The organism is Weissella sp. MSCH1, from assembly GCF_045799135.1.
Taxonomy (GTDB): Bacteria; Bacillota; Bacilli; order Lactobacillales; family Lactobacillaceae; genus Weissella.
Genome location: NZ_JBJMBA010000042.1, coordinates 1 through 57,671 on the forward strand (window position 1 = coordinate 1; position 57,671 = coordinate 57,671).

Annotated in this window: 59 protein-coding genes and 2 other annotated features (1 of these 61 running past the window's edge); of the genes, 11 read left to right on the plus strand and 48 right to left on the minus strand. The window is 44.4% G+C overall.

Annotation, left to right across the window (positions count from 1 at the left end; all coding sequences use genetic code 11):
* Positions 1 to 117 precede the first annotated feature (117 nt).
* On the minus strand, positions 118 to 540 hold the full coding sequence (locus ACJ28U_RS07090) for an MFS transporter (RefSeq protein WP_407618833.1): 423 nt from the start codon (positions 538 to 540) through the stop codon (positions 118 to 120).
* 116 nt (positions 541 to 656) lie between these two features.
* On the opposite strand from ACJ28U_RS07090, the gene ACJ28U_RS07095 reads away from it, so the two are divergent.
* Complete coding sequence (locus ACJ28U_RS07095) at positions 657 to 950, plus strand: hypothetical protein (RefSeq protein WP_099088483.1); 294 nt, start codon at positions 657 to 659, stop codon at positions 948 to 950.
* A gap of 52 nt (positions 951 to 1,002) precedes the next feature.
* Here the strand turns inward: ACJ28U_RS07095 and ACJ28U_RS07100 are convergent, their stop codons facing one another.
* From ACJ28U_RS07100 to ACJ28U_RS07110, 3 genes are read right to left on the minus strand one after another with little or no spacing between them, the layout of a single operon-like run.
* A complete protein-coding gene (locus tag ACJ28U_RS07100) occupies positions 1,003 to 1,632 on the minus strand; it encodes a phosphatase PAP2 family protein (protein ID WP_407618834.1) in 630 nt (209 codons plus the stop codon).
* Between the two features lie 5 nt (positions 1,633 to 1,637).
* Entirely contained in the window at positions 1,638 to 2,825 is a 1,188-nt protein-coding gene (locus ACJ28U_RS07105; protein WP_407618835.1) for an ATP-binding protein, read from the minus strand.
* Between the two features lie 37 nt (positions 2,826 to 2,862).
* Positions 2,863 to 4,545 carry an alpha-glucosidase gene (locus ACJ28U_RS07110; RefSeq protein ID WP_407618836.1) on the minus strand — a complete coding sequence of 561 codons (1,683 nt, stop codon included), beginning with the start codon at positions 4,543 to 4,545 and terminating at the stop codon, positions 2,863 to 2,865.
* A 156-nt stretch (positions 4,546 to 4,701) separates the two neighbouring features.
* Here ACJ28U_RS07110 and ACJ28U_RS07115 point away from each other — a divergent pair, with 156 nt between their 5' ends.
* A complete protein-coding gene (locus ACJ28U_RS07115) occupies positions 4,702 to 5,544 on the plus strand; it encodes an aldo/keto reductase (protein ID WP_043708775.1) in 843 nt (280 codons plus the stop codon).
* Positions 5,545 to 5,607: 63 nt separating this feature from the next.
* Here the strand turns inward: ACJ28U_RS07115 and ACJ28U_RS07120 are convergent, their stop codons facing one another.
* From ACJ28U_RS07120 to ACJ28U_RS07130, 3 genes are all read right to left on the minus strand, one after another.
* On the minus strand, positions 5,608 to 8,130 hold the full coding sequence (locus ACJ28U_RS07120; protein WP_407618837.1) for a leucine-rich repeat domain-containing protein: 2,523 nt from the start codon (positions 8,128 to 8,130) through the stop codon (positions 5,608 to 5,610).
* A gap of 112 nt (positions 8,131 to 8,242) precedes the next feature.
* The gene (locus tag ACJ28U_RS07125; RefSeq protein WP_407618838.1) at positions 8,243 to 8,815 is read right to left on the minus strand and encodes a uracil-DNA glycosylase family protein; all 573 of its coding nucleotides are present in this window, start codon (positions 8,813 to 8,815) and stop codon (positions 8,243 to 8,245) included.
* An 81-nt stretch (positions 8,816 to 8,896) separates the two neighbouring features.
* A complete protein-coding gene (locus tag ACJ28U_RS07130; RefSeq protein WP_172437065.1) occupies positions 8,897 to 9,055 on the minus strand; it encodes a hypothetical protein in 159 nt (52 codons plus the stop codon).
* A 214-nt stretch (positions 9,056 to 9,269) separates the two neighbouring features.
* Between ACJ28U_RS07130 and ACJ28U_RS07135 the strand changes: the two genes are divergently transcribed.
* On the plus strand, positions 9,270 to 9,842 hold the full coding sequence (locus tag ACJ28U_RS07135; RefSeq protein ID WP_407618839.1) for a TetR/AcrR family transcriptional regulator: 573 nt from the start codon (positions 9,270 to 9,272) through the stop codon (positions 9,840 to 9,842).
* A 69-nt stretch (positions 9,843 to 9,911) separates the two neighbouring features.
* On the opposite strand, the gene spxB is transcribed toward ACJ28U_RS07135, so the two are convergent.
* From spxB to ACJ28U_RS07165, 6 genes are all read right to left on the minus strand, one after another.
* Positions 9,912 to 11,732: a pyruvate oxidase gene (gene spxB, locus ACJ28U_RS07140; RefSeq protein ID WP_099088489.1), complete on the minus strand. Its 1,821-nt coding sequence runs from the start codon at positions 11,730 to 11,732 to the stop codon at positions 9,912 to 9,914.
* A gap of 154 nt (positions 11,733 to 11,886) precedes the next feature.
* Positions 11,887 to 13,038: a serine hydrolase domain-containing protein gene (locus tag ACJ28U_RS07145; protein WP_407618840.1), complete on the minus strand. Its 1,152-nt coding sequence runs from the start codon at positions 13,036 to 13,038 to the stop codon at positions 11,887 to 11,889.
* Between the two features lie 58 nt (positions 13,039 to 13,096).
* Positions 13,097 to 13,303, minus strand: a complete 207-nt coding sequence (locus tag ACJ28U_RS07150; protein ID WP_407618841.1) for a hypothetical protein — start codon at positions 13,301 to 13,303, stop codon at positions 13,097 to 13,099.
* Between the two features lie 57 nt (positions 13,304 to 13,360).
* Positions 13,361 to 13,960, minus strand: a complete 600-nt coding sequence (locus tag ACJ28U_RS07155; protein ID WP_407618842.1) for a hypothetical protein — start codon at positions 13,958 to 13,960, stop codon at positions 13,361 to 13,363.
* A 42-nt stretch (positions 13,961 to 14,002) separates the two neighbouring features.
* Positions 14,003 to 17,206: an Eco57I restriction-modification methylase domain-containing protein gene (locus tag ACJ28U_RS07160; RefSeq protein ID WP_407618843.1), complete on the minus strand. Its 3,204-nt coding sequence runs from the start codon at positions 17,204 to 17,206 to the stop codon at positions 14,003 to 14,005.
* Between the two features lie 166 nt (positions 17,207 to 17,372).
* Positions 17,373 to 18,233 carry a hypothetical protein gene (locus ACJ28U_RS07165; RefSeq protein WP_407618844.1) on the minus strand — a complete coding sequence of 287 codons (861 nt, stop codon included), beginning with the start codon at positions 18,231 to 18,233 and terminating at the stop codon, positions 17,373 to 17,375.
* A 56-nt stretch (positions 18,234 to 18,289) separates the two neighbouring features.
* Between ACJ28U_RS07165 and ACJ28U_RS07170 the strand changes: the two genes are divergently transcribed.
* From ACJ28U_RS07170 to ACJ28U_RS07200, 7 genes are all read left to right on the plus strand, one after another.
* Complete coding sequence (locus ACJ28U_RS07170; RefSeq protein WP_407618845.1) at positions 18,290 to 18,598, plus strand: hypothetical protein; 309 nt, start codon at positions 18,290 to 18,292, stop codon at positions 18,596 to 18,598.
* A 57-nt stretch (positions 18,599 to 18,655) separates the two neighbouring features.
* Positions 18,656 to 19,009 carry a hypothetical protein gene (locus tag ACJ28U_RS07175; RefSeq protein ID WP_407618846.1) on the plus strand — a complete coding sequence of 118 codons (354 nt, stop codon included), beginning with the start codon at positions 18,656 to 18,658 and terminating at the stop codon, positions 19,007 to 19,009.
* Between the two features lie 62 nt (positions 19,010 to 19,071).
* Entirely contained in the window at positions 19,072 to 20,184 is a 1,113-nt protein-coding gene (locus ACJ28U_RS07180; RefSeq protein WP_407618847.1) for an FtsK/SpoIIIE domain-containing protein, read from the plus strand.
* On the plus strand, positions 20,181 to 20,687 hold the full coding sequence (locus ACJ28U_RS07185; RefSeq protein WP_407618848.1) for a hypothetical protein: 507 nt from the start codon (positions 20,181 to 20,183) through the stop codon (positions 20,685 to 20,687). The genes ACJ28U_RS07180 and ACJ28U_RS07185 overlap by 4 nt, the downstream gene beginning before the upstream one ends.
* 105 nt (positions 20,688 to 20,792) lie before the next feature.
* Entirely contained in the window at positions 20,793 to 21,653 is an 861-nt protein-coding gene (locus ACJ28U_RS07190) for a hypothetical protein (protein ID WP_407618849.1), read from the plus strand.
* Complete coding sequence (locus tag ACJ28U_RS07195; RefSeq protein ID WP_407618850.1) at positions 21,646 to 21,846, plus strand: helix-turn-helix domain-containing protein; 201 nt, start codon at positions 21,646 to 21,648, stop codon at positions 21,844 to 21,846. Before ACJ28U_RS07190 ends, ACJ28U_RS07195 begins: the two co-directional genes overlap by 8 nt.
* A gap of 101 nt (positions 21,847 to 21,947) precedes the next feature.
* Entirely contained in the window at positions 21,948 to 23,015 is a 1,068-nt protein-coding gene (locus tag ACJ28U_RS07200; RefSeq protein WP_407618851.1) for a tyrosine-type recombinase/integrase, read from the plus strand.
* 141 nt (positions 23,016 to 23,156) lie between these two features.
* On the opposite strand, the gene rpsI is transcribed toward ACJ28U_RS07200, so the two are convergent.
* The 6 genes from rpsI to ACJ28U_RS07230 form a co-directional block, all read right to left on the minus strand.
* Positions 23,157 to 23,549, minus strand: a complete 393-nt coding sequence (rpsI, locus tag ACJ28U_RS07205) for a 30S ribosomal protein S9 (RefSeq protein ID WP_010372194.1) — start codon at positions 23,547 to 23,549, stop codon at positions 23,157 to 23,159.
* A gap of 25 nt (positions 23,550 to 23,574) precedes the next feature.
* Complete coding sequence (gene rplM / locus ACJ28U_RS07210; RefSeq protein ID WP_010372192.1) at positions 23,575 to 24,018, minus strand: 50S ribosomal protein L13; 444 nt, start codon at positions 24,016 to 24,018, stop codon at positions 23,575 to 23,577.
* A 174-nt stretch (positions 24,019 to 24,192) separates the two neighbouring features.
* Positions 24,193 to 24,942: a tRNA pseudouridine(38-40) synthase TruA gene (gene truA / locus ACJ28U_RS07215; protein ID WP_010372190.1), complete on the minus strand. Its 750-nt coding sequence runs from the start codon at positions 24,940 to 24,942 to the stop codon at positions 24,193 to 24,195.
* A 23-nt stretch (positions 24,943 to 24,965) separates the two neighbouring features.
* Positions 24,966 to 25,766, minus strand: coding sequence for an energy-coupling factor transporter transmembrane protein EcfT (locus tag ACJ28U_RS07220; RefSeq protein WP_010372188.1), 801 nt, complete (start codon positions 25,764 to 25,766; stop codon positions 24,966 to 24,968).
* Positions 25,756 to 26,622, minus strand: a complete 867-nt coding sequence (locus ACJ28U_RS07225; protein ID WP_407618852.1) for an energy-coupling factor transporter ATPase — start codon at positions 26,620 to 26,622, stop codon at positions 25,756 to 25,758. Before ACJ28U_RS07225 ends, ACJ28U_RS07220 begins: the two co-directional genes overlap by 11 nt.
* The gene (locus tag ACJ28U_RS07230; RefSeq protein WP_043707942.1) at positions 26,598 to 27,440 is read right to left on the minus strand and encodes an energy-coupling factor ABC transporter ATP-binding protein; all 843 of its coding nucleotides are present in this window, start codon (positions 27,438 to 27,440) and stop codon (positions 26,598 to 26,600) included. Before ACJ28U_RS07230 ends, ACJ28U_RS07225 begins: the two co-directional genes overlap by 25 nt.
* 115 nt (positions 27,441 to 27,555) lie before the next feature.
* Here ACJ28U_RS07230 and ACJ28U_RS07235 point away from each other — a divergent pair, with 115 nt between their 5' ends.
* Positions 27,556 to 28,149 (plus strand): TrmH family RNA methyltransferase, encoded by a 594-nt coding sequence (locus tag ACJ28U_RS07235; protein ID WP_099088493.1) that lies wholly within the window; start codon positions 27,556 to 27,558, stop codon positions 28,147 to 28,149.
* A 44-nt stretch (positions 28,150 to 28,193) separates the two neighbouring features.
* Here the strand turns inward: ACJ28U_RS07235 and ACJ28U_RS07240 are convergent, their stop codons facing one another.
* The 29 genes from ACJ28U_RS07240 to ACJ28U_RS07380 form a co-directional block, all read right to left on the minus strand.
* Positions 28,194 to 29,870 (minus strand): FAD-dependent oxidoreductase, encoded by a 1,677-nt coding sequence (locus ACJ28U_RS07240; protein WP_407618853.1) that lies wholly within the window; start codon positions 29,868 to 29,870, stop codon positions 28,194 to 28,196.
* A gap of 304 nt (positions 29,871 to 30,174) precedes the next feature.
* Positions 30,175 to 31,119: a metal ABC transporter solute-binding protein, Zn/Mn family gene (locus tag ACJ28U_RS07245; RefSeq protein ID WP_407618854.1), complete on the minus strand. Its 945-nt coding sequence runs from the start codon at positions 31,117 to 31,119 to the stop codon at positions 30,175 to 30,177.
* Positions 31,112 to 31,924 carry a metal ABC transporter permease gene (locus ACJ28U_RS07250; RefSeq protein WP_407618855.1) on the minus strand — a complete coding sequence of 271 codons (813 nt, stop codon included), beginning with the start codon at positions 31,922 to 31,924 and terminating at the stop codon, positions 31,112 to 31,114. Before ACJ28U_RS07250 ends, ACJ28U_RS07245 begins: the two co-directional genes overlap by 8 nt.
* Positions 31,921 to 32,658: a metal ABC transporter ATP-binding protein gene (locus ACJ28U_RS07255; protein ID WP_099088496.1), complete on the minus strand. Its 738-nt coding sequence runs from the start codon at positions 32,656 to 32,658 to the stop codon at positions 31,921 to 31,923. The genes ACJ28U_RS07250 and ACJ28U_RS07255 overlap by 4 nt, the downstream gene beginning before the upstream one ends.
* Before the next feature lie 226 nt (positions 32,659 to 32,884).
* Positions 32,885 to 33,751 carry a serine hydrolase gene (locus ACJ28U_RS07260; RefSeq protein ID WP_407618856.1) on the minus strand — a complete coding sequence of 289 codons (867 nt, stop codon included), beginning with the start codon at positions 33,749 to 33,751 and terminating at the stop codon, positions 32,885 to 32,887.
* A 189-nt stretch (positions 33,752 to 33,940) separates the two neighbouring features.
* The gene (gene rplL / locus ACJ28U_RS07265; RefSeq protein ID WP_004560214.1) at positions 33,941 to 34,306 is read right to left on the minus strand and encodes a 50S ribosomal protein L7/L12; all 366 of its coding nucleotides are present in this window, start codon (positions 34,304 to 34,306) and stop codon (positions 33,941 to 33,943) included.
* Between the two features lie 90 nt (positions 34,307 to 34,396).
* Positions 34,397 to 34,903 carry a 50S ribosomal protein L10 gene (rplJ, locus tag ACJ28U_RS07270; RefSeq protein WP_010372171.1) on the minus strand — a complete coding sequence of 169 codons (507 nt, stop codon included), beginning with the start codon at positions 34,901 to 34,903 and terminating at the stop codon, positions 34,397 to 34,399.
* 26 nt (positions 34,904 to 34,929) lie between these two features.
* Positions 34,930 to 35,056: a sequence feature (ribosomal protein L10 leader region), on the minus strand.
* A gap of 73 nt (positions 35,057 to 35,129) precedes the next feature.
* On the minus strand, positions 35,130 to 35,822 hold the full coding sequence (gene rplA / locus ACJ28U_RS07275) for a 50S ribosomal protein L1 (RefSeq protein WP_099088498.1): 693 nt from the start codon (positions 35,820 to 35,822) through the stop codon (positions 35,130 to 35,132).
* A gap of 96 nt (positions 35,823 to 35,918) precedes the next feature.
* Positions 35,919 to 36,344: a 50S ribosomal protein L11 gene (gene rplK, locus ACJ28U_RS07280; RefSeq protein ID WP_010372167.1), complete on the minus strand. Its 426-nt coding sequence runs from the start codon at positions 36,342 to 36,344 to the stop codon at positions 35,919 to 35,921.
* A 157-nt stretch (positions 36,345 to 36,501) separates the two neighbouring features.
* On the minus strand, positions 36,502 to 37,056 hold the full coding sequence (gene nusG / locus ACJ28U_RS07285; RefSeq protein WP_010372166.1) for a transcription termination/antitermination protein NusG: 555 nt from the start codon (positions 37,054 to 37,056) through the stop codon (positions 36,502 to 36,504).
* A 103-nt stretch (positions 37,057 to 37,159) separates the two neighbouring features.
* The gene (secE, locus tag ACJ28U_RS07290; RefSeq protein ID WP_010372162.1) at positions 37,160 to 37,330 is read right to left on the minus strand and encodes a preprotein translocase subunit SecE; all 171 of its coding nucleotides are present in this window, start codon (positions 37,328 to 37,330) and stop codon (positions 37,160 to 37,162) included.
* Between the two features lie 45 nt (positions 37,331 to 37,375).
* The gene (gene rpmG, locus ACJ28U_RS07295; RefSeq protein WP_099088499.1) at positions 37,376 to 37,525 is read right to left on the minus strand and encodes a 50S ribosomal protein L33; all 150 of its coding nucleotides are present in this window, start codon (positions 37,523 to 37,525) and stop codon (positions 37,376 to 37,378) included.
* 66 nt (positions 37,526 to 37,591) lie between these two features.
* Positions 37,592 to 38,137 (minus strand): RNA polymerase sigma factor, encoded by a 546-nt coding sequence (locus tag ACJ28U_RS07300; RefSeq protein ID WP_247224656.1) that lies wholly within the window; start codon positions 38,135 to 38,137, stop codon positions 37,592 to 37,594.
* Between the two features lie 114 nt (positions 38,138 to 38,251).
* Positions 38,252 to 39,022 carry a 23S rRNA (guanosine(2251)-2'-O)-methyltransferase RlmB gene (gene rlmB / locus ACJ28U_RS07305; protein WP_099088582.1) on the minus strand — a complete coding sequence of 257 codons (771 nt, stop codon included), beginning with the start codon at positions 39,020 to 39,022 and terminating at the stop codon, positions 38,252 to 38,254.
* 106 nt (positions 39,023 to 39,128) lie between these two features.
* Positions 39,129 to 39,557, minus strand: a complete 429-nt coding sequence (locus ACJ28U_RS07310) for a Mini-ribonuclease 3 (protein ID WP_010372150.1) — start codon at positions 39,555 to 39,557, stop codon at positions 39,129 to 39,131.
* Positions 39,558 to 39,611: 54 nt separating this feature from the next.
* The gene (locus ACJ28U_RS07315; protein WP_407618857.1) at positions 39,612 to 40,091 is read right to left on the minus strand and encodes an S-ribosylhomocysteine lyase; all 480 of its coding nucleotides are present in this window, start codon (positions 40,089 to 40,091) and stop codon (positions 39,612 to 39,614) included.
* 2 nt (positions 40,092 to 40,093) lie between these two features.
* Entirely contained in the window at positions 40,094 to 40,948 is an 855-nt protein-coding gene (locus ACJ28U_RS07320; RefSeq protein ID WP_407618858.1) for a MetQ/NlpA family ABC transporter substrate-binding protein, read from the minus strand.
* Between the two features lie 4 nt (positions 40,949 to 40,952).
* A complete protein-coding gene (locus tag ACJ28U_RS07325) occupies positions 40,953 to 42,071 on the minus strand; it encodes a vitamin B12 independent methionine synthase (protein WP_407618859.1) in 1,119 nt (372 codons plus the stop codon).
* A gap of 2 nt (positions 42,072 to 42,073) precedes the next feature.
* On the minus strand, positions 42,074 to 43,222 hold the full coding sequence (locus ACJ28U_RS07330) for a PLP-dependent aspartate aminotransferase family protein (RefSeq protein WP_099088504.1): 1,149 nt from the start codon (positions 43,220 to 43,222) through the stop codon (positions 42,074 to 42,076).
* Positions 43,223 to 43,398: 176 nt separating this feature from the next.
* Positions 43,399 to 43,647: a binding site (T-box leader), on the minus strand.
* Between the two features lie 540 nt (positions 43,648 to 44,187).
* Positions 44,188 to 45,603, minus strand: coding sequence for a cysteine--tRNA ligase (cysS, locus tag ACJ28U_RS07335; protein ID WP_099088505.1), 1,416 nt, complete (start codon positions 45,601 to 45,603; stop codon positions 44,188 to 44,190).
* A 78-nt stretch (positions 45,604 to 45,681) separates the two neighbouring features.
* A complete protein-coding gene (locus tag ACJ28U_RS07340; RefSeq protein ID WP_407618860.1) occupies positions 45,682 to 49,119 on the minus strand; it encodes a pyruvate carboxylase in 3,438 nt (1,145 codons plus the stop codon).
* 19 nt (positions 49,120 to 49,138) lie between these two features.
* Positions 49,139 to 50,098, minus strand: coding sequence for an L-lactate dehydrogenase (locus ACJ28U_RS07345; RefSeq protein WP_099088507.1), 960 nt, complete (start codon positions 50,096 to 50,098; stop codon positions 49,139 to 49,141).
* A 92-nt stretch (positions 50,099 to 50,190) separates the two neighbouring features.
* Positions 50,191 to 51,612, minus strand: a complete 1,422-nt coding sequence (locus ACJ28U_RS07350) for an anion permease (RefSeq protein ID WP_010372129.1) — start codon at positions 51,610 to 51,612, stop codon at positions 50,191 to 50,193.
* A 32-nt stretch (positions 51,613 to 51,644) separates the two neighbouring features.
* Positions 51,645 to 53,039, minus strand: a complete 1,395-nt coding sequence (locus tag ACJ28U_RS07355) for a flavocytochrome c (RefSeq protein WP_407618861.1) — start codon at positions 53,037 to 53,039, stop codon at positions 51,645 to 51,647.
* 4 nt (positions 53,040 to 53,043) lie between these two features.
* Positions 53,044 to 54,438: a class II fumarate hydratase gene (locus tag ACJ28U_RS07360; protein WP_106444674.1), complete on the minus strand. Its 1,395-nt coding sequence runs from the start codon at positions 54,436 to 54,438 to the stop codon at positions 53,044 to 53,046.
* An 18-nt stretch (positions 54,439 to 54,456) separates the two neighbouring features.
* The gene (locus tag ACJ28U_RS07365; RefSeq protein ID WP_407618862.1) at positions 54,457 to 55,341 is read right to left on the minus strand and encodes a LysR family transcriptional regulator; all 885 of its coding nucleotides are present in this window, start codon (positions 55,339 to 55,341) and stop codon (positions 54,457 to 54,459) included.
* A 103-nt stretch (positions 55,342 to 55,444) separates the two neighbouring features.
* Positions 55,445 to 55,915: a PAS domain-containing protein gene (locus ACJ28U_RS07370; protein WP_085639383.1), complete on the minus strand. Its 471-nt coding sequence runs from the start codon at positions 55,913 to 55,915 to the stop codon at positions 55,445 to 55,447.
* Positions 55,916 to 55,918: 3 nt separating this feature from the next.
* Positions 55,919 to 56,863 carry an FAD:protein FMN transferase gene (locus ACJ28U_RS07375; RefSeq protein WP_242440078.1) on the minus strand — a complete coding sequence of 315 codons (945 nt, stop codon included), beginning with the start codon at positions 56,861 to 56,863 and terminating at the stop codon, positions 55,919 to 55,921.
* Positions 56,860 to 57,671: the 3' portion of an NADPH-dependent FMN reductase gene (locus ACJ28U_RS07380; RefSeq protein ID WP_407618863.1), read on the minus strand. 40 nt of this gene lie beyond the right edge of the window; the window shows 812 of its 852 coding nt (coding positions 41–852); its start codon lies beyond the right edge, outside the window; its stop codon occupies positions 56,860 to 56,862. Before ACJ28U_RS07380 ends, ACJ28U_RS07375 begins: the two co-directional genes overlap by 4 nt.

A 57,671-nucleotide genomic window follows, 5' to 3' on the forward strand; every position in this document is an offset into this window, starting at 1 on the left:
TGGCCATGAATATGACGAAAATGGCCATCATGGCGGGATAAAATCCCGTTATTTTTGGATAAAAAGAAAGAAGGAGAAGAAAATCCGTCGGATTTTCTTCTCCTTCTTCATTTTCAGCTAGAACTGTTCTGTCCCAGCCTCCATCGGAACATTTTCAAGAATAATGTTGAAGACCAAAGGCGTAATGACACCTGTTCCAATTCCTTGAATCACACGGCCAACTAACAGCAACGCGAAGGAATGCGACATAATCGCCACAATATCCCCAATCAAGAATGCCACAATCGCGATGATAAAAATTTGTCGTGGATTAAATTTTGCTTTTAAAAACGCTGAAGTGGTCATCACCAATGACACCATTAGCAAATAGGCCGTAGTCAGCCACTGCACCACACTCAACGAAATATTAAATTGCTTCATCAAATCCGGAAAAGTCACGTTCATGGATGTCTCTGTTAAAATACCCGTAAACGCTAAAATACCAGTCCCCACAATTGCCCAAATAATCTGCGGACTAACCGTTTGATCTGTTTTCGCCATACATCACTCACCCCTATTATTTCAATATCCCTAGTTTCCCACAAACCAATACCCACAACAACACTAAATTAACGTATAATGGGGACTAGTTATTATTCACTTGGAGGTCGCTATTCATGAATCATAAGGCAGCAAAAGCCTGGTCAATCACTTGGATTGCGCAACATGTTGCTTCATTTGTCTTGCTTGCCGGCGCGGTACTGGCCGCAGCGATTGCATTGACTGCTTTGATTATTGCGGTCGAAGAAATCGTGGCGTTGATTACGATGCAACACTTAATCAATACATACACAAACATTTACGGTAACGCCTGGGCAACGGTCTTCTGGCACTTTATCGTTGTCTTCTCACTGGTCGCTTTCTGGTCAGCCCTAGATACGTTTGTTCCTGAACCAAAAACAGAAGCTTAATTAAAAACGGTCACACCTAACACGATGAATTGTGCGGTGTGACCGTTTTTAATTAAGCTTTCTTAGGCAGAATGATCGTCGCTGCTGTTAACATCGTTGCTAGTCCAAGCAATAAGCCGGCTAGCGCATCACTTGGATAGTGCACACCCAAGTACACCCGACTAATTGGGATTAAGATGATGACTGCAACCAAAACGATTGTTGCAACCCCCTTTACCCACTGTTTACGGGCGTATAGCCAAATCAATACCAATAGAGCGCCATAAAACGCCATAGCATTGATGGAGTGGCCTGATGGAAATGAATACCCATGTTCGGTAATCAACCGGTTTGCTGTCGGCCGTAGCCGTTGGACAATGTTTTTAATAATCCACATTAAGCCAGCTCCCGCAACCACACTGAAGCCCACAAACGCCCCCATACGAAGACGTTTAGTGATAACTGCCCACGCAACAAACAGCGCCGTCAAGGCAACCCCCGTCGCTGGCTGGGCCAACAGCGTAATACCGGTCAAGAAGGCCGTTTTGCCAGGTGTAAAATCACCTCGAATCCAAGCAATTCCCGTGCGATCAATGTCTGAAATCCATGCTGCATGTTGCGTGACGCCCCACGCAAAAAAAGCAAACAGCAGTATCGCTAAGCCACTAATTGGTATTGTTAATCGTTTATTCAAAATGACCACATCCTCTAAAAAAATTTGGGCGATGCAGTCTGATGTTGCATTGCTGCAACCTGTCGTATCTGTAGCTCACGTGGTGGCACAAATTGATTACCCGCCAAGATGGCTTCACCAACTTGCTGTAATGCAATGCGTTGCCCCAATGGCGCAAGCGCCGGTAATTGTGCCAATTCTGTTGCCGTATTTAAACGGTGAATCAGGTAATTACCAAATTGTCCCAACAACCCAGCCGGCAAATCAAGCGGACTTTGTGTCGTTAACATCAAATACAAGCCGGCTTTACGTCCTTCACGTGCAACACGCAAAATGCCGTCCACTACACCAGGTTGTTGCAACAAATAACGGTGTGCTTCGTCAATCAACACCGTTACCGGCAACTGTTGCGTGTCTGTTTGCTTGATACGTAGCAACGCCGTCATCAATAATGACACAACAACCTTACCTAAACCTAAATTATCCGCTAATTCTGACAAATCAATGACCAGAATTTTTTGTTCGCTCCGCTGACTGCTAAACAACCGCATCAAATACATCACATCAGTTCTCATCCCCACCGTCGCAATTTTCTTACGACTTGGCAAATTGAATAACTGCTGAAAAGCCGGTTGACTTGTTTGACTTTTAATGCGACGAATTAGTGGCAACAGCGTCCGAAAACCAGCTTGATCAACTGTCTGACCAATCAAATCAAAATCATCTGTTGGCACAGCAAATTCTTGCTGCAACTGTTCTGGCAGCAAATGCATATCGGCCGGTTGCGGATAGTCATACAATCGTTGGGCATCCGCCTCAAACGTTGCCCAAGGACGGTCAATCTTTTGATAAATCCCTGACTGACGGACAACGTTCTTCTGGATTTTCAAACTTTGCCAAGCATCAACCACTTTCTCTGTCGCCACTGCCTCCGTGACGCCAAATATTTGCGCGATTTCTGCACCCGTTAGTTGTTCATAATCAATAAAAGCGTTGTAGCCCAATTTTGCAACGACGGCGTGTGGCAGCTTCGTGTACTCACCAGTTGGATCGATAATAATCGTCGTTTGGTTCTGCATCATCAAGTCATGCAAAATTGTCACCGCACTCGTCGACTTGCCACTACCAGTCGCTCCTAGAATTAGCAGATGTTGTCGCAACAAATCATCTGGCGTTACCGCAAAATTATCAGTCAACGCAATCATTGTGATGAAATCCCCCATTCATTCGTATCTGTTCTTTAGTATACCAACAAATGGACTAAGAAATCCCCATTACCACAGCCGTATATGGGGCCATCGTAATGCGGTGCCCGCTCATCGTGACTTCCCCCGATTGCGTCAGCACCTCACCAACCTGAATCAGACTAAATCGTGATGATTGCACACTTAAATTGACCAACACGGTAATCAGCCGGTCACCTAAGCGCCGTTGGTACGCGATGACATCGGCCGGCAGACGTGTTAATGGATGAAAGGTGCCATCAATAATCACATCATGCCATTGTGGCTGACGACGCACTTTGGCCAGACCACGGTAATAGTTTAAGACTGACGCTGGGTCTTGCTCCTCAGTTGCAACGTTAATATCAGCCCGATGCTCCCCCATTGGCAACCATGGTTCAACTTCTGAAAAGCCACCAAACGTTTCACCAGTCCATTGCATTGGCGTGCGGGCATTATCCCGTGACTTCGCATTTAACCATTGCAGTGCTTCTGCCTCTGAGAAGCCGTCACGGAGTGCCATTTCATAGTTATTCAACGATGAGACATCATTGAATTCCGAAATATGCCGACGTTCAAAATTTTTCATCCCCAGTTCTTGCCCCTGGTAAATAAACGGCACGCCAGGCAGGAAATAATACATCGTCGCTAAGCTTTTTGCTGCGACCGCTGTTTGATAAGCCACATTCGGCACTAGTTTTGATAAGACACGTGGCTGATCATGGTTTTCCAACACGTTACCCAAATACCCTTCAATCGCTTGCACTTGCTGTTGCGATTCAAAGAGCAAATCACGTAAATCACTGGTGGTCCATGCCGACCGGCCGCGGTACCATTCATCAACATTTTCAACTTCAATATTTATGTACGAAAAATCGAAAATCATTGAAAAATAACCATCCGGTCCAATGTACTGATGTAAGTCCTGTTGTGGTACGCCATATGCTTCACCAATCGTTACGGCATCGTACTTCGCGAACGTTTCCGCTTTCAACTCACTTAGAAAACGTTCAATCCCCGGCCGGTTTTGCCCCTTCTTTGTTACCGAGACCAATCCATCGCTACCGTCTGCCGGTAAACTTGCCCAATCCAAATCCTTTTTTAAATGCGTAATCGCATCAATACGAAAACCGGCGACACCTAGGTCTAGCCACCAGTTAACCATGTCATAGATTGCCCGGCGTAGTGCTGGATTTTCCCAATTCAAATCCGGTTGTTCCGACGCAAAGGTATGAAAATAATAAGTCCCGGGCTCATTCGGTACTGGTGTCCATGTTGAGCCGCCAAAAATGCTGCGCCAATTATTCGGTACCGTGCCATCTGTTGTAGTCTTAAAAATATAAAAGTCACGATACGGACTTGCTGGATCCGCTAACGCTTGTTTGAACCAGGCATGTTGATCCGATGTATGATTGACTACTAAATCCATCACGATTTTAATTTGACGTTCGTTAGCTGCCGTTAGCAGTTCCTTGAAATCAGTCAGCGACCCAAACTGTGGGTCGATATCTTGATAATCTGAAATATCATACCCCATATCAACCATGGGTGACTTATAGACCGGCGATAGCCAAATCGTCGTAATTCCTAACGATTGGATATAGTCTAGTTGGCTAATCACGCCCTGAATATCACCAATACCATCATGATTACTATCTTGAAAGGAACGGGGATAAATTTGATAGACCACTTCGTCTTGCCACCAGTGTCGTTGCGCCATTGCTGTGCCCTCCTCTTAACTGTGCGTGTTCTTACCGCCAATATACCGAATTACTTCCTAGTCGTGCAAAGATTTGCTCTTGATAATGAGAGCGTTTGCATAAATTGCTTTTTAGTGAGAAAGTATGGTTATCAGATGAAAGTGAGGTTACATCAAATGGTTAACATTCCAACACTAACTTTAAATGACGGACATCCACTCCCTGTTATGGGATTAGGAACATACCAGATACGTGGTGGCGCTGGTCGTCAACAAATTCTGGCAGCCATTAAAAGCGGTTACCGTTTAATCGATTCTGCCACAAACTACGACAATGAAGGCATTGTTGGCGAAGCCATTCGACAGTCTGGCGTGCCTCGCAGTGAATTGTTCATCACATCAAAGTTGCCCGGTAAATATCACGGCTACGATGATGCTTTGATGGCCATTCAAGAATCATTGGCTCGCATGGGCTTGGACTACTTCGACCTGTTCATTATTCACTGGCCACTCCCAAAGCGTGATAAGTACGTTGAAGCTTGGCAAGCGTTGGTTACAGCTCAGAAGCTTGGTTTGATTCGTTCAATCGGGGTTTCAAACTTCGAACCCGAACACTTGGACCGCATTATTGATGCAACCGGCGTCAAGCCAGCCGTGAACCAAATTGAAATCCATCCTTACTGGGTTCAAACGGACAACGTCCAAGCGAATATTGATCGTGGCATCACGGTCGAGGCTTGGAGTCCACTTGGCCGCGGTGGTGGCGCCATGCGCGAACCAGTCGTTCAGGCAATTGCGGACAAGTACGGCAAGACACCGAGTCAAATTATCACCCGTTGGCATATCGACCGTGGAATTGTCCCAATTTTGCGTTCAACCAATCCGGTTCACCAACGCGATAATGCGACAATCTTTGATTTCAAACTGACCGCTGAAGAAATTGACACGATTAACCAGCTAAATCGTGCCGATGGTCGAATTGACGGGCAGGATCCTAACGAGTACGAAGAATTTGAATAGTAAAAAAGGTCGCCAATCTCCTGATGTAATCAGATGATTGGTGGCCTTTTTCTCACACTATTTCTATAAAATTTTGAACCAGACTAAGAAGCCCCATGCAATCCCTAATCCGGCCAGACCGCCAATAACGCTCGCAACCGTATCAAGCGTTGACCACGTTTTAGTAGCGGTTGCCGGTTGGTTCACGGCCCTGGTACTAGTCGTTGCTTGCGCCGGCTGACGTGTTGTCGCACGGTCAGACGCTTGGTTAACTACCGAAGCAGTTTGTGGCGCGACGGACACTGCTTGAGCACTCTGGACTGGTCGCGACGCTACACTCGTCGGTACCGTTGCTGCAATTTGTGTTGGTTGCGTCCTTGACGGCGCCGCCACAGCACTAACCGCTTGGCTACCCACCTGGCTTGGCACACTAGTCGCGACGCTATTTGGTGCTACAGTTTGTGAGGCGACTACCGATGGCAAGGTTTGCGTGATTGCCGGTGTCGTATCAACCACCTCACTTGCTGACATTGCCTGACTAGCAGCCGCCAATGTGATACTCCGCTTACCGGCTAACGTTGACCGTTTTGCTGACGAAGCCACTTTCTGTGTCGCCGCAGAGTGCTTAGACCGCGTCTGGGTCGTCATCGATGAGCTTTGGTGTATGTGAGAAGACTGGCTGCTAAACTGCTGCGACGAATGAGACTGCTTACTCGTTAGCGCCTGACTTGATTTTGTATGTGACGTCGCTTGGCTCATACTTGATGACTGTGAACTGGCCTGGCTAGACTGGGGCGCCTGTGAGCTAGCTGCTAGCGATCCTGGTAAGGTTGCCGTTGGTTGACTGTCAGGAATGCCAGTTACCTTAAAGGCAACATCATAACGATGATTATAACCAATACTAGCAATATTCACATGCATATTTTCCATAAAGTACGGATTCGCAACTTGTGCTGGCGTTAGATGAAACTTTGTCGTCATTAAGGTTGCCACACCAACCGTCTTCGTTGATAGTCGCTCACCATCCTTAAAAGTTACGCTATCATCCCCATAAGCACTAGGCACACTGACATTGACATATAAGTAGCCGCCCCCGGTACCATCAGCTTCAAACGTCGCATCTGGTTGCACATAGTTACTGGCAACCGACGTCAATTGACTACCATCACCTTTCAGTACAGCTAATTTCACTGCAATTCGTTGTGATTCTGGTGAGGTTGTCTCAACCGCCTGTTCAAACGGTTGTGTTATCGTACCAGAGAAACGCTGACTGTTACCGGTTGCCGCTGTGTTATCCCACGCCAAATAACCAGTCGCACCAGCCGTGACCCCGGTAAATGTGACCTGGTCAGCCGTTACCGTTGCGTCAGTATCTGCTTGTGGCGTAATTGCGACCAGCGTGCCGTCAATCGCTTTTGCAGTCACTGGCACGGTGACGTCTGTCTGACCCGCACTAACCGAGGCGGCTGGCAACGTGATTGACTGTTGCTTAGCATTCACATAGGTTAACCCCGTCATATTAGCTAAAGGCGTTAAATCCCGTACATGATTACGCAGCAAGTTCACATAAGTCAAATTCGTTAAGCCAGCGATTGGTTGGAGCGTGGTCACTTGCGCATTTGAGAAATTCAAACTCGTCAACGACGTCAAATGCTGCAGTGGCGTTAAATCAGCGACTTGATCTTTACTAAAGTTCAAGCTCGTCAATTTCGTTAACTGTTGCAACGCGGCCAAACTTGTAATTTGATCATTAAAATCAATTGATAACTCCGTCAAATCTGGCATCGCCGCAAATGTTGGCATCATCGCATCCGTTAAGCCCATTTGCGAAAACGTTCCCTGTTGCAACTTCGTCAAAGTGCTTAACATGCTGATATCGTTGCTACGATTATTACCAATTGAAAGTGTGGTTAAATTGGTCAGTTTAGCAATTGGCGTAAAATCAGTAATTTGATTTGAACCAACCTTTAATGACGTTAATTGCGTCAACGGCGCCAATGCACTAACATCCGTTAGTTTGTTACCTGCCAAACCTAATTCGCGCAGTTGATGCAAATTGCCTAGTTCGGGCACACTGGTTACTTTCGTATTCTGCATTTCAAGTGATGTTAACGTCGTCATCTGATTAAGCGCCGCTAACTTTTCAGGAACCAACCCATAATCGTCTGCAACCAAGTTTAAACTTTTAATCGGTGTACTTGTTAAAGGCGTTAAATCAGGCAGGACGGTCGCTTTATTCATCCGCAAACTAACATCCTGCAACTTAGGCAGCTTGGCTAACGCACTAATGTCTGAAATCGCATTCCCAGTTAAGTCAATGATGCTGAGATTAGTGGCGTATTCCAAACCAGTTAAATCCGTGATGCCGTCATAAGTTAAATTCAATTGCCGAATTTGGGCAACATTACTTTTAGTCAGTGGCACACCGGCACCCAACGCACTTTGTAGTGCTTGACGCAGCGCTGCATCTGGTACCCAGTCAGAGGCATCATCAGTTGCCATGGCAATATTGTCAGTCGCGTAGGTTGGCGTTGACATAATCGTCACGCCGCCCAACACACTACTAAATAGCAACCCGCCAATCATTGCCGTCCGCTTTATATTCATAAGATTCTCTTACCTACACATTCTAGGTCGGCATGTTCATAGCCGACATTAAATTAGTCATACTTTTAGGAGTGTACAGGAATACTTACTAATAAACAATGTTTTCACAAACTTATTTGGCCAAAATCGTCGCCACTCGTTTTTGAAGTGCCGGCACAACCGTGGCTTCAAACCATGGATTCTTAGCCAGCCAAATGTTGTTCAGTGGGGATGGGTGGGCCAACGGAAAATACTTAGGCCCAAAATCTGCAAAGCGTTTCACAATCGACGTTAAGGTTTCACTGCTCTTAACGTCTAAATAATACTTTTGCGAATAACCGCCAAGTAACAAAATCAAGTCAATATTCGGCATCGTCGCCATGATCCGTTGATGCCATTCCTGTGCCACAAATTTGCGTGGCGGCAAATCACCCGTTTTCGCTTTACCTGGATAATAAAAATCCATTGGCAAAACGCCAATTAAACCTGAATCATAAAATATGTCACGATCAATGCCCATCCACTCTCTCAGTCGGTCGCCACTCTTATCATTGAACGATACCCCCGTCTGTTCCACCTTCAATCCTGGCGCTTGACCAATGATTAAAATCCGGACATCTTTCCCGACCATGTAAATTGGCTCAAGCCCGCGCTCAGTAAATGATTGATTCCGTGGGTCAGCCATAATTTCTGCTTTTAAGTCCATTTCCCCCGCCTCCTTGTTACTGCTATCATAGCAAACTAACGTAAAACGCTCACACCAATTAATTTCAGTGCGAGCGTTTTGTTAGGCATTCAATTTTACTAACACGACCAGCCAAAGTACTAACATAATCCCAAAAAGTATATCTAGAATCGTCCAAAACTTTGTTTGCTGTTTACGCGTCATCATCAGTGCTATCCAGACCACCACTGTCACCACGAATAACGTCACAATTGCTGACATCGTCCCACCTCCTCATCATAAACCGTACCCCATAAGTTTATGATACACTTGGTCACCTTACTCACTCAATGCCCCGTCGTTGTCATCTGTAAACGTCAGCTAAAAATAAATTGAAAATGAAATAAGACGGCATTAAATATGCGCTATATAATATATGTCATGTATGCAATACTGTTTTATTAGATTGCCACATTAACAATTCAAGGAGGTAATCATGCAATTCACTGACTCTGACATTCAAATTTTTCAAGCATTTGCTACAGTCGCCCAACGTACCGCATCGTTTTCTGATATTTCAATTAAAGCGATTGCTGATGAGGTCGGCATCTCACGCCAGGCTATGTATCAAAGTCATTTTCGCAATACCGACGAGCTATTAACAACGTTGTATTACTACGTTGATCAGGATATTCAGGATGAAATCAAAGCGGTTGTCACGGAGCGGGCTGGTAGTCCATCTATCATTCATCACCTGGTTTATGCTGTATTACCACTGATTTATGACAAACGTGACTTCTTTCAAATCCTTTATTCTGATAAAATCAACTCCACTTGGAACGGCTTTATGGAAGACCGTTACAGTGATTTACTACTACCACTTTTTCAAGATCGCTTACATATGGGCGTGATTGTCCCAGCGACTGTGCAATCTAAAGTAATTATCCATGAATTCATTGGCCTTGTGTCAATCTGGATGAATCAAACTGAGCCGGTCTTACCAGAGGCCTTCGCGCCAATTTTGATTTACGCCCTGAACAATTCTGCTAGCACAATGATTAATAATTAACACCATAGGAAAAAGCAGCTAAGTGTCGTTAGCTGCTTTTTTGTGTATGGTTATCTAATTTAGGTGTGTTTAGAAGCTAAACTTATTTCCTTCGTCAGCCTTAATGTAGTTTGACGTCAAACCTTCACCTTCCAAGTATTCACGGAATGGCACTAGGTCTTCCGCCTCATACTTTTCCTTGTAGGCTGCAACGACATCATCACTGTACAAGTTGGTATCCAACTTCAATGTTTCAACTGGAATTGGACGATCCTTTGTAATCTTGGCATCCACTACCACTACACGACCTTGCTTGTAGTAATCAACCGCTTCTTGCATAACGCGATCAATATCTTCAATGCGGTTAACCGTCAAACCAACGGCACCTTGCGCCTCACCAACCTTGGCGTAATCAACGTCAGTGAAATCTACCCCGAAGTTGTACTCGTTAGTATCCTCATACTTGTTCTTAATGAAGCCGTATTCTGTGTTGGTAAAGACGACATTGATAACTGGCATGTCATAACGAACGTTCGTAACCACATCAGGGTATGTCATTGAAAAGGCCCCATCACCGATGATGTTCCAAACTTGACGGTCTGGGTACGTGTTCTTTGCCCCGATTCCACCAGGCAAAGCGATTCCCATCGTCGCGAACAATGGTGATGTTCGCCACATGTTCTTAGGATTCATGTGCAAGTGACGTGTTGACAATTGGGTCACGTCACCGACATCAGTTGAGAAGATAGCATCTTCATCAGCCAACTTGTTAATCGCATTGTAGACTTGGTAAGCCTGCAATGGACCTTCTGTCTTCTGCTCCAACTTGTTCATGTAATCGCGCCAGTTTTGCACGTTCTTAACGTTTGCACGCCACCAAGCGTTTTCTTCAACAGGGGCTACCTTTGCCAACAACGCTTCAAGCGTCTTACCTGCATCCGCCAAAATGGCCACGTCCGTTTCGTGACGCTTACCAAGCATTGCTGGGTTCGCATCGACTTGCACAAACTTCTTAACGTTACGGAATGTCCCTTCAACTTCTGAGAATGGGAAGTTTGTTCCCATAAACAATACTGTATCAGCTTCCAATACCGTTTCGTTAGCTGGCTTCCAACCAACACGGAAGGTTGAACCCGTTAATGCCTCAAAATCCCAGTCGAAGTTATCAAAATTCTTACCTGTCGTAATGACTGGTGCCTTAATTTTGCGTGACAACTCTTGGACTAAATCACCGTGGCCTTGTGTACCAAATCCAGCATAAATCACTGGACGCTCAGACTCAGCCAAAATGTCAACAACCGCATCGATATCAGCTGCTTGTGGCTCAACTGGTCGGTAGTTTTGGAACTTAGGACCCGATGAATACAATGGTGATGAGTAAATTGAAGCGGCGTCAAGCTCTGCAAACCCAAAGTCGGCAGGGACTTCAAGTACCGCAACACCATGTTGTGAGATAGCCGTACGAATGGCATCATCCACCAAGTGAGGCAATTGTTCAGCCGTTGCGACACGACGGTTATACACCGCAATGTTTTCATACATTGGATTTTGGTTTAGTTCTTGGAATGAATCCATATTCAATTCGCGAACTGGCTTTGAACCTAGGATGGCCAGCACGGGGATGTGATCCATTGCGGCATCATACAACCCGTTAATCAAGTGGGTCGCACCTGGTCCCCCTGAACCAACTGTTACCGCAATCTTACCACCGAACTTGTATTGCATAACGGCAGCCATGGCACCAATTTCTTCGTGCTTCACTTGAATAAACTTGATGTTGTTTTCTGGATTTCCCATTGCATTCATCAAGCCGCTAAGCGTACCTGATGGAATACCGTACATGGTGTCAATCCCCCAACCTTCCATGACTTTCAATGCTGCTAATCCTGCAGAAATCTTCGTATCTGACATTTCAATGCCCCCCATAAATTTAAAGCAAACGTTGTAAGCGCTTTCTTATTTACATTGTATTTTAAGTAAGCATCGATTGTCAAGTTTCTGGGACTATTTGCGAACCGAAAGTGAAACATTCCGCTGTTGCATGTGGACGCAATGCTTAGCGCCTTTACTCAACTGTTAGCAGGCTATCGTAGAGGTGATTAACAAGATCCACATTCGTGTGTACCTTGGTTGTATCTTCGTTGCTTAACCAAATAACCATGTTTTTACCATCTTTGCTCATTTTTACTGAAGGCTCAAAGCCTAAAATAATCCCGTGCATCCGATAAGCATTGCCATCATCGTACATCCCACTCGCATAGGTTTCATTAGGCGCCAGGCGCATCATTGCATTAAATTGCAGCTTTGAAATAATCTTGTTGCTTAACTCATCTCGCAGTAATTTATAGAGATTACCAGTCGTCATCTCAATACTACCGGTCCCAATTTCTCGGTTAAAGATATTCGGATTATCAAAATAAGCCGTCCCATCTGCCCCATAGTTTGCTGTTTTATATGGACTGTTAATAAAATCGTTGTAGTCCGTATAATCGATATGATGCTGACCCTTGAGCGTTTCCTTCAATAAATCGGCATAAGAACGACCAGTAACCTGGCGCAAGATGCCAACTAACGCGACGTAATTACCAGCTGAATAGTACCAAGCCCCACGTTGATCCATCACCAATTGTGATAACGCATACTTTTCATAGCCTGCTTCATCAAGGGTGGCTTCCGTTTTACCAATTTGATTATAGCCAGCTGTCATATTCAACAATTGCTGTACAGTAACTGTGTTGGCTGCCGGTAATTGTGGTAAATATTGGCTCACCTTATCAGTTAACTTAATCTTTCCTGCCGCCACTTGTTGCATCACAAGCAATGCCGTTAGATTCTTCTGGAGTGATGCAATCCCGTACAAAGATCGTGTTGTCGCCGGCTGATTAGTCTGCTTATTTGCCAGGCCATATCCCTGATTGAGAATGATTTTACCGGCTTTGGCCACTAATAATGTGCCACTTCGACCCGTCGCTTTGACTTGCTGGTCAATCGATTTGGCCAAAACTGACTGTGGTTGCACGGGCGCGTTTATATTTTGCTTAACCACCGGTTTATGAATTTTCCGAACCTTTGGTGCTGCTTCGTGGCCAATTACCCCATGCGATAGATAGGTGACCGTACCTCCTGTGACTAAAATCGTCAGGATTGTCGCACCAAGTATTTTACCAACTCCCATAATTTCCCCCTCAACTGCCGTTAGCTGCTCCGGACTAAACATAAAGTAACTAACGCTTTGATATGATGCTGTCAATTATACAACGGCGGGTAGTTTTCATTTAGTCACAATTGCCCATATTTGTTAAAGATTGCAATAGACGCAAAAAAGCACTTATTACCGAAGTAATAAGTGCTTTTAATGTTTTTTGAATCGTTCCCAATCCAGAAAGTGAAAATCGAAAGATTAACGCTTTGAGTCCGATAAGTTGATAATCGTTGACACCGAATGCCTGTTTAATCAGCATTTCACTTTCAATGACCGTCAATGATTATCAACACGTTTCCCATGATGTTTCCCATGAATGCCAACAGACATGTACATATCATTTATTAGCACCATCTAATTCATCAATTTGAACTTTGTTAAATTTCAGACTCTTTTTTAAGTCCACGAATTGGCTTTGATTTAGTTTAACTTCCACAACATTCTTGCCTGTTCCTATTCCGTACATCACGGGCAAGCCAGGTTCATTCACATAGTAATCCGAACTGTAGTCCTTATTGAAAAAAGGATTTCTATATTCAATCACGAAATGTCTTTTCTCCCGTTTAATTGTATTATCATTACCTTGGCCATTACTATGTCCAACAAGTGTTCGCATTTCTTGTCCAGGCGCTAAAGGCACTCCTTTCATTCCCTCGAAAGGACTCCCCGCAACTTTAGCATCACCATTACTTTCAAAAGCAGGCGAAATTTTCATATTTGTGATTATCGCCGTTGTTTGACCGTAATTTTTCAAAACAAGTTCTTCCATGTAGTTACCGTTTTGCCACCCCCGTTCATAGCTAATAAACACATTTGGCCTGGCTTGCTCATCGCGTACTTTAGCATCCATGAAACTTTTCCAGATAAAGGTCACCGCGGATACTACTATTGGCAGCGCGATACCTGTAATACTAATCCAATTATCAACCGTCAGCATTTTACCCCAAATACCATAACCTTCCTTGGAATCTAAATAACTTTACTTCTTTTTGGCTGCTAGATGAGTCTCAATGAAGTCATCCATAAATTGGTGTATTAATCCCACTTCTTCTTCTGTAAAACCGTACAACTCATAGATACGCTTGTCCAATTCTGATTCTGCGGTTTCAATTGCATACGATTCATGTTCAACCAGCTGCTCGTATTTGGTTAATATTTGTACGAGGTTAGTCCTATCATCCACAGGAACCGCTTTCAGCTGTGCCTCCACTGTCTCAGTAGCCGTTAACGACACGTCCTGCCAATCAGAAAATTCAATTTTCATCTCCCGATTAAATGGCACATTATAGTTCTGAATACTTTCAATCGATTTCTCAATCACTTTCACCTTGGTTGCTATGCTTGCTTGAACTGTTTCGTTCACTTTAGGAATTGGAAATTTTTCTAACTCGCCTTTTTTAAATTGTGGAAACGTTTTTCGAGAAAACTTGTTAAATGTATTCACAAACCAGAATGACAACGCCTCTGAATTTAAAATAGCCAACACATATTCAGGCAGATACTTGAAATCAAAAATATTATTTGAATTTCGATCATTAATGAACTCACCATCCGTCAGCGCCGCTGAAACCATGTGGTTACTCATCATCGGGATTTGTCGAACTAAGATTCTTGTACCTTTGAATTGCTGTTCACTTCTTGGAGCAGCCAGGTTCTTACCATATTGTATATATTCACCCGTCCAGTCAATTTCATATCTCCGGACATCACGTCCCTGTAAATATTTTCGCCAACCTGTATGAAGTTCATAGCTATGATAAATTCGACTTGTCGTCATTTCTTTAGTTTGCGAGGGCGTCCCTTTACCTACTTCATACGCAACAAGCCCTGATTTAACCGTTGCAACCGATGCCAATTCTCTAACACCCGTATTAAATTTTTTCATTAACTTTGATGTTGATTTATCTAATTGGACCAATATCTCATTTGTATTAGTTAGCATCTCATCTGGCTTATAGGTTTCAATACTTTGAATAATACCTTTTCGCCATTCACCCAACTCCAAATATGTTGGTGCACCTTTTTTAAAAATAAGAAGCGCATTGTCTACGACAGCGTCCTCAAACATTTTGTCAAACATATTGATAACTACTAAGTTTTGAGTGTGCTTAAGCAAAAATGTTCGCATGCGGGAAAATGTTTCAATGGTCATCCACGTGTTAGGAATGATATATCCAAAATACCCGCTATCCTTCAATAAATTGTATCCCTTCTCAACAAATACTCTATAAAGGTTTGGTTGATATTGACTCATAATGGGGTAATTTTCGTTATAGTACTGCTTTTCTTCTTCGGTTATTTTATTTTCTCGTGAAGTTAAATATGGTGGATTACCGATTACGATATCAAATCCGCCTTCAGCCATGATTTCTGGAAACTCTTTCGCCCAGTCAAACGGTATATCAGTCAAACTACTATCGTTAATAATCGAATTTCCCACTTTAATGTTGTCGTCCAAAGTTGTTAGTGGTTCGCTTGAAGATGCCGTTTTCAGCCACAAAGACAGTTTTGTGATTTCAACCGATTCTGAATTAATATCTACTCCGAATAAATTGTTTCGAAGAATTTCTGTTCTCAAATCCCAGAAATCCGTTTGCCCGCCTACCAACTCTCTAATTTCTTTGTCGATAGCTTTATTTTCTCGTTGCAAAATATCAAATGCGGCATTTAGGAAACTTCCACTACCTACCGCAGGGTCTAGGATTTTTATATTATGCAACTTTTCACGAAGCATATTCAGATTGTCTATCTGTCGTTGAACACGCTTCGTAATACTGTGGCTAAGCTGCGTTTTTCCCTCATTTTGAAAAAAATCAATGTCTTCGGGGGAGATGGCTTTGTACTTATCAACTCCTAATTTTTCACGCTGATCTTGAATCCAGTTTGAAATCGTCATACTCAACAAATATTGCGTTACGTTTGCTGTAGTATAAAAAATCCCATCCTTTTTTCTTTTTGACACAAGCTTTTGGGTAGTTTCATTCGAAAATTCATCCGTCAGTTTATCAATATCCCCAATTGCTTGTTCAAAAATGTGGCCGAGAATATTAACGTCCAAATCTGAAACGAAATCATAATTATCAATATCAGCAAAACGCAATACTGCTTCATTGCTAACATAGAGGGTATCAAGGTTTTTGTCCCTCTTAAAAAGACCACCATTAAACCGATTTATAGCTGGATTATCATTACCGCGATCAATTTTTCTGAATAATTCACTTAGACTATTCCAAAGTGCGTATGGATCTCTGTCTAATTTTTCTTGTCTAATCTGGATGGCACTCGAAAATGCATCTTCTGGTAAAAAGCCATAATCCTGAGCAAAAGCGATGAACAAAAATCGATCTAATATTTTTTGCGCAGCTCTAAAAGCATCACGATAATGAATTGGCTCATCTTCGCGTTTTTGGCTCTGAATAATATCTGAAATCAAAAATTCTCGAGTTTCCAAATACGTTTGATAAAAATCGATAGATATCTGTTCATCATACACAGTAGTTTTTGATCTCAAATCAGATAGTCGCCCACTTTGTGCATTTGAATGACGCAATAGCTGCGCTGGACTTAGCAATGCAAAAAAACGTTCTAACTCATAATCACTTTGAAGCAAATCTTCCAAATAGATTACAGACCATTCTCCTTGAACGGAACCATAAATTCTTATTTCTTTGAAATTAGACACGATAACAAAATTAGGGCGCCGCTCATATTTTGTTGAATAACTAAATGCTTGTTCCACGGGAGAACCGGTGAAGTCTGCTCGTCCTTGCTTTTTATCAAGGTTAACAATCTTCATATCCTTCATTTCAACAATAACATCTGGCTTCTTTTTAAATTTTGCATCTTCAGTCGGGTTAACCAAAATCATATCTGCTTTTTTACTATCAGATGATGTTGATTCTTCAAAGTACATTTGATCATCCGAATAACCAAGTGCCTCATTGAATATCTTTTTAAAGAAGTAAGGCCGCAATTGTTCTTCATTATCATTGACGTGATTACCACCCAGGTCAATCGATTTCATAAAATCCGATACAGCGGCCCTCGCTTGATCAACTTCGGATTCGCTTACTAATCCTTTTGAGATTCTATCTCTCAACAACTGTTCTTTAATAAAAGGATGAGACGGCCCCTCGACTTCTCTCCTCAATACTGTACCCACCATTTTTTGCACCTTTATCATTTCGTTCAATAGCTTTATTGTATCATTCTTAATCTTGGGTTTAGTGAATAAATTCATAACGTCAAAAAGCCAGGCATTCAACAATCAACTAGGAAGTCTGTTAATTGTTGAATGCCTGGCAAACCTGCTGTAGGCAAATTATCAAATTTTACGTCTCACTCACAAGCTAAAACGGAAACGGTGAATCTAAGTAATCCGAACTTGTGTAATAGTTTATCAGATCGAGAACTTCTTCTTTTGACAATTCATCTCCCGAAACGCTTTCTATTTCTTTCCTTAAGTCGTGTATACCTTCAATACGTTTTTGATTTTCATGCTGCCAGTGGAATGCTATGTCCTTAATATTTTTAACTTCCATTTCGTACTTTTCAACCAGAGAATCAACCTCAGTGTTTCGCTTTTTTTGTAAGTCGTATACGTAATCCAATAAACCACGATTTAATTCTTCTGGATCCCCGACATAATTCTCCAATGCTATTTGAAGCTGTTTTTTTGTCATACGCAACTTTTCGCGAATCTCGATAATTTGTATATTTAGTAATTCAGGTAAATCTCTCCAAATTGACTGAGTAATATGGTTAATAAATCTAAGTGAATATGCAACCGTTGCCTTTCTCTGAAACCCCGTCTTCGTTTTTTTAATCGTAACTGGCTGATATTTTTTGGGGAACTTTTCGGCTTCTTTTCGCAAGTACCGTTTGATAGTGTCATCATTAATTTTTGTAAATTTAGTTTCAAAATCTATCATTTCTGATACATACAGAATCCTTCTTTCTCCTCTGATTAACGCCAGCGCCATATCAACATCTATCCAGACGTTATCTTCTATATTTGACTTAGCGCCTTCCTTTCGCCCTCCAACACTTTCGTCAAGCTTAATAGCCGCAGTCAACTCAACTTCCAATTCTTTCCAACGCTCATCTGAAATCTTCACTGTCATTCCCTCCACATTATTTTTCAACTGGAATCCGTTTGTAAACTTTCTAATAATGTTTTTATTGATACTTGCTGATTGTTGTTTTTTCAAGTTTATCAGAAATTATCAATAATATTTACCCATTCGGGTGTTAGGAGGTCTTCATCATGAACGTACTTAATGAACTATCAAATTTGTCCGACGACATAATTTCATTTACTCAAGAACAATATGGTATCGCATTAAAAGTAATCGACTTTTCGTTTCAAAAGCGTACTTTCAATCGTGGAGTAGATAAAGGATTTATCGCTTTCTCTCTTATCGATGAAGGGAGATATGCTTCTCACATCGAAATGGCACTCGACAGTCATTACTACAATCGCGACATTCCGGTACTACGAATCACAAAAATTCGCTCAAGTTTTATCAGAGGACGCGTTCTTATTGTTCATTTTCAGATTTGGGACCCTTGGTAACAAATCAAACAGTAAATCAAATATCACCTCTTTTTGCACAATGAAAGGACATATATCATGCAAATCAAGCCATCACATTTCTCTCTAAGCATCGCCGAGGTTCTAAATCAACCGGCAACACAGCTTGAAAACGGTCAAACGGCCATCAAGGACTTAGCCGCAATTATGACTGGCAAGCCAGGCCAAGATAACCGTGTAATCGAAGGAGTGGAACAAATCCGCACTAAGTACCCAGTATACATTGATGATTTGGATCTTAACTTTGAAATCACGGTAAAGGACGTACCAGTCAAGAACCTTTCACTCGGTTCTTCAGTCGTATTCCACAACGTAACGGGCGGTCTGGCTGGTTCTGCTAACAACGTAGTTTGGGTTAACGCGGAATCTATCGAGGCCGTCGGTGCAAAGTAATGGATTTATCTAACTGGTCATTTAGCGATTCTGCACAAACCTATTCATCGAGCAGTTCTAGCATGAAAGATGTAGTATCAAGAATCATCAAGCATATCAATATGAACTACGGAGATAACATCAACCATGGAAATCATGATTTCGATGTAATTATTGATGAAGAAAGCAAAGTTATAAAGGTCGCACTCGCAGTACCCGGAACAATGTCATTCGATAACGCCACATTCGCAAAACTCTACCCATTGATTGCCACGGCAGCTCGACCACAGATAACAGTTGACCGACCGGAGTTCATGCGGATTGAGTCTACTGATTTACACGTCCCATTTGGGGATGCCTTTGTATATCCATACCGTGACGGAACGACCGAACGATTGCACGACACAGATGAATCTCTTTTTGAGTATTTCAACAAAACGAACAGGATTCCTCTAATGCGCGGTGTGGACTACGATTATTTGCATTATCCTCATATGCTTATTCAAGGCCTATCTGGATCTGGTAAAACAATGTTCGCAAATATGATATTGAAAATCTTGGTCCGCAAATTCCCCAATAAGCAGGTATTGGTAATTGATCCGAAGGTTGACACGATGAGTCGTACGATGACATTTAATCCACTGTATCGAGGTAAGGTACGTTTGCTAGTTCCAGATAAGGAAAAGCGCGATGCCTCGTTTTTGGAATCTCTCACCAGTGAGTTACAAAGGATTGACGACATTATGAATGAACGTCAATGGCGCATGCTTGAAACGGGAATCGAAGAGGCATCTATCGCAGACATCCATGAAGAGCCCCTCTTTATTGTTATCGATGAGCTAGGTTCTCTTGTAGGGTCTGTTTCAAAGAAGCCAATTAAGGACGCATTCCTTGCAGTATTGACCCGTATTGGAAACTTAGGTCGCTCGGCCGGTGTATTTTTGATCCTAATCAGCCAAAACGCAGACGCCACGACCTTACCAACCAATTTAAGACGGACAATCAGTTTCAAACTCGCATTAGGAAACATGTCATCTGAAAGCCTTCAGTTCATGTTCCCCGATTTAACCCAGGATTCTCTTCCCATCTTGCCGACAGATAAGTTAGGTGGGAAGGGACGCGGACTCTTATCAATTACTGGGCAATACGACACAATTTTGCCATTGTTAACACCGTTCCAAGGAGACACACAATGATTTACTATCGATGGATTATAGGACCACTCGTCCTGATCAATACGCTAGCCGCTCTCCTGATTGATTGCATATTTCGGTACTATCCTTTGGTCATGCTGATTCCAGTTAAATATGCTGTCCATACCACTCTCAGGTACTTCATAATCTTGGTGTTTCTATGGTTTTTCATCAACTTAATTACTGGACAACTAAAACGCGATTTGGTCTCGGCTTCGTTTGGCATTTGGTTATCTCGTTTTGATAGCTCGATAACAGCAAACACCAGTAAGAATGAAATCTCAAATTTTTGGTTGAAAACTCTCCGGATTAAGAAATCAAAAAATAATTTGGTACTACGTGTTTTCTTTGGATTTAACGGTGGAATTGCTAATGAACTAAGGTCACGCTTGAATGAAAATATCGAATTTTTGAACAAGCGATTTCCGGATTACCATTTCAGTGACGTTGAAATGGCTGGGAAGCATAATTTCAAAATTTTGGGAACCAAAATCGTAGATAGATAAAAATTTGGGGCTTGTGGACTGCGCGTCCAAACGCGCAAAGGCCAACAAGCCCCCTTACTTTATTCTATATAACACAACTCGCCGTTTTAATTTAAGAGTTTAATTATGAGTAAGATTAATCATAGCCGAAAACCACTGATTCTAGGTCAACCTGTGATAGCTAGAAAATATGGGCAAAACGTCGTGCTACAGACAGATTTAAAACGCGGGCGTCCTGAACACATTAGCCATGTCAAAACGGCTGATGTTCGTGGGCAAAACACCACCTCTTTAAAACGCACAATGACTCAAATTAGAGAATTAATTGCCGCAAATTTCGATGGTAAATTAGGAAAAGGGGGCGTCTTTATCACTCTGACCTTCTCGGATGACACTATTGGCGGCAACGCTAAATCAGCGTCGTATGAATCAGAAAAATTCGTTAAGCGTCTCAAACGATGGTTGGCTCGTGAATTTCCAAAAAAATCAGTTGTTTATCTATCCGTCATCGAACCTCAACCTAAGCGATCGGACAATGTCGGAATGTTAATTTGGCATTTTCACATTCTGATGAAATTTGAAGATAATTCTCCTTTCAGAATAGAAAAGCAATTTTTGCAAGAGAAACTTTGGAAACAAGGCGTTGTGTGGATTACCTCTTTATCGAGTTACAAGAGCGTATCAGGATATGTCGCGACATACCTCACTGACTTATCTTTGGAAACTTCAAATAACAAAGCTCGCATAAAAGGCGAAAAGCTTCGACTATACCCTGCCGGGCTTCGAATTTACAGAGGCAGCCAAAATTTAAAACGCCCATTGGTAGAACGTTTTGAGACAAAAGCGGATGCACTGGAAGCATTCGGATTATCTGATGGAACGTCAAACTTCGTTTCAACATTCGAATGGTCCCATGAAGAAACCGGATTTCAATTCACTAGCGAATACTACCAACTACAATACAATGAGGAATGTAAGGATGAGTAGTTCTATCATTCAAAAGCAACTTCTACACTTGTCTGAAGCTGCTGAATATTTGGGGATTAGCTTCAATCAATTCAACAAGTATGTGCGAAACGACCCTCAACTAAAAATCGTAAAAATTGGCGAGGTACTATTGGTACCTGTCAAGTCGTTAGACCAATACATGGAGGATTTGCCACCTGTAACGGTTCGATAACGATGCCGGCCTGGTGCCGGATACATATATTTTTACTTCCCAGCCGTGGTATTATGTGGATATGTCTGTTGGCATTGGGAGTGTAAGAAAGGACATAAACAATGCCAAGTTTTGAAAAATTAAACAATGGAAAGATTAAGGCCGTAATCTCAATGGGCCGTGGTCGCCGTCAATCGAAGACCTTCCCCGACCGCCAAACGGCTAAAATTTGGGCCTTTGAAAATGAACGTTTGAAGGCCCAAGATATTTTACCAACCGGTCGTAAAATGCTATTTACTGACTTCTATGATACGTGGTTCGAAAACATTCGTAAGCCTGATTTGAAAGAAGCCACAATGAAGAACTATTACAATGCCGCTAAGATTAACCACCTTCTCTTTGAGGGGATGACACTTGGTGAATTTGAAGAGCATTTGCCCATCCAACGAATCTTGGACAAGTATGGTGAAACCAAGTCTCAAAAGACAGTGACGGAGTATATCAAAAAGCTTCGTGCTGTCTTACGATATGCTTTGCAAGAACAGATGATTTTCCATGACATTACCAGCGCTCTAAAGCCTCGTGGATTGAAGAAGCCAACTCGTCGAAACCATGCGTTAAACATGACTGATTTTGAAAAGCTACGTCGTTACTTATTCGAGCATCACGAAACTAACTTCAATTTAATCACGTTATTAGCAACCGAGACAGGCGCCCGGCGTGGTGAGCTTTTGGCCCTAACGAAGTCAGACCTTATCGCAGAGACCCACGAGATTTCATTGACAAAGTCTCTCAGCCCTGATTCTGACGACCTATCAATGAAAACAGCTGCTTCAGAACGAGTAGTATCTGTGACTCCTGACGTTTTTCAAATGTTAGTGGATAAAGAACCAAATGAGCTTGACCGTATCTTTGATACAGATAACTTCCAGCATGCTGCTTTATTGAAGAAGCTTTTGGTTAGCCTTGATATTGAGCCAACCACCTTTCACGGATTACGAGATTCATCTAGCTCGTACATTTTCGCTAAATTTGGTGAAGAACACGCCGATCAAGCCATCATGTATATTTCTAAGCGACTTGGTCATGCTGACATAGCAACTACACAGAAGTACTATCTAGAACTAATGCCTGAGGCAAAGATGAAGCAAGACGCAATCGCTTTGAATATTTTAAATTCAGCGCGCTAAAAAAGACGACCCACAACATAAAGTCATGAGTCGTCTTAATTTTTTGATTCGTATTAAGTAGGTTGAAGCACCATGTTTCCCATGATGTTTCCCACAAACTCTCGAATTCGTTGATATACCGCTGTTTCCAGCAAGTTGATATTAACGCTTTGAGAATTGTGAAGCCTTACGGGCCTTCTTCAAACCTGGCTTCTTACGCTCCTTCATACGAGCGTCACGAGTCAACAATCCAGCCTTCTTCAAAGCTGCACGGAAGTCAGGATCCACTTGCAACAAAGCACGTGAGATACCGTGACGGATGGCACCAGATTGACCTGAGAAACCACCACCGTTTACGTTAACCAAAACATCGTAGTTTCCTAGAGTTTCAGTAACGTTGAATGGTTGTACCATAACCTCACGCAAGTTAGCGAAAGGAATGTATTGTTCAGCTGAACGACCGTTGATCGTGATGTTACCGTTACCAGGTACCAAACGTACGCGGGCAACAGAGTTCTTACGACGGCCAGTTCCGTAGTATTGTACTTGAGCCATAATTAACTATTCTCCTTTCGTTAAATTAAATAAGGTTAGTGATATCCAACACTTCAGGGTTTTGTGCTGCGTGTGTGTGCTCTGAACCAGCAAACACGTGCAACTTCAAACCTTGTTGGCGACCAAGAGTACCCTTTGGCAACATACCGTGAACTGAAAGCTCGATCAAACGTTGTGGGTTCTTCTCTCGCAAATCACCGGCCTTGCGCTCCTTCAATCCACCTGGGTGGTTTGAGTGGTGGTAGTAAATCTTGTCCGTTGCCTTCTTACCAGTCAAAGCGACCTTTTCGGCGTTGATAACGATAACGTTATCACCTGTGTCGACGTTTGGCGTGAAAGTAGGCTTGTTCTTACCACGCAAGATTGATGCTACGACAGTTGACAAACGTCCCAATGCAATATCAGTTGCATCGATGACGTACCACTTGCGATCGATCTCACCTGGCTTTGCCATATAAGTTGTACGCATGGAAATTTCCTCCAATATTCTGTTTGTTTACTTTACCAATAATTAAAAAAGTCGTACCAGGACATTCCCATTGCGGTGTGGTAAACAATACCGAGATTTATCTTACCTTTTTTCAACCGAAACGTCAACGGAAATACGCCCTAGATTTAAACTATTTGCTTGTTTTCGCGTTTTTTAATAGTCAACTGACATTAAATAGAGACCCTGTGCTGGCGCTGTAAATCGTGCTTGTTGCCGATCTTTCACTGCAAACAATCGCTGAATGTCATCAACCGGCCGTGACCCGTTACCAATTTCCAGCAAAACGCCGACCATGATGCGAATTTGATTATACAAAAAACCATTCCCGGTAAATTCAAACCAAATTTCGTCCTCTTCCGGTTTCTCCCACATCTTAGCAGAATAGACCGTACGCACCGTTGTTTTTTGCTGGAAACCAGAAGCAACAAAACTCAACCAATCGTGCTCTCCCACATAATCACCAATTGCTTGCTGCATCAATGACGTATCAATACGACGGTGCCAGTGCCCCGTGTAATTACGCTTAAAGGGATCGATAAACTCTGTCGTCGACAACCGATAGCGATAAGTCTTATTGTGTGCACTAAATTGTGCGTGGAATGATTCGTCAACCTTTTCAACTGACTTAATGCCAATGTCATAAGGCAACATGGTTGATAACCCTTTTCGAACCGCTTCATTTGGAATATCAAACGGTAAGTCAAAATGGACAACCTGTCCTTGCGCGTGTACTCGTGCATCAGTTCGTCCCGAGCCTTGCACCCGAATGTGGTCCGCTGGATCTTTAGCCATCTTATTGACGACTTTCTCCATTTCTAATTGCACTGTTCGTTTCCCAGGTTGCACCTGCCACCCGTAAAATTCAGTGCCATCGTATGAAATTGTCGCTTTATAGCGCGGCATATGCAACACCTCTTACTTCATTTTTATAACCATTTAGTCGCGATGAGCAACACCGTAAACACAATGAACCCAATTACTGCAATGGTATCTTGCTTTTGCCAGGTTAAGACACGGTACTTCGTGCGATTATCACCACCACGATAACCACGTGCTTCCATGGCATCACCCAATTCAATTGCTCGCTTGATTGCGTTGATAAACAAGGGGATTAGGAGTGGTACAAATGCCTTAATGCGACTAATAATATTACCCTCATTAAATTCAACCCCACGAGCGCGCTGCGCATTCATGATCGACTCTGCTTCGTCCATTAGCGTTGGCACAAAGCGAAGCGCAATCGATAGCATTAACGCCAACTCAGCCACTGGGAAGCCAACCTTCTTCAAGGGTTGCAACAAACTCTCCATCGCATCAGCGACTGCCAACGGTTGCGTTGTTAACGTCAAGATGGTTGAAAACATGATAATCAACATAAAGCGGACGAAGACCGCGATACTATTCGTCACACCATCAGTCGTGATGGTTAGAAAAGCCCAATGCCACAGGACGTCACCAGTTTGAACAAAGAATAATTGCAATAAGGTTGTGATAAACATCAAAAACATCAGTGGTCGAACGCCACGAATAAAGACGCCCACACCAAGTCCCGTCAACAAAATTGATAGTAGTGTGAACGCAATCGCTACGACGTACCCCGCCACATTATTTGCAAAGAATACAACGAAAATGAAGGCGACACTTAAAATCAATTTTGTCCGAGCATCTAAACGATGAATCCAAGAATTTCCCGGCATATAACGGCCAATAATCATATTAGTGAACATGTGCTGACCCTCCTAACTGCTCGGCTAATTGATCAGCTAGCGCATCGATATCCAACACAGCATTTAAGGCGACACCTTTTGTCGCCAACTTATCGGCGAATTGCTTGGCAATTGGTACATCAAGTTGTTTCTCTTGCAACCAGGCCACGTCGTCAAAAATCTTGGCGGGTGCACCTTCTTTGACGACCGTCCCACCTTCAAAAACAACCACATGATCGGCATATTGTGCCACATACTCCATCTGGTGTGTAATCAATACAACCGTCAAGTGGCGCTCCTTTTGTAGACGCGCGAACAAGGTCATTAATTCTTCTTGCCCTGCCGGATCAAGTCCAGCAGTCGGCTCATCTAGGATCAACAAATCCGGCTCCATTGCAAGCACGCCAGCAATAGCGACTCGCCGCATTTGACCACCTGATAATTCAAAAGGTGAGCGTTCATCGTACTTTTCGGCCATTCCAACAGTCCGAAGTGCGCGCTTTGCAGCTGCTTCAGCTTCAGCAGCCGTCTTGCCAAAATTCTTCGGTCCAAACATCACGTCTTTTAAAACTGTTTGTTCAAATAGTTGTGCTTCTGGAAATTGAAATACCAACCCGACGTGTGCACGCATCTTATTTAGCTCTTTGGGCTTCGTCGTTGGCACAATCCGTTGCTCGGCAATTGTAATCTCACCAGCGGTTGGAATAACCAGGCCATCCAAATGCTGCACCATCGTTGATTTACCCGATCCGGTGTGACCGATCACAGCCGTAAACTTACCTTCCGGCATCGTAAAATTGACATCATGCAGTCCTTGGGTTGCGAATGGTGTATTTAATTGATACGTAAATCCTACTTGGTTGAAATTGATTGCCATAACCAATCCACCATCCCTTCTGTCGTCAAATATGACGCAGGGACGTCAATACCACGTTCCCGCAATTTTTCCTTAAGTTGCTCAGCAAATGGAACGGCTAAGCCAAACTCGCGTAGCTTATCAGCATTTGCAAAAACCTGCGCTGGTGCGCCCGTCTCAATCAAATCACCATCATTAATGACCACGACACGATCAGCACTCGCCGCTTCTTCAATATCATGTGTAATTGATAAGACGGTCAATTCATCCCCCATCCGGGTCTTCAGTTCGTGAACCAGCGCAATCATTTCACGTCGTCCCTTAGGATCTAACATGGCGGTCGCTTCATCAAGAATCAGAATTTTGGGTTGAATAGCCAGAACCGATGCAATCGCAACACGTTGCTTTTGTCCACCCGATAAACGGGCAGGTTCACGGTCTGCAAACGCTGCCATTTGGACCTCAGTCAACGCAGCTTGCACTCGCGTAATCATTTCATCACGGGCAATGCCTCGATTTTCAAGACCAAACGCCACATCATCAGCAACCGTTGCGCCAACAAATTGGTTATCAGGGTTTTGGAACACCATACCAACCATATCGCGAATGGCCCACATATTTTCTTCTGTCACTGGCGTCCCTGCAATCGTGATATCTCCTGCAGTGGGCGCCAATAGGTAATTCAGTAATTTTGCTAAGGTCGACTTACCTGACCCATTATGTCCAATAATTGCCACCCATTCGCCCTGATTAATCGTCAGCGATAAATCTTTCAACGCTGGGGTGTCACTATTAGGATATGAGTAAGTCACGTGTGACAACTCAATAATTGGCGTCATGTTTGCGCCCCCTTTTATTTTCTAATACTTACAATAATAACAAACAACCGCTTGCTTTTGTTTAGTTTGAGGATGTTTGTTTGTCGGTTACAATAGAAGACAGAGGAATACCATTATGTCTGATATTGATTTAACCAGGTCAGCCGATTATCGTAACGTGACGGACTTTTACAAGGGCAAGTCCGACGACGAAATTCGTTCTGACCTTGACCAGCGACGAGGCGAAATGATTTCAATCATGCAAAACCTCAGCCACGACTTCAACAAAGCTTCTGCCGTGCGTAACAGCAACGCCTTCGGTATGCGCAAGCTCATTTTTTTAAACCCTGAAAACCCTGCTATTCCGGACGCTCCTGAAGGCATCAAAAAATGGGACCGGCGCGGGTCATTAGGCACACAAAATTATGAGCATATTGAACATCGACGGGTCACTGATTACCAAGCTGTTTTTGACCAATTGCATGCCGACGGCTATACCATTTACGCCGTCGACAACACACCAGGTTACCAGCCGCAGTCGTTATATAACGTGAACTTCCCGGCAAAATCGGCCTTTCTTTTCGGTGAAGAACGGCTCGGCTTAGCTGATGAACTCATCGCGGCAGCCGATGCCATGATTTATATTCCACAGTACGGTAGCGTCCGTTCAATCAACGTGAGTGTCGCTCACGGAATCATCGCCGCCTTCTATGCCTCACAGCATATGTAAAAAGCTCGTCGACTAAGAAATCGACGAGCTTTTTTAGCTACAATTTACTTCTTCAAATCGTTGTAACGTGACTCGTGCTTACCGTACAAGCTACGTCCCAATGTCTTTTCAAGGAATGGCACGACCCAGTAGTCCAAACCAACCGTGCGTCCCGCACCGTTCATCAAGGCCAATGAGGCGAACGTCATCAAGATAGCAGATCCAGCAACACTTTGACCAGCAATCAACATAACCAATCCCGTCACAAAGGCGACAAATGAAGCCAATGACGTGAACAAGCCAAATGTAATCAACCAACCAACAAGTGAAGCCAAGACACCGACACCACCGTTCAAAGCAGCGCCCGCTTGAATCCACAAGATTCCGACAACAATACGAAGTGGCAATGACCACAAAACGTTACCCATACGTGACGTCCAGCCAAAGAATGGTGTACGACCGTTTGGCGTACGGAAGAATTCGTCCATCATGTAGTGGAAAATGTGGTAACCACTCGTGATTTGCGTAAAGAAGTACAAGTTAATCACGTGCTTGAACATGTTGGCAAAGAATCCCGTTAGTGGAATACCATTCTTACCAAACTTCATGCTACCGAATTGTTCCGCAATACCCACTGTGTAGTGGGCACCGATTGAAACGGCATATCCTTGGTAGTGACCCTTAAAGGCCTTACGTGAACCCTTACCAGTCAAGTCATACACAATGTTAGGTACGGCCGTGTTCGCAGCTGATTCACCACCCTCAACCGTTTGTGGTGTCCAACCTGAACGTGGGTTGTCCGCAACCGTACGGGCAGGCTCTTGATAAGCGGCGACGTCACCAACGACATAGATATCTTCTTCGCCCTTTGCGCGTGAGTAATCATCCGCCATAAAGCGACCAGCAGGTCCTTGTTCCAAGCCCCAAAGTGAGCCTTGTTCCTTCGCCTTAACACCAGCCGTCCAAACCAATGTTTCAGTTGGAACTTCTGTACCGTCCTTCAAGACAGCCGCGCTTTCCTTAACTTCAACAACACCAGCAGACTTACGCAAGTTAATACCATGATTAATCATGTATTGCTCACCCTTGTCAGCCAACTTACGATTTGCAAGCATGTTCAAAATTGTTGGTGCTGCTTCGATAACATCAATCTTAATTTCTGATTCATCCAAGTTGTTAGCTTCGGCTAATTCGCGACGCTGTTCAATCAACTCACCTGCCAATTCAACACCCGTGAATCCAGAACCAACCACTGCGATACGCAATTTTGCTTCACGCTTGGCTGGATCCAATTCCATGGCACCTTCACGAATAACCTTTTCAATGTGGGCACGAAGCTTAACAGCTTCTTCAAATGACCACAATGTGAAGCCGTATTCTTCAACACCTGGCGTACCGAACGTGTTCGTTGTACCACCAGTTGCCAAAACCAACTTTTCATAGGCGATATCGCCTTCTGACGTCTTTACAATCTTGGCATCCTTATCGACACCTTCAAGATTAGCCGTCACAATTTTAACGTTTGGTTGACGTACGAACAATGTACGCAAGTCAAGTTGAATGTGCTTAGGCTCAACACGCTTCGTTGCAACTTCGTGCAACTCAGTCATGTACGTAAAGAATGAGTGACGATCAACCAAAACGATTTGGTAATCAGTACCCTTCAATCGCTTAGCCAATTTCCGTGCCGTGAAGACACCAGAATAACCAGCGCCGACGACAACAATGTTTTTAGTAGCCATACAAAAATCTCCTCAATAATAATCCCACTAATAAAAAATAAATCCATTAGCCATTTTAGACCTGAAAATTGAATTTGTAAACGTGTTCACTTGTTTTTTGTGCATGTTTTGTCCTATAAACAAAAGGTTTCTCGTTTCATTATAGCAATTTAAGACCGTCTGTTCGTGCATAAACGCTCAACCAAAAGTGCAATATATCGGACTTTTATACGCCCCGAAAGTGCAACAAAAAAGCCACGCCATGGCTGAACGTGACTTTCTAAATTAATTGTGTGCTGTTTAGGTCATGTAATCGTTCCTGGTATTAATCGACTAACATTCCCGCGTGAATCTTATCAATATTCCACTTAACCATATCGTAATAGGTATCTCCTGCTGTCCCCTTCTTCGCCAATGAATCGGTATAAATCTTTTCGTAGATTGGTAAGCCAGTCTCCTTTGATACCTTTTCCATTGATTTTGGTGACACTGAACTTTCAACGAACAACGACTTTACATTTGATGCCGCAATCTTGGCTAACACCTGTTTCATTTGCTCAGGGGTTCCTTGTGACTCCGTATTAATTTCCCAGATAAAGGCGGGTTGAATGCCATACGCCTTTGAGAAATACTTAAAGGCGCCTTCCGATGTCACCAACAAACGCTTTTCAACTGGTACATCAGCGAATTTGTCTTTTGCTTCGTTATGCAACGCACGTAGCTTCGCAATGTACGCATCTGAGCGCTTTTGGAAAGCTTGCGCATGTTCTGGATCCTTATCCTTCAAGACATTTGTAATTGTCTCAACGTACTTAATACCATTGTTTAAGTCCAACCAGGCGTGGGGATCCATTTCATCTTCCTTGCCCTTTGACGTCAAGAACAATGGTTCCACTAAACGTGAAGCTGAAAATACTTCTTGGTTATCCCGCTTATTAGCTGTTTTCGTGAGCTTTGAGAACCATCCGTTACCGCCCGTTTCCAAGTTAAGTCCATTGTGGAAGATCACATTAGCTTCCGTTGTCGCAGTGATATCCGCAGTCTTTGGTTCATATTCGTGCGGGTCTGTACCACGCTTAACGATACTGTAAACCGATACATCATCACCACCAACTTGTTCAACCATGTCTTCAAGGATTGAATTTGTTGTGACAACACGTAGTTCGCCACTTGCCGTAGCCGTTTGTGCATCACGATTTTGCACAAACCAAACCGTTCCCCCAATTGCAATTGCCAGCGCACCCGCTGTTAACCCAAGTTTCTTAAGCATTTTTAACCCCCATTAGTTTTGTCACAAAACCTTGCTTCGGTGACACGATAAACGACCCCAAAAAGATTAGCGCTGCCACCAACACGATAGCAGGCCCAGACGCCCAATTTAACGTGTACGACAGATATAGCCCAATCGTTGAAGCCAGCGCCCCAAGACCAGATGCCAAGACAACCATCGTGGTCAACCGGTTCGTCCAAAGAAACGCGGTAGCAGCCGGCGTAATTAACATCGCCACAATCAAGATGATACCTACCGTCTGTAGTGCCGATACCGTGACTAAAGTTAGTACAATCATCAAGCCATAATGGACATACCCTGTCTTCAAACCATATGTCTTAGCAAATGTTTCATCAAACGATGTAATCAATAATTCCTTGAAGAACAACACGATAAACAAAATCACAATTGCTAACACATTTCCAAACAAGATATGATGCAAATTCGTTGATGACTCAGCCATCGAAATCAGGATAAATCCTAAGGCAAAGAATGCCGAGAACACAATACCGATTGCCGTATCATTCTTTAACTTACTATTTGTCGCAACAAAGCCGATCAATAGCGCCGCAATGACCCCAAATGCCGAGGCACCAATCAGAAGATTAATCCCCAGCATATAAGCAACCGCAACTCCCGGTAGCACGGAGTGAGAAATCGCATCACCCATCAACGACATGCCACGTAAAATAATATAACTGCCAATAATACCTGACATAATCCCAACCATCACAGATGCTAACAACGCACTCTGCAAGAAGTTATAGTGTCCTAATGCCGTGATAAATTCACCGATACTCGTCATGATACATCCTCCGTTTCAGTGAACAGAACTGCACTCAAATCCGCTGAGAAGGCTTGTTGGATATTGGCCTTATTGTAAACGTCCGACACAGGTCCATGTGCGACAATGCCATGGTTCATAATTAGTAAGTCATCGAAATAATTCGCGACTTTGTTCAAGTCGTGATGAACAACAATAATGGTCTTACCGGCTGCGCGCCAGTCTCGTAGCACATGCATAATTTCTTCTTCCGACTTCATATCAATCCCGACGAAAGGTTCGTCTAAAATCACAACATCTGCTTGCTGAACAATGGCGCGTGCTACAAAGACACGCTGTAATTGCCCGCCGGATAATTCACCAATTTGGCGATTTCGAAACTCCGTTAGATTTACTTGTTCGAGCGCTTTCATGACATCATCACGCTCTGTTTGCCCAGGGCTTTTGAATAATCCTAGCTTGCCATAAGTGCCAGTTAGAACCACCTCAAAAACACTGATCGGAAATGTTAAATCTAGTGCTGCTCGCTGTTCGACATAAGCAATTTTCCGTCGAACACGCCGGACCGGCTGATTATCCACAAACGATTCACCCGTTCGCCGAATCAGCCCCAAAGCCCCTTTGATTAGGGTTGACTTCCCCGCGCCATTCGGGCCAATAATCCCCGTAATCTTGCCCGGGCTAAACGCGACTGACAAATCGCTAAACACCGGTGTCGATGTGTAGGCGACTGTCAGTTCCTTAATTTTTAGCATGATTGCCTCCTATGTTTGTTTTTGGTTATGCAAAATATTCTTTTCCAAAACCAACTCACTAAGAGTAACTTATCCACACGCGCTAAACAATAGTTTTTCTTAGATTGAAAAATAAATGTAATTGGATAACATCTAAATGACATGAACGCTTGTTAATAGTTAACAGGTGCAAATAAATAAGCACCTAGCTAATCCGATTGATTAGCCAAGTGCTTTGTCTGTATTTTTATTGCACATTTAATGTTGTATAAGTTGCCTTAGCCAGTTGTTGTGCCAGGTCAATACCTACCTTTTCGGAGACGTTTTGATTGCTTAAAATAGCAATAACATAGTCTGATTGTTTACTCGTAATATGACCAATTGAATTAATAATCCAGCCGTTTTCATCTGACAACCAGCCATTTTTTAATGCAACCGTGGCATCCGGCGTTAAGCCAGCTGTAATCCCCCAACTTTGATCTACCGCAACGTTATTCATTAAGCCTTGTATATACGTTCGCGAACTACCTGTTAACACCCGGCTCTGATAAAAAATATTCTTAAGCAGCGTCAGTTGATCGGTTGCTGTTGTCGTCGAGTACCCCCATGATTCACTATCCATGTGACTATGCGTCATGCCCATGCGCTTAAACAATGCATCCGGTTGCGTATTGCCCCCCTCCGTTTCAAGCAGGGCCGTCGCAGCATCATTATCACTGTCTTGAATCATTGCAGTTGCCAATTCATCTTCATAATTCGATAAACCTGTGCCATTAGCCGCATGCTGTCGTAACAAGTTAGCGAGAATTGCAACTTTCACAATACTCGCCGTTTTAAATTGTGCATTTGCATCGTTAGATAATTGGGTTGTAACGCCCGTTTTATGATCATAGACTGCAATATCAACCGGTGCATTCTGCTTATCTAAAATCCCACGCCAGGCCGTTTTTAAATTATTTGATTCGTCATTGACTACGGCAGCCTTGGTGGCTTCGAAATCGGCTATTAATTGACGTCCAGCATATTTATAGGCTAACGCTATGCCAAGCACCAACACAACGCCAACAAACAATGCCTGCGTGTAGGGTCGCTTCAAATTCGTTCGCGATGTCATGGCACACAGCACTTCCTTTCATCGTAATCGTTGCTAAATACTATTAACTAATTATTAGTATACTCAAGAAACTTAATCGAATCTTTTATAGCAGCAGTTATTGACCTAGCTAAGGTTGACTTGGTCAGAAAATTGCATAAAAAAAGACGAGATACCGGAGTATCTCGTCTTTTTAAGAAGGGACGTTAATTACTTAACAGTAACAACGGCACCAGCTTCTTCCAACTTAGCCTTCAATTCGTTAGCTTCGTCTTCTGAAACGCCTTCCTTGATAGCTGAAGGAGCGTTGTCTACCAAGTCCTTAGCTTCCTTCAAGCCCAAACCAGTTGCTTCGCGAACTGCCTTGATAACTTGAACCTTAGCTGAACCAGCTGAAGTCAACTCAACGTCAAATTCAGTCTTGGCTGCTTCGGCACCACCAGCTGCACCAGCAACTGCAACAGGGGCAGCAGCTGAAACACCAAACTCTTCTTCAATAGCTGAAACCAAGTCAGCCAAGTCCAAAATCGTAGCTTCCTTCAATGAAGCGATGATTGAATCCTTATCAAATGCCATGATAATTAATCTCCTCGTTTATTTGCCTATACGGCGATTTTAATTTGTGGGCTAAGCCCGATATAAAAGTGCGTCGCACTAAGCAAAAGCTTAGGCTTCAGCAGCTTCTTCCTTTGCGTCTGACACAGCCTTAACTGCGTAAGCAAAGTTGCGAACAGGTGCTTGCAACGTTGACAACAACATTGACAACAAACCGTCGCGGTCTGGCAAAGCTGCGTACTTGTTGATATCTTCAACAGATGCAACTTGACCGTCAACAACACCACCCTTGATTTCCAAGGCTTCGATGTTATCAGCAAACTTCTTCAAAATGCGTGAAGGAGCGATTGCGTCCTCGTTAGAGAATGCAACGGCTGAAGGTCCGACAAACAAGTCGTTCAAGTCAGTCAAATCAGCGGCTTCAACAGCACGCGTCAAGATCTTGTTCTTGATAACCTTCAACTCAACGCCTTCTGAACGCAATTCTGAACGCAAGTTGTTGGCTTGTTCAACCGTCAACCCACGCACGTCAACAACAACTGCAGATGCAGCTGACTTAAACTTGTCAGCAACTTCTGAAACTTGTTGTGCCTTCAAAGCAATAGTTGCTTCACTCATGGTAATGTTCCTCCTGTTAAGATTTTGATTCGTACCAAAAACCCCCAGCACGTACTGCACCGGGGGTCAAAAGTCGCTTACGCGTTTTTCACTTCCTCGGCGGGTTATTAAGTCTTACGACACCTGCGTCTTAGGTAGAATCGATTTATTACTCAAACTACTCTAACAGGTAGCCGAGGAAGTGTCAACATGAAAAGCTAAATTATAATCTAGAAAAATTCTAAAATTACAATGAAGCGATATCGATGTTAACAGCAGGTCCGAACGTTGAAGCGATTGATACGTGCTTTACGTATGCACCCTTAACAGCGGCAGGACGAGCCTTCAAGATAACGTCTGACAATGACTTGATGTTTCCAGCAAGCTTGTCGGCGTCAAATGATACCTTACCAACTGGTACAGCAACGTTTCCGTCACGATCAGTACGGTAAGTAACCTTACCTGACTTAGCGTCAGAAACGGCCTTTGCTACGTCAAACGTAACAGTACCCGTCTTAGGGTTAGGCATCAATCCCTTAGGACCCAATGCACGTCCAACACGACCAACTTGGGCCATCATGTCAGGCGTAGCAATGGCAACGTCAAAGTCCAACCAACCGTCAGAAATGCGTTGAACCAAGTCAGCAGCACCAACAACGTCAGCACCAGCTTCTTCAGCTTCCTTAGCCTTATCACCTTGAGCAAAGACCACAACAGTTTGGTCCTTACCAGTACCGTTAGGCAAAACAACGGCACCACGCAATTGTTGGTCTGCTTGACGAGTATCAACGTTCAAGTTGAACGCGATTTCAACAGTTGCATCAAACTTGGCAAAGTCGATGTCCTTTACCAATGCGGCAGCTTCTTCAACAGTGTACAACTTCTCACTGTCAACCTTTTCAGCGGCTGCCAAATACTTCTTACCATACTTCTTAGCCATGGTAGCTATTCCTCCTTGCAAATGCGGTCAAACGGTCATTGACCTCCCGCTTGATCATGCTTAGTTTCCTACGCGATCCGTACGGAACTCGTTAAATTAGCCTTCAACGTTGAAGCCCATTGAACGAGCAGTACCTTCGATCATGCGAACAGCTGCATCAACATCAGCTGCGTTTAGATCTTGCATCTTAGTTTCTGCAATTTCACGTACTTGTGCTGCAGTAACCGTAGCGACCTTCTTCGTGTTAGGCTCACCAGAACCCTTTTCAACACCGGCTGCCTTCTTCAACAAAACTGCTGCTGGAGGCGTCTTAGTGATGAATTCGAATGAACGATCTTCATATACAGTAATAACTACTGGGATCAACAAACCACCTTGGTCGGCAGTGCGAGCGTTAAACTCCTTTGCGAATCCCATGATGTTAACACCAGCTTGACCCAAAGCAGGTCCAACTGGAGGTGCAGGGGTAGCCTTACCGGCTGGAATCTGCAACTTAACAATGCTTGAAACTTTCTTAGCCACGATTGTTTCCTCCTTCGTGTTTGTGGTGTAATGGCGCGTTTCGATTTACGCCTCCCACATATGCGTGTCACCACACATACCAGATTATAATAACAAAACACCTGACTTTTGACAAGCCAGGTGTTCAATAAAAATTCACTTTTTTATGGAAATGACTTTATAGTACTGACTCAACGTCGTTAAATGAGATTTCCGTTGGTGTTTCACGACCCAAGAAGTCAACCAAAACAGTCACTTCTTGCTTGTCGTTATCGATAGCCGTTACTTCACCTTGCATACCAGAGAATGACCCAGCGACAATCTTCACTGATTCACCAACTTCAACATTCAAGTCGGCAACCTTACGCTCAACAATGTTCATGCGAGCCAACATGTCATCAACTTCATCAGGCAACAATGACACAGGCTTTGATCCACCACCGTGTGAACCCAAGAAACCAGTTACACCTGGTGTGTTTCGAACAACATACCACGCTTCGTCGGTCATAATCATCTCAACCAAGGCGTAACCAGGGAAGTCGTTTTCCTTAACAATCTTCGTCTCGCCATCCTTTTCAACTTCAACTTCTTGCTCTGGCACGATAACGCGGAAAATGTAGTCCGTCATCCCCATCGTCTCAATACGTGACTCGAGGTTCGCCTTAACCTTGTTTTCGTATCCTGCATAAGTGTGCAAGACGTACCATTGCTTATCGTATGACTCAACTGCCATGATTGCCTCCTTAGGTCGTGCCTGTAATTTTTGTAAATTAAAAACCCTCAAGATTGAGGGTTTATTAGTCGCTTTTCAATGTCCTTATTATATCGCAATAAGCTTACTTAGACAACCAAGTAACCCCTTGTTCAAAGACCCAGTCAGCGCCACCAAACAAAATGGCGAAGAACAAACCAGTCATCAAAACAATTGATGTGTCTCGAACATTTTCACTAAACGTAGGCCAAGTGACCTTGCGCATTTCAGCGACAACGCTTGCTAAAAACTTCATCAGTATGTACTCCTGTTTCCAGAGTGGGTCGACCCAACTCTGTTCTTACATCGTCTCACGGTGCAGCGTGTGTTGCCCGCAGAACTTGCAAAACTTCATAACTTCAAGACGCTCAAGACGGTTGGGCTTCTTCGTTACCATGTAGTTTCGTGATCCGCAGACACTGCACGCTAATGCGACTTTCTTCGCTGCCATAATCGTGTCTCCGCTCTTTTAAAATTCTCTGATATAGTAGTTTCAGTTTACCACGAATGCCCTTATTCAGCTACCTTTCGCCTCAGCTTGGTAGATTTTCTTCAAATTTTTTCGCGTTGCATAACACCAAGAACGTGACCGTTCGAGTTGGGACGCACACTCATTGATGTCGTATCCTGCCGCGAGCAACAAGACGAATTCCCGTTCCTTTACACCTAAATTCGACATCAAATCAGCAAGGGTCGCCGTGGCCTCACTAGGTGGTGCAATTTGCGCACTCTGTACATACGTCGACACACATGTTTCATTCAGCGAAACACCTTCCACTGACTCGTACCGATACGACTCCCGCCACAACTGGACAATCCGGTGCCGTAACGCTTGATTGTAGTAACGCGTCAACGCACCCCAATGCGTTGCTTTTAGCTTGCACAATGTTTGGTACAACACTAACCGGCTCTCCTGCTCCCAATCGTACTGTTGCGTCTGGAGACGATGATCACGATATAACGACCATACTAACCCCCGAAACGCCTCAAAAATATCCTGAAAAGCAGCTTCATCCCCCGCTTGTGCCGCTTGAATTAACTGCATTGCCTTTTGGTTCGTCATCTTGTTTTACCCTCCTCCGGCTTGCTACCAGTGTGCGTGGATTCGAGTTCAAGACGAAAAAAATGCACAATAACCAGCATCAAGTTACCGGTTATTGTGCATTTTTTCATGAGGTTATAGCGGGTTACGACTACTAAACGCTTGATAAATTAACAAGCTAGCTGCAACCGACGCATTCAAACTTTGGACGTGACCAACCATTGGAATCGTCAGCGTTTCATCCACTGTCTTCTTCAACAACGGTGAAATTCCCTTACCCTCATTACCAATGATTAAAGCAGTTGGACCAGCGGCATCCCAGCGACGGTAATCCTTACCATCCATGTCTGTACCAAAGACCCACAACCCACGTTCCTTAAGTTGTTCAACCGTTTGTACTAAGTTCGTCACACGTGCAACAGGCACGTGTTCAATTGCCCCGGTTGACGTTTTCGCAACAACTGATGTCAATTGTACCGCCCGGCGCTTAGGAATAATAATGCCATGCACCCCTGCTGCATCAGCCGTACGCAAAATTGACCCTAAGTTGTGTGGGTCCTCAATTGAATCCAACACCAAGAAAAATGGTGCTTCTGATTTTTCAGCTGCCTTCGCAAACAAATCGTCAATTGTTGCATATGCATAGGCCGCAATTGATAACACCACACCTTGGTGATTTTGACCATTCGTCAATTCATCTAGCTTAGCTTTCGGCGCATCTTGAATAATTAAGCCTCGCTTTTTTGCTAACGCCATCACTTCATTGCGAATCTTGTCAGCCAAACCGCTTTGTAGCCAAACTTTGTTAATTTCTGTTTCACCCTTCAACGCCTCAACCGACGCGTGGTGGCCAAAAACGAACTCAGTTTGTGTCGTCTCCTCGGCGACTTCAGCTTCTGTTCGCATCTCGCGCTTCTGGCGTGGTTGGCGATCGCGATCGTTGAAACGACGGTCGGCACCGCGACGATTGTTTGGTCGTTCTTGACGTCCGCCGCGATCACGGCCGTTACGATTATTTGTTTGTTGTGCCATTTGCTCTCGTTCGCCCACTTTCTACTTGTTCATATACCCAAGCCACAATCTCATCTAGACGTGCTGTTTGATTGCTAGCTGCCAAAAAGCCAATTAACGCTTCAAACCCAGTCGAAATACGATATGTCACAACATCTGTATTCTTCGCCTTTGTATGTGAATTGGCATTGCGTCCACGCTTAAAGTACACCATTTCTTCTTCAGTCAACAAATCTTCCGCTTCCATCAAGGCGTACAAAGCAGCGTGCGCTTTAGCAGACACGTAGTTCTTTGATTCACGTTGCAAGCGGGCCGGCTTCGTAATCCCTTTAGCCAACAAATGTTGACGGATGTATACTTCGTACACCGCATCCCCATAATAGGCCAAATCCAAGCCGTTTAATTGCTCATAATTAATCTTCTCATTCATGCTTACTATAATAACAGAAAAACCGGGCCAATGACCCGGTTTAACAAATTATGCTTATGCTTCAACCACATGACGAACAAATGGATCATCTGACAAACCAGCTTGCAAGATAACATCTGCCCACGCCTTTGCCGAATGTAAACTATGATCTTTAAAGTTACCGCACTCTCGAATGGTCGTGGCTGGGACATCATCCCACGTAATGTCATCACGAATCTTGCGCAACACGCGAGTAAATGTTTCGGCTAGCTGCGTTGGCGTGTACGACTGCCAACTAATGATATGGAAGCCTGTACGACATCCAAACGGTGAAATATCAATGATGCCATCTAGTTCATCGCGAACCAAACTCGCAAACAAGTGTTCCAATGTATGAATACCAGCCGTCTCAATTGACGTCTCATTAGGTTGGACCAAGCGCAAATCATAATTGGCAATCGTACCGCCTTGAGGTCCCTGCTCTTCTGCAATTAAACGCACGTATGGTGCCTTAACTTGTGTGTGATCTAATGTAAAACTTTCAACTTCTGCCATAATTAATTACCCTCCACATAACTAAGCGGCTTTTGTACCTCAACCTTGGTGCCGTGGTACTTAGCCTTAATCCATTTTTGTTCTGATGCATCGTGATACAACTTGACCAACTTTTGATAGGTCTTATTTTTAGCCTCCGACTGACGCGTTGCTAAGATATTAATATTCGCCTTCGTGCTGGTGTTAATTGACTCGCGATAAATCGAATCATGTAACACATTCAACCCACCGGCTTGTGAGACGGAATTAGAAATCAGCACCGCCGCGACCGCTTTGTCTTTCAACACGGCAACCCCAGTCGTGTCATCAATTTCCTTGAATTGAAAATGATGGGGATTGGTCGCGATATCGGTCACCCCTGAAAGTGCTGAGAAATCAGACTTCAAGGTGATTAATCCCGCCCTGGCCAATAATTTCAACCCACGGGCCGCGTCCGCATTATCACGTGCAATGGCAATCGTTGCGCCATTCGGAATGTCCGCCACCTTCTTGTATCGATGTGAATACACACCCATCGGCTCAATATACGTCGTTCCTAACGCAGCCAGCTTCGCGGTATTAGTTTCCTTATTGAAGGCTTGAAAATAGCTATACGATTGGAACGCATTGACATCAACTTCACCTGAAGCAGTGGCTCGATTCAAGGTTGCACCATCGGTAAATTCTTTCACTTTAATTTGCAAGTCTGCTTTTTTCGCCGCTGGCGACTTCGCAATATGCCGCCAAATATCTGCATCAGAGGTGACAGATCCAACCGTTACCTTTTCAGCCGCATGTGCTGCGGTTGTGCCTGCCAGGACGCCTAAACTAACCGCCGCCAAACCTGCCACGATGGTTAACCCAACTTTATTTGTCATCAGCCTACCCCCACACTTCTTCGGCAATTTGCTTGATAAACCCTAACTTCGCCCATTGTTCATCTGGCGTCAGTGCATTACCTTCTTCCGTTGAGGCAAAACCACATTGCGTCGAAAGCGCCAAATTTTCAAGTGGTACAAATTGCGTGGCCTCCTGAATTCTCGCCTTAATATCCGTCGCTGCTTCCAGTTTTGGTGACTTACTTGTGACTAGCCCTAACACTAATGTCACATCAGATCGATTAGCCCAAATCGTCGTCAACGGTGTGAAATCGCCAGAACGCGCGTCATCGTACTCCAAGAAGTACGTGTCGTAATGCAATTGACCCAGGTATTCCGCCACTGGCGCATACCCACCTTCAAACAAGTAAGTTGACTTAAAATTACCGCGACAAATGTGCGTCGAAATTTTGAAATCATCAGGCAAGCCATCTAACGCCTTGTTAATGACATACACACTGTCGGCTGCAATCTTTTCATACTTTGCCCGTTCAGTTGGATTGGTGGCGAATTCGTTCAATTTGCTAATCAAAAACGCCCAGGTGGTATCGTCTAATTGCACATAACGTGATCCTAAATCGTAGTAATGTTGCAACGTTTCATGATAGGCCAATGCCAAATCATCCAAGTAGTCATCCCAAGTATCATAAAATGACAAGGCATTATCTGAACGGCCATCACGGAATAACAACGTTGGCGCCGGAATGGTTGACTTCAGCTCAGTTCCTGCCGGTGCGACTGATTGTAAATACGCAAAATCAGCAAAGAATGGGTGATCCGGATTAAAGGCAATCTTGCCAGTCAACCGAACATTATCCGTACGAGTCTTCTCGCCGTGGAACTTATAGGAATCTTCTTGTACATATCGTTCAACACCGGTCAAACCCCACAAAAAGTCCAAGTGCCACCACGACCGTGCAAATTCACCATCCGTTACATCTTTCAAACCAACTTCATGCTGGTGAATAACCAAATCGTGAATTTCATCATGTTGAATCTTTACCAAAGCATCCTGTGTGATTTCACCAGCTGCGAAGGCTGCTCGGGCTTGCTTTAGCGTTGCTGGCCGCAAATATGAACCAACTTGATCAAAATGGTAACGTTGCTTAGTTGCTGTTGTCATAATTATTCTTCTCCTAAATATGAAAAGGCATTCGCCAAATCGGCAATGATGTCTGTAATGCTTTCGAGTCCCACTGAATAGCGCAATAAGCCCGGGGTAATACCACTAGCTACTTGTTCAGCTGCCGACAATTCCGCATGGGACATTTTTGGTGGATAGCTGATAATACTTTCCACGCCACCTAAACTGACTGAGTAAATTGGAATGGTGAGATGATTGACCAACTGCCGGGCGTGTTCGATTGACCCAACATCAAATGACAGCACCGCCCCACCATTCTTAGCTTGCGTTAATTGCACCTGATAGTTGGGATGCGTCGATAAGCCTGGGTAATACACGGCATCTACTTGCGGTTGCTCAGCTAACCACTTGGCCAGCTCAGTTGCATTAGCACTCGCTTGCGCCATCCGCACTCCCAGTGTTTTCATTCCCCGCAAAAGTAACCAACTATCTAGAACACCCAGGGTGGCACCAACTGCATTTTGAATGAAATAAATTTGCTCAGCTAAATCATCTCGTTTCGTCACCGCCGCGCCAGCTACAATGTCCGAATGTCCTGCCAAAAACTTGGTAGCTGAATGCACAACGATATCAACGCCGAAATCTAGTGGCTTCTGTAAAGCAGGTGACATAAAGGTATTGTCCGCAATCGTTAAAAGGTCATGCGCTTTTGCAATTGCGACAATCCCTGCAATATCGGTCACTGACAGCGTTGGATTGGAAGGCGTTTCAATATAAATTGCCTTTGTATTTGGCAAAATTGCATCCGCAACATCCGCTAACTCACCACAATCAACAAATGTATGTGTGATACCAAATCGTGATAACACATCCGTTAAGACGCGAAACGTGCCACCATACACATGCGACGTCACCACGATATGGTCACCAGCTGAGAAGGTCATGAGCACACTACTAATGGCTGCCATCCCCGAACTAAAGAGATAACCATGTGTCGCATGTTCCAAAGCAGCTACTGCCTTCTCCGCTGCCAATCGGGTTGGATTACCGCTTCTGGCGTAATCAAACTCACCTAAGTTATCAAAATCCGTTTGGGCAAACGTCGCTGATAATTGAATCGGTGTATTAACCGCCCCTGTCAGTTGATCATGCGTCGTTGTCACTTGTAAAATCTTTGTCAAATCATCCATGCCAATTTCTCCATCTGTTTGCGCTACGAGTGTCAATTTCGTCGCATCACATTCGACTTTGGCCTAATCCCTCACCGACAACAAGACATCGGTGAATCGTCACGCATAATACTTGCATCGTCTGTCCTCCACATTTAAGTTTTGCCGTAAAAAAAACGTCCCGTAGCTACAATTAGCTACGGGACGTTGACACGTGTTACCACCCGGGTTTAGTTATTCCCATATGAAATAACCCTCTTTCAATACGGTCCTATTTTGGACGATATCTAAGCGCAATAACGGGCGCACCCGAATGACGCTAACACGGTTTGCTCACGTCATTCCAACTCCAAGACCATTTTCCAATTCTTCAGTTGATTAGCTCGCACCACACGCTAACTCTCTGGGCAACCGTTAAAAAGTACTTATCTCTTCTTAGTCGATATCATTATCATAACACTGCATTAGAAAACGTCAATACTTTAATTAGAATTAAATTAGAGTTAATTCTAGAAATAAATTAATTAGCGCCGATAGTTAAGTTATAAACGTCAATTATACCTTAGCGACATTTTTTAAAAACCATTAACAAACGCCCATTCAAAGGCGCAAAGCCTTAATTCAGGCGCATTAAATTCCCGAATGCGGTACAACCAAATAGGTAGATTGTTCACTTTTTAACTTCTAATAAAGTATAATAAAAGACATAGAATTGAGCTGATTCCTAAATAAATCTCACAATCAATAACTAATAATGTTCTCAACAAGCATTGTTTAAACCTTTCAAATCATTTCTACATCCAAAGCTTTGGCACCCCGTTCTCCACGGGGTGCCTTTTTTTGTCAGTGTCACGGCTTACCAGTCACGCCTGTTGCTCGTCGCACCGCGACGCCCCCCTCAAACACAAAAAGAAATCCCCAGAAACAAAATCACTTGTCTCTGGGGATTTCTATTACTTATTAATCAATCATGTATAAATGTTTGATTAGGCACGACGCCAACGTGTTCCTTGTGGCGTATCTTCTAGGATAATACCACGTGAAGCCAATTCATCACGGATTTCGTCTGAACGAGCAAAGTTTGACGTCTCACGGGCAGCATCACGTTCCTTGATCAATGCATCAACATCTGCATCCAACAAAGGCGCTTGCTCCAAACCATCAACACCAAACACGTTCATCAAGTCCTTGATTTGCTTCAAAACAAAGTTGACCGTGTCAGTCTTAACTTCTTCAGCTTGTGAGTACAAGTTGGCCAATTCAATCAACTCATAAACCGCAGTCATCGCGTTTTGTGCGTTGAAGTCATCGTCCATAGCCTCAACAAAGGCATCAACCTTTTCTTGCGCCTTTGCTTCGATATCAGCATCTGCACCGGCAACTGCTGATCCCAAACGGAATTGCAAGTTACGGTAACCAGTGCGGATACGCTCCAAGTTGCGGGCGGCCAAGTCCATGTTCTTTTGTGAGTAGGCAATTGGACGACGGTATTGTGTCGTAGCCATGAAGAAACGCAAAACCATTGGATCATCGATTTGTTGCAACAATTCGTGCACAGTCGTGAAGTTTCCCAATGACTTTGACATCTTTTCGTTTTCATCACCAACCGTAACGAAACCGTTGTGCAACCACTTCTCAACGAACTTTTCACCCGTGTGAGCTTCAGTTTGTGCGATTTCATTTGTGTGGTGTGGGAAAGCCAAATCGATTCCACCACCGTGGATGTCCAAGTGGTTTCCCAAGTACTTCGTTGACATCACTGAGCACTCAATGTGCCAACCAGGACGTCCCTTACCCCAAGGTGAGTTCCAGGCAATTGCACCATCGCCATTCTCACCCTTCCAGACTGCGAAGTCCATTGGGTCTTCCTTACGAGCCAATTCGCCATCATCCAAACGACCAGCAGCGTTTGATTCCATTTCAGCCAAGTCTTGGTGGGCCAAAATACCGTAACCCTTAAACTTCTTGGCACGGAAGTAAACGTCACCTTCTGATTCGTAAGCGTAACCCTTCTTAATCAAATCCTCAACGAATTCGATAATCTCTGGGATGTGCTCCGTTGCACGTGGACGAACAGTGGCAGGCTTAATGTTCAATGGTGCCGTATCTTCGTTAAAGGCATCAATGTACTTATCAGCCAATTCTGGTACGGTGATACCTTGCTCGCTAGCTGCAGCAATCATCTTGTCGTCAACGTCCGTGAAGTTTGACACATAGTTCACTTCGTATCCACGGTACTCGAAGTAACGGCGGATCGTGTCGAATGCAATCGCTGAACGTGCATTACCGATGTGAATGTAGTTATAAACAGTTGGTCCGCAGACATACATATTGATCGTCTTTTCATTGATGGGCGTAAAAGTTTCCTTTTCCAAGCTCATCGTGTTGAAGGTCTTCATCATTTTTGCATGCTCCTTTAATTTAATAAGTTAATTTTAGCATATGACTTCAAATACTCTAAGCATTTACACTCGCATCCGTTATTCAGGATTCATTTCAATCAACAAGTCGCCACCGGCCACAACTTCACCGTCGGCCACATGCACAAATTTAACCGTGCCATCAAACGGCGCTTGTACCGTCGTTTCCATCTTCATAGCTTCTGTGACAATTAGCACATCCCCTTGCTTAACAGCCTGGCCATTCTCAACGTGAACAGACAAGACATTTCCAGCCATGGTTGCACCAATTTCACTTGGGTTCGTTGGCTCAGCCTTACGTCGTTGTACTGTTGTCACTTGGGCTGATTCATCTTGCACTGAAATCTCAACCGGTGTGCCATTCACATCAAAGTACATCGTCCGACGACCATCTGGGTTGATATCACCGATTTGTTGCAATTGGAAAATCACTGTTTGACCCGGTGCCAACGCAACGTCGACCCGTTCACCCACTCGCATACCTTGGAAGAACGTTGGTGTATCTAATACAGTCATCGGACCAAACTTACCTTGGTTTGTCACATAATCCTTAAAGACTTGCGGATAAATGATGTATGAAATCACTTCTTCCGGCGTTGCGACGCGCCCTAAAATACCATCTACCGTGACCTGCATCGCATCAAAATCAGCTGCCGGCGTTAATGACCCAGGCCGAACTGTCAAAGCTGGACGTCCCTTTAAAATCACCCGTTGCAAGTCTGCTGGGAAACCACCAACTGGTTGACCCAAGTTTCCAGCAAAGAAATCAACGACCGATTGTGGGAAGTCCATCGTCATGCCATCTGACAACACCTTCTCCGGCGTCAAATCATTTTGCACCATGAATAGCGCCATGTCACCGACAACCTTTGATGATGGGGTTACCTTGATGATATCCCCAAACATTTGGTTAACCGTTGCATACATTTGCTTCACATCATCCCAACGGTCACCTAATCGCAACGCTTGCGCTTGTTGCTGCAAGTTAGAGTATTGCCCACCTGGCATTTCAACTTCAAAGATATCCGTTTGTGCCCCAACCATCTTGCTCATAAATTGACTATACTGTGGTCGAATTTCCGCCCAGTAACTATTTACGTGCTCAACTGCTGTCATATTCAACTCAGGTTGACGCTTATTACCGCTTAATGCGTAATACGTCGCACCCATTGAGGGCTGTGACATCGTCCCTGACAAGGCTGATTGCGCCACATCAATCACGTCGACGCCCGCATCAACAGCCCGGGCATACGTATAAACACCGTTACCCGTTGTATCGTGGGTGTGCAAATGAATTGGCATATCAACCGCATCCTTCAACGCACTCACTAATTCATAAGCAGCTTCCGGCTTCAGCAAACCAGCCATGTCCTTAATCGCCAACATGTGCGCCCCAGTTGCCTGAATTTCCTTGGCAAATTGCACATAGTAATCCCGGGTATACTTTGTCCGGTTTGGATCTAAGATGTCACCCGTGTACGCCATAGCGACTTCAGCAATCTTGTTATTGTCGCGCACATATTGAATACTCTTCTCCATTTGTGGCAACCAATTCAAACTATCAAAAATACGGAACACATCCATCCCGTTTTGGGCAGCCAGCTTAATGAATTCTTCTAAGACATTATCGGGGTAATTTTGATAACCAACTGCGTTTGAACCACGGAATAACATTTGTGTCAGCGTCCGTGGCATCTTTTCACGCAAAGCACGCAGACGCTCCCATGGATCCTCACCCAAGAATCGGAACGCCGTATCAAACGTGGCACCACCCCACATCTCGTTGGAGAACAAGTTTGGCATAGCTACCTGAGTCTCATCCGCAATTGCCAACATATCTTTCGTTCGCATCCGGGTAGCAAACAACGACTGGTGTGCATCACGCATCGTCGTATCCGTTAGCAATACCTTATCTTGCGTCTTTACCCATTCAGCAACGGCATCAGGGCCTTGTGCATCAAGAATATCCTTCGCCGTCACCAAATCAGTTGGCAAGACCAAATCAGTATTCGCCTTGAATTGTAGTGGCTCATGCAACTTTGGATAGTCATAATCAACTCCAGGGAAACCATTGACCGTAATTTCACTGACATACTGAATCAATTTGCGGTCGTCTTGCTTTTCGATTGAAATATCGAAAAGTTCTGGGTGTTGATCAACGAACGTTGTTGGCGCATTGGCCGCTCGGAACAAGGGGTGTGCATAGACCTTCTTCAAGAACGGAATATTTGTTTTAACCCCACGAATCTCAAATTCATCCAACGCTCGGCGCATTTTATCAACCGCTTCTGAAAACGTTGCCGCGTGTGAAATAACCTTGGTTAACAAAGAATCAAAGTAAGGCGTAACTACCGAACCAACTTCCACACTACCAGAATCCAGACGAATCCCGGTTCCACCAGGTGAGCGATACCATTCAATACGTCCTGAATCAGGCATAAATTGGTTCATCGGATCTTCCGTCGTAATACGTGATTGAATTGCCACACCCATTGCCTGCAAATCTGCCTGATGTGGGATTTGCAACGGATCGTCGTGTAACCCAATGCCTTGGGCAATCAACAATTGCGACTTCACGATATCAACACCGGTAACCTCTTCCGTAACCGTGTGCTCAACTTGGACACGAGGATTCACTTCAATAAAGTAGAAATCATCCCCATCCACCAGAAATTCCACAGTACCGGCACTTTGATAACCGACACTTTGCATCAAGGCAACCGCCGCGGCTTGAATTCGCGCACGCATGTCCTTTGAAACAGAAACTGCTGGGGCATATTCAATAATCTTTTGGTGACGTCGTTGAATTGATGAGTCACGCTCAAACAAGTGCATGACTTCCCCTTGTTCGTCGGCCAAGATTTGAATTTCGACGTGCTTAGGATCTTGCAAGTACTTCTCTAGATAGACATCTGATTTACCAAAGCTGGCCTTAGCTTCCGATGCAGCACGTTCAAATGCTTCACGCAATTCTGCTTCATGATTAACCACACGCATCCCACGGCCACCGCCACCGGCTGCTGATTTCACAAAGACTGGGAAGCCGTTTTCATGACCGAACGCAATTGCTTCCTCAAGCGTTTCAACCGGGTGGTCAGTTCCCGGCACGGTTGGAACACCCGCAGCAATCGCCGCTTGTTTCGCAAGAATCTTGTCACCAAAAATCTCCAAGTGCTTAACCTTTGGCCCAACGAACTTGATGCCAGCTGCTTCAACCTTAGCAGCAAACTCAGCATTTTCAGATAGGAACCCATAGCCTGGGTGGATTGCATCTGCTCCCGTTTCTTTCGCAATTCGCAAAATATCATCAATATCTAAGTACGCTGCGATAGGGGCCTTGCCCTCCCCCACTTGATAGGCTTCGTCAGCCCGGAAACGGTGCTTGGCAAATTCATCTTCCTTTGCAAAGATACCCACCGTTTGCATGCCCAATTCACTAGCTGCACGCATCAAACGGATAGCAATCTCACCACGATTTGCGACTAATAATTTTTTCATTCAATATCCCTCAATACCTTTACTTCATGAAGTTTGTGAGCGCATCAGCCGTCACGGCTTGCAGAATCTCAGCCGAACGTTGCATTTGCGCTTGTTCAGCTGGTGATAAAGCCGCCGCAATGACGGTTTTTGCGCCATCCCCGTTAATAACCGCTGGGCTACCAATGTACATATCTGACAAACCATAGTGGCCACTCATCCATGCACTAACCGGCAACACCATGTTTTCATCTCGCAATATCGCACGGACAATGCGTGCCAAGGCTGTCGCAACGCCATAAAACGTTGCCCCTTTGCGGCCAATAATGGCCCCGCCTTTCTTTGTTGTTGCTTCCATTAATTCTACCAAGTCTTGGGCAGAATTTCCGTACTTTTTATTAAAGTCGTTTAATGATTGTCCGCCAATTTGCGCCTCATCAAAATTTGCAAACGCCGAATCACCGTGTTCGCCTAAGACTAAGACGTCGATTGCGGACGGCGCTACACCGTACTGTTCAGCCAACGCAACTTGTAACCGTGCGGTATCCAAAGCTGTCCCCGTCCCAATCACACGATGTTCAGGGAAACCCGAAAATTGTTGGACCGCTAACGTGATGATATCAACTGGGTTCGTCGCGACCACAAAGATACCTGCAAAACCTTCGGCCATGACGTTATCGACGACCTGTTTCACAATCGTCAAATTCTTGTCAATCAACTCGAGACGTGTCTGTCCCGGTTTACGGCCAACACCTGCTGTAATCACAACAATATCTGCATCAGCAACCACTTGATAATTATGACCACCCGTCACTTGCTTTGGATACGTCCAAGGCGCCGCATCTTCTAAATCTAAGGCATCCCCCGTGGCATAATCCTTCGCCACATCCACAATGGCTAACTCTTCAGCAACCCCTTGTTGCATCAACGCATAACTAAAGGCAGATCCAACCATACCGTCGCCAACCAGCACGACCTTTTGATGATGTTTTTGCGTCATCTTAAAATTCCTCTTTACCGAAAAGAGATGACCCAATTCTTGCGAACCGAGTCATCTCTGTTATTTTTTCTGTTTAACTCAAACGAAGTGGTTTACCACATCCCAAGCAACTTCATCCACAAACTACCAACACCAATCCAAATGACGATGTAAACCAAGCCCAAGATGAAGTTCATTCGCCACCATTCACCTTGCTTGACGTAACCAGCGCCGAACAAGATAGGTGCAGGACCTGAAGAATAGTGCGTCGTTGAGGCCATCAAGTTTCCGAAGAATCCAAGCATCAACGCTGCCAACAAAGCTGGCACGTGAGCAGCAATCGCTACGGCCAAGAAGGCGGCGTACATAGCTGAAACGTGGGCCGTTGATGAGGCGAAGAAGTAGTGGCTGTAGAAGTATGCAACAAGCAAAACAATCAACACTACGAACCAGTTCAAGCCACCCAAGCTAGCCCCGATGGTCTTTGACAACCAAGGGATAAAGCCTAGGGCATTCAATTGACTCGCCATCATGACCAAAACTGAGAACCAGAACAATGTGTTCCAAGCGCCCGTTTCCTTTAGAATGTCATTCCATGACAAGACACCAGCAATCAACAAGAAACCAATAACCAAGAAACCGGTTGTCGTTGAGTCAATCCCAATGAATGAGCCCAAAATCCACAATGCCAAGGCAATGACGAAACCAACAATCATCATGATTTCTGGCTTCGAAATCTTACCCATTTCGTGCAACTCGCCGGCTGCCCAATCCTTGGCATCTGGCGTTTCCTTAACTTCAGGGGCATACATCTTGTAAATCAAGAATGGCACGATAATCAATGACAAAATACCAGGCACCAAAGCTGCCAAGAACCAGTTCATCCAAGTAATATCAACACCTTGTTTTGCCGCGAAGGCTTGCGCAATTGGGTTACCCGCCATGGCCGTCAAGAACATGGCGGCCGTAATAGCGTTAGCGTGGAATTCCGTAAAGATCAAGAATGAACCAATCTTACGTTCCGTACCCTTTTCAGGATCCGAACCAAACGTTTGGGCCAATGACTTAATGATTGGGAACATCACCCCACCAGCACGGGCCGTATTTGAAGGCGTTCCAGGAGCAACAACCAAGTCAACCGCAGACAAAGCATATGCCAACCCTAGCGTCTTTTTACCAAAAGCTCGTACGAAGATCAACGCAATGCGCCGTCCCAAACCAGTCTTGATAAACCCACGTGAGATGAAGAAGGCCATCACAATCAACCAAATTGAGCCATTTCCAAATCCCACGATAGCTGTGTCCATTGGGACCGTACCCGTCAACACAACCGCAACGAACCCTACCAGAGCGACACCACCGAGTGGCAATGGCTTAGTTACCAGCCCAACAATCGTGGCCACGAAAATCGCAAACATGTGCCACGCACTAATTGACATCCCGTCTGGGCGCACACTGGCCAAGAACCACAGTACTAACCCAACTACCAAAGGCGCAATGAATTTCTTATAATCCACTTTTTCCAAAGAATTCATGAGAAATTTCCTATCTATATTTTCTATGCTATTTACAAACCAAGGACGTACTTAGCCGCTTGCTTACCAGCTTGACGACCAAACACCACCGTTTCAGCAATTGAATTACCACCGATACGGTTATTACCGTGCAAACCACCCGTTACTTCACCGGCGGCATACAAGCCAGTCACTGGCTCGCCAGCTTCCGTCACAACCTCAGTCAACGTGTTAATTTTGATGCCGCCCATCGTGTAGTGGATAGCTGGCTTAATGTGAATGGCGTAGAATGGTGCCGTGGCAATCCCACGATCCATCGCCGTGTTACGACCAAACTCTGCATCTTCACCAGCAGCTTGGAACTCATTCCACTTGGCAACGGTTGCGGCCAAGTTGTCAGCGTCCAAGTTAGCCGTTTCAGCCAACTCAGCCAATGTTGCACCTTCCATCACCAAGCCCATGGCGTGGTAGAAGTTAATGGCTGGGAACGCATCGCGAATACCTTGATCCAAAATCAACGTTGCCCCGTCTTCATGCAAATCGTTAATCGCAGCTGTCGCCTTATCACGCGTCGTCATTTCGTTCACGAAACGTTGACCAGCCCGGTTAACCAAGATGGCACCTTCACCACGCACACCTTCACCAATCAAGTACACGTGATCTGTGTCTTGTTGCGCAGTTGGGTGAATTTGAATCTTGCTCATATCAACCAACGTACCACCAACGGCCGTCGCCAACTTCATCCCGTCACCAGTTGCACCGGGGTGATTAGTCGTCTTCAAGTCCAACACTTCAGGTGCGTATTCAGCCAACATCTCCTTGTTTTGTGCGAAACCACCAGCCGCAATCAAAACTGCCTTGGCGTTAACTGTGCGCTCACCGATTTGGTCATGCTTAATCTTCAAACCAGTAATCGTGTCATCCGTCTTAACCAATTCCAAGACTTCAGTACCGGCAAACAATGGAATTTGCTTAAAGGCTAATTGCTTTTGCAAACCCTTCACCAAGTAACCACCAACCGCTGACTTATCGCCAGGACGGTGTGCACGCTTTTGCGTCATCCCACCAGTTGACGTCAAATCAGTTAAGTTGATGTTGTGGTTGTACAACCAGTCAACGGCTGACTCAGAGTGCGTCACAAAGTACTGCAACAATTCCTTGTCATTGGCACCGCCACCACCTTTAAGCGTATCTTCATAGAATGATTCTTGTGAATCAATCACCCCATGATCAAGTTGAACAAACGTTTCAACCGCGTTCATTCCTGATGACGCACGGTTCGAGTTACCACCAAGTGCTTCCAACTTTTCAAAGATGGCCACATTCAAGCCCAACTCTTGTGCTTGAATCGCAGCAGTCATACCAGCGGCACCTGAACCAATAACGACGAAATCGTAGCTATCTTGCAAGTCAGCAATATTTGCCTTGGGGAAAATAAACTTAGCCATGTTTTTACTCCTTGTTTGAACGCTCAAGGTTCGTCATTGCCATGAAGTCCATCCACTCGTCGTATTGTTCTTCAGTCAAATCACCTGACTCAAGCGCAGCGACCTTCAACGTCGTACCATTCTTGTCAGCAGCTTGTGCAATTTCAGCAGCGGCGTGGTAACCGATGTGTGGTGACAATGCCGTCACCGTCATCAATGAGTTATCCAACAACTCACGCATGCGAGCTGGCTTAACGTCCAAACCGTGAATCATACGATCGGCAAATCCCGTCATCGTACCAGCCATCAATTCAGCTGACTCCAAGAAGGCATCAATCATAACAGGCTTAAAGACATTCAACTCGAAGTTACCTTGGCTTGAGGCCATCGTAATCGTCGTATCGTTTCCGAAGACGCGCACAGCAGCCATCGTCAACGCTTCAACTTGGGTTGGGTTAACCTTACCTGGCATAATTGATGAACCAGGTTCGTTAGCTGGAATTGACAACTCACCATAACCACCACGAGGACCTGAAGCCAAGAAGCGGATGTCGTTTCCAATCTTCATCAAGTCGGCAGCCAATGACTTAAAGGCACCGTGGACCGTGTTCATGGCCGTGTGGTTTGCCAAACCGTAGAACTTGTTGCTCTCGGCCGTGAATGGGAAGCCGTAAACTTCTGAAACTGTCGCAGCAATTGCCTTACCCAATTCCGTGTTCGCGTTCAAGCCAGTTCCAACCGCCGTACCACCCATTGCCAATTCGTACAATTGTGGGCGCAAAGCATCAATATTTGCTTGGTTGTGCTTCAAAGCTGAAATGTAACCTGACAATTCTTGACCAAATGTCAGTGGCGTTGCATCTTGCAAGTGCGTACGACCAACCTTGATTGTCTCCCAGAAGGCGTCTTGCTTAACGCGCAATTCATCAATCAAGTGTGCCAATGACTTTTCAACGTTATCGACTGCTTCAACCGCCACAATGTGCATCGCCGTTGGGAAGATATCGTTTGATGATTGACCCATGTTCACGTGGTCGTTAGGCAAGATTTGCAACCCACTTTGTTCACTTGCCAAGTGGGCAACCACTTCGTTCGTGTTCATGTTTGTTTGCGTACCTGAACCCGTTTGGTAAACAGATAGTGGGAAGTCCTTACGCAATTCCACATCATCCAATTGCAACAAGCCATCAATCGTTGCCACGATTGCGTCGGCCATATCGGCGGCCAATGAACCGTTAGCCTTGTTAGCCATTGCAGCCGCGCGCTTGATGTTCAACAAAGCGCGGATGATTCCCAAAGGCATCCGTGCACCAGTTGGGAAGTTTTGCAATGAACGTTGTGTTTGGGCCATCCAAGCAGCCTCAACAGGCACTTGTACTTCACCAATTGCATCTGATTCAATACGGAATTCTTGTGACATAATATTTCTCCTCATTAATTAGAAGTTAAGGTCATTAATTGCCTTAACCATTTTCTGTTTTGTGATATTTTCAAAATCTGATAATTGATGATCACGCTTCTGAATCAAATAGATATAAAAATCAATCGGATCTCGGAGCGGTACCATCGCAATATCGCGACGACCGGCAACAGCCAACTTAATCATGATGCCAACACCATTACCTGCTGCAATCAATCCTTGCTCAGTCATCAGCTCGTTCGTGATATACATATTGTCAATTTCATCATGCATATCATAACGACGGAGCTGATCAACGAGAACTTGGTGTTGCGTGAAGGCATCCCCCACGGAGATGAACCGTTCACCACGTAAGTCCTCAAACGATAAATAATCGCGAGTTGCTAGCGGATGATCAACTGGTAAGGCAACCACGTAGGAACTCTTCGTAATATAGGTACTGTCGTATTGCTTGCTACGCTCTGGCGTTAAGCTACCAACAAATCCCATATCAACGCGTTCCTTATCCAGTAATTCGTACATGTCGCTGGAACCACTTTCTACCATGTGAATGGCATCAATCTCGTCAGTCCCCAAGCGCCTCATAATCGCTGGAAAAATAGTTGCACCAATAATTGGCGGTACACCCAGCCAAATCTTTTGTTGATTACTGATATCACTTTTAATGATTTCAGTCTCACGTAAAATTTGTTTACTGTGTTTATATAAGATTTGGCCCGCTTCAGTTAACACAACTGAACGTGTCCCCCGTTGGCGAATAATCAATGTCTCGCCCAACTCTTTTTCCAAACGCTGTAAGGCATTGGTAATCGAGGGTTGTGAGACGTATTTTTTCTGAGACGCTTTTGTAAACGTCCCTTCTTCAGCTAGCGTGACAAAATAATCTAAGTCATTTAATAACACGTGTGCTACCTCCGCAAATTATAACCTTCACAAATAATAGCATAGCCCCGAATTTGGCAGAACCCCTGCAGCGCAGGTTAAACGTTTTGCCAATTAAAATTGCTTATTTGTCTGACTTTCCGGCGTTAAACGCAGTCCGAATACCGCGGAACCCTTGAATGCGTGTAATGTCACCCGTGAATTGCAGCGTCCCTAGGAACGTGCCATCGATGTCGCGAATTGCGTAAAAGTTAACATAGATGGTTTGCTCATTTTTAGGGAACCACTGTTCGAAATGATCCGCTGCGCCCTTGTGCAAATCAGCCAACATCATCGCAACTGCTTCTTGTTCTTCCTTCGCAAACGTTGCCACGAATGGTTGGCCAAGTTGCTTCGTTGCGCGTGTATTCACACGTTGGTCATTGTCTGAAAAATAAATCAAGTTATCATCAGCATCTGCCAAATCCATCTCGAATGGCAGCACGCGCAATACTTGGCGCAACATGTGCAATGACAATTTTCCAGTTGGCAAGTTAATCAGACCTTGCTCATCAATCAGCGTCTTGTTATTTTCTAATTCAATTTGATCTGCCATTTGTTATGACTCCTTAAGATAAAAATCAGGGTTCGTTATTTTAAAATCATCCGGTCGAATGTTAACCAACTGAATGGATTTATCACGATAAATAAAAATTGCACCAAACGAGTACTGGCCATCGACTGGACCATCATTGAAGAACAACCGGGTCGTCTCGATTTCACCATCAATTGATTCAGGTGAAATAACCGTGACACTAGCCAACTCATTATCATGTGGATAACCTGTTTCTGGATCAATGATGTGGTGATAAGTCTGTCCGTCCGCGACTAGGTGCCGTTCTGCCACCCCACTTGTCACGACCGAGGTTGCCTGTGTGGTAAGTAAACCAATCGTTTCACCATGTCGGACCAAGGGATCCCGGACACCAATGCGCCAGCGACCGTCAGCTTTATGCGGGGCCGCATTCATCAAGATAATGTTGCCGCCGAAATTAATAATCGCAGCCATGTGGCCCTGTGACCTCAAATAATCCTGCAACCGGTCCGCAATATATCCTTTCGCAATGGCACCTAAATCTAATTCCATCCCCGCCTGCGGTAGATAGACCGACAAGTGCTCATCATCCAAGACAATCTCATCGCTGCCAATTAATTCACGGCGCTGGGCAATTTCGACATCGCTAGGAACCCGCGCATCGGCAAAGCCAATGTGCCAAAGTTTTACTAACGGGCCAATCGCGGCATTAAACCCAAAATGCTGATTACTAACTGTAACCGCTCGTTTTACCAACTGATAAACTGCCGGTGGCACCACTACCGGTGACTGACCGGCAGCATGATTGATAGCCATCACCGCCGACACTGGGCGATTTACCGTCAACAAATCCTCGTAATGGTTCACAAAGCGAATGGCATCATCGAGATATCGTTCATCATCCGTACCAAACAAAGTAATTTGATTGGTCGTGCCCATCGCCCGCCATGCTTTCGATATTTTAATCAAAACATAGAAGCTCCCGTAGTTGCATCTTCTTCATCGTCATCAACGGCCGCCCCTACTGTAACTGGCTGACTAGCAACAACATCATCCGTCAATGTCGTTTTTTCAATCCACCAGCCATCACCTTGCTCGACCACTGGTGCATCCGCATCAGGGGCGATAACCGTTGGCACGGCATCCACATCGAGTCCCGAACCCGGCATCACCTTTTCAAGATTGGCATAACCCAACTTAACAGATTCCACAACACCTTCACCCGCAACCGTTGGCGCAGCGCCACTCGTACGGTCGAACGCCATGGCGCGCATTGGTTGCAATGACTTAGCAAAGACCATAAAGTTTTGGAAAATCGTTTCCAAAAATGAAATCGTCCGGGCATCCGTCATGTCATCAGTCTTAATATCAATATTTGTGGCCGCTGGTCCAACCAAAAATTGATTACCTGGTAGCACAAACGCATCAATTCCTGGGGCATCCATAATTTGTCGTAAATGCTCTTGCGCATTATTCGTTCCCTGGCGGCCAAGTGATGCCCCGACAATCATGACGGGCAAATTCGTGAATGGGTGTAAGTCACCATAACTCATCCACTCAACGAATGATTTCAATGCTGCCGTAATCGAGTGATCATACTCAGGCGTTGAGATGATAGCCCCATCTGACGCGGCGATTTGACGTGCAATTTCAGCAATTCGCACTGGCGTTTCAGCATCTTCGCTAAATAGCGGTAAATCTGCAATCTCCACAATCTCAATATTTGCTTGGGCATTGAAATGCTTCTTCATAAACCAAAGTAAACTTCGGTTATATG

Excerpts from the sequence above, each read along its gene's own strand:
- ACJ28U_RS07095 (WP_099088483.1), top strand. The coding sequence starts at position 657 with ATGAATCATAAGGCAGCAAAAGCCTGGTCAATCACTTGGATTGCGCAA.
- ACJ28U_RS07145 (WP_407618840.1), bottom strand. The coding sequence starts at position 13,038 with ATGTTTAGTCCGGAGCAGCTAACGGCAGTTGAGGGGGAAATTATGGGA.
- ACJ28U_RS07175 (WP_407618846.1), top strand. The coding sequence starts at position 18,656 with ATGCAAATCAAGCCATCACATTTCTCTCTAAGCATCGCCGAGGTTCTA.
- ACJ28U_RS07180 (WP_407618847.1), top strand. The coding sequence starts at position 19,072 with ATGAAAGATGTAGTATCAAGAATCATCAAGCATATCAATATGAACTAC.
- ACJ28U_RS07135 (WP_407618839.1), top strand. The coding sequence starts at position 9,270 with ATGCAATTCACTGACTCTGACATTCAAATTTTTCAAGCATTTGCTACA.
- ACJ28U_RS07225 (WP_407618852.1), bottom strand. The coding sequence starts at position 26,622 with ATGGCAATCAATTTCAACCAAGTAGGATTTACGTATCAATTAAATACA.
- ACJ28U_RS07190 (WP_407618849.1), top strand. The coding sequence starts at position 20,793 with ATGAGTAAGATTAATCATAGCCGAAAACCACTGATTCTAGGTCAACCT.
- ACJ28U_RS07185 (WP_407618848.1), top strand. The coding sequence starts at position 20,181 with ATGATTTACTATCGATGGATTATAGGACCACTCGTCCTGATCAATACG.
- truA (WP_010372190.1), bottom strand. The coding sequence starts at position 24,942 with ATGCCGCGCTATAAAGCGACAATTTCATACGATGGCACTGAATTTTAC.
- ACJ28U_RS07115 (WP_043708775.1), top strand. The coding sequence starts at position 4,702 with ATGGTTAACATTCCAACACTAACTTTAAATGACGGACATCCACTCCCT.
- rplM (WP_010372192.1), bottom strand. The coding sequence starts at position 24,018 with ATGCGTACAACTTATATGGCAAAGCCAGGTGAGATCGATCGCAAGTGG.
- rpmG (WP_099088499.1), bottom strand. The coding sequence starts at position 37,525 with ATGGCAGCGAAGAAAGTCGCATTAGCGTGCAGTGTCTGCGGATCACGA.
- ACJ28U_RS07320 (WP_407618858.1), bottom strand. The coding sequence starts at position 40,948 with ATGACAAATAAAGTTGGGTTAACCATCGTGGCAGGTTTGGCGGCGGTT.
- ACJ28U_RS07090 (WP_407618833.1), bottom strand. The coding sequence starts at position 540 with ATGGCGAAAACAGATCAAACGGTTAGTCCGCAGATTATTTGGGCAATT.
- ACJ28U_RS07260 (WP_407618856.1), bottom strand. The coding sequence starts at position 33,751 with ATGACATCGCGAACGAATTTGAAGCGACCCTACACGCAGGCATTGTTT.
- ACJ28U_RS07300 (WP_247224656.1), bottom strand. The coding sequence starts at position 38,137 with ATGACGAACCAAAAGGCAATGCAGTTAATTCAAGCGGCACAAGCGGGG.
- rlmB (WP_099088582.1), bottom strand. The coding sequence starts at position 39,022 with ATGCGAACAGAAGCTGAAGTCGCCGAGGAGACGACACAAACTGAGTTC.
- ACJ28U_RS07130 (WP_172437065.1), bottom strand. The coding sequence starts at position 9,055 with ATGTCAGCAATTGTGACGTTATTCGTGGTGACAGTGGTGGTCTGGATA.
- ACJ28U_RS07250 (WP_407618855.1), bottom strand. The coding sequence starts at position 31,924 with ATGACGAGTATCGGTGAATTTATCACGGCATTAGGACACTATAACTTC.
- ACJ28U_RS07245 (WP_407618854.1), bottom strand. The coding sequence starts at position 31,119 with ATGCTTAAGAAACTTGGGTTAACAGCGGGTGCGCTGGCAATTGCAATT.
- rplA (WP_099088498.1), bottom strand. The coding sequence starts at position 35,822 with ATGGCTAAGAAGTATGGTAAGAAGTATTTGGCAGCCGCTGAAAAGGTT.
- cysS (WP_099088505.1), bottom strand. The coding sequence starts at position 45,603 with ATGATGAAGACCTTCAACACGATGAGCTTGGAAAAGGAAACTTTTACG.
- ACJ28U_RS07170 (WP_407618845.1), top strand. The coding sequence starts at position 18,290 with ATGAACGTACTTAATGAACTATCAAATTTGTCCGACGACATAATTTCA.
- ACJ28U_RS07315 (WP_407618857.1), bottom strand. The coding sequence starts at position 40,091 with ATGGCAGAAGTTGAAAGTTTTACATTAGATCACACACAAGTTAAGGCA.
- ACJ28U_RS07155 (WP_407618842.1), bottom strand. The coding sequence starts at position 13,960 with ATGCTGACGGTTGATAATTGGATTAGTATTACAGGTATCGCGCTGCCA.
- ACJ28U_RS07105 (WP_407618835.1), bottom strand. The coding sequence starts at position 2,825 with ATGGGGGATTTCATCACAATGATTGCGTTGACTGATAATTTTGCGGTA.
- ACJ28U_RS07230 (WP_043707942.1), bottom strand. The coding sequence starts at position 27,440 with ATGACGCCAATTATTGAGTTGTCACACGTGACTTACTCATATCCTAAT.
- rplJ (WP_010372171.1), bottom strand. The coding sequence starts at position 34,903 with ATGAGTGAAGCAACTATTGCTTTGAAGGCACAACAAGTTTCAGAAGTT.
- ACJ28U_RS07345 (WP_099088507.1), bottom strand. The coding sequence starts at position 50,098 with ATGACGCAAAAACATCATCAAAAGGTCGTGCTGGTTGGCGACGGTATG.
- nusG (WP_010372166.1), bottom strand. The coding sequence starts at position 37,056 with ATGGCAGTTGAGTCATACGATAAGCAATGGTACGTCTTGCACACTTAT.
- ACJ28U_RS07160 (WP_407618843.1), bottom strand. The coding sequence starts at position 17,206 with ATGATAAAGGTGCAAAAAATGGTGGGTACAGTATTGAGGAGAGAAGTC.
- secE (WP_010372162.1), bottom strand. The coding sequence starts at position 37,330 with ATGAAGTTTTTAGCAAGCGTTGTCGCTGAAATGCGCAAGGTCACTTGG.
- spxB (WP_099088489.1), bottom strand. The coding sequence starts at position 11,732 with ATGTCAGATACGAAGATTTCTGCAGGATTAGCAGCATTGAAAGTCATG.
- ACJ28U_RS07355 (WP_407618861.1), bottom strand. The coding sequence starts at position 53,039 with ATGGCTAAGTTTATTTTCCCCAAGGCAAATATTGCTGACTTGCAAGAT.
- ACJ28U_RS07350 (WP_010372129.1), bottom strand. The coding sequence starts at position 51,612 with ATGAATTCTTTGGAAAAAGTGGATTATAAGAAATTCATTGCGCCTTTG.
- ACJ28U_RS07195 (WP_407618850.1), top strand. The coding sequence starts at position 21,646 with ATGAGTAGTTCTATCATTCAAAAGCAACTTCTACACTTGTCTGAAGCT.
- ACJ28U_RS07330 (WP_099088504.1), bottom strand. The coding sequence starts at position 43,222 with ATGGATGATTTGACAAAGATTTTACAAGTGACAACGACGCATGATCAA.
- ACJ28U_RS07120 (WP_407618837.1), bottom strand. The coding sequence starts at position 8,130 with ATGAATATAAAGCGGACGGCAATGATTGGCGGGTTGCTATTTAGTAGT.
- ACJ28U_RS07200 (WP_407618851.1), top strand. The coding sequence starts at position 21,948 with ATGCCAAGTTTTGAAAAATTAAACAATGGAAAGATTAAGGCCGTAATC.
- ACJ28U_RS07310 (WP_010372150.1), bottom strand. The coding sequence starts at position 39,557 with ATGAATGAGAAGATTAATTATGAGCAATTAAACGGCTTGGATTTGGCC.
- ACJ28U_RS07255 (WP_099088496.1), bottom strand. The coding sequence starts at position 32,658 with ATGCTAAAAATTAAGGAACTGACAGTCGCCTACACATCGACACCGGTG.
- ACJ28U_RS07235 (WP_099088493.1), top strand. The coding sequence starts at position 27,556 with ATGTCTGATATTGATTTAACCAGGTCAGCCGATTATCGTAACGTGACG.
- ACJ28U_RS07325 (WP_407618859.1), bottom strand. The coding sequence starts at position 42,071 with ATGACAACAGCAACTAAGCAACGTTACCATTTTGATCAAGTTGGTTCA.
- ACJ28U_RS07360 (WP_106444674.1), bottom strand. The coding sequence starts at position 54,438 with ATGTCACAAGAATTCCGTATTGAATCAGATGCAATTGGTGAAGTACAA.
- ACJ28U_RS07220 (WP_010372188.1), bottom strand. The coding sequence starts at position 25,766 with ATGTTCACTAATATGATTATTGGCCGTTATATGCCGGGAAATTCTTGG.
- rplL (WP_004560214.1), bottom strand. The coding sequence starts at position 34,306 with ATGGCATTTGATAAGGATTCAATCATCGCTTCATTGAAGGAAGCTACG.
- ACJ28U_RS07125 (WP_407618838.1), bottom strand. The coding sequence starts at position 8,815 with ATGGACTTAAAAGCAGAAATTATGGCTGACCCACGGAATCAATCATTT.
- ACJ28U_RS07240 (WP_407618853.1), bottom strand. The coding sequence starts at position 29,870 with ATGGCTACTAAAAACATTGTTGTCGTCGGCGCTGGTTATTCTGGTGTC.
- ACJ28U_RS07110 (WP_407618836.1), bottom strand. The coding sequence starts at position 4,545 with ATGGCGCAACGACACTGGTGGCAAGACGAAGTGGTCTATCAAATTTAT.
- ACJ28U_RS07370 (WP_085639383.1), bottom strand. The coding sequence starts at position 55,915 with ATGGCAGATCAAATTGAATTAGAAAATAACAAGACGCTGATTGATGAG.
- rpsI (WP_010372194.1), bottom strand. The coding sequence starts at position 23,549 with ATGGCTCAAGTACAATACTACGGAACTGGCCGTCGTAAGAACTCTGTT.
- ACJ28U_RS07340 (WP_407618860.1), bottom strand. The coding sequence starts at position 49,119 with ATGAAAAAATTATTAGTCGCAAATCGTGGTGAGATTGCTATCCGTTTG.